Genomic DNA, 57,671 nt, shown 5'->3' on the forward strand with positions numbered 1-57,671 from the left:
CACGCGCGGCACACGCGACGTGAGCGACGTGACCGACGACCGGCGCGAGTCGCCCTACGAGCCCGTGGTGGCCAGAAACACCGTTCCGCCGCCGGAGAAGTGCAACGCGCCCTCGTCGGGTGTCACGTAGGCCGCCGAGCCGCGCGTGAGGGCGATCGACGAGGCCGACCCAGTGATGGTGAGCGCACCCGAGGTGCAGATGACGATCGCCGGCCCGGTGATGGCGACCGTGGCATCCGCGTCCACCCGGTAGAGCACGAAGTCCGGCACGCGAGGCCGGAACACCAAGACCCCGGGCGCGAGGCTCTCGGCCGCGAGATACGGAACGGGCACCGGGGTGAAATCGAGCACGCCGAGCAGCTCGGGCACGTCGATGTGCTTGGGGGTCAGCCCACCGCGCAGCACGTTGTCCGAGGCGGCCATGAGTTCGACGCCGAGCCCGCCGAGGTAGGCATGGATGTTGCCGGCCGGCAGGTAGAGCGCCTCCCCGGCCGCGAGCGTCACCTGGTTGAGCAGCAGCGAGACGACGATGCCGGGATCACCCGGGTACTCGGCGGCGAGCGCGCGTGCCACCGAGAGCTCGGGCACGGTGCCGGCGAGCTCGGTGTTGGCCAGCACGGTGACGAGGGCCACGAGGGTGGGCACGCCCGGTCCCCGGGTGATGAGCCATTCGAAGGTCTCGCGCAGCCCGGTCGACAGGGAGTCGAGCAGGTCTTCGAGGGGCTGCGGCTGCGGGTCCTCGAGCGCATGGGCGGCGTCGAGAAGCGCGTCGACGAGCTCACGCACCTCCTTCAGCGGCCGGAATCCGCAGAGCGCGTCGAAGGTGGGGCTGAGCGCGAAGATGAGTTCGGGCTTCGGATGCGCGTCCTTGTAGTTGCGGTGCGGGGCATCGAGCGGCACCCCGAGCGCGTTCTCGCGCGCGAACCCGGCGGCGGCCCGCGACGGGGTGGGATGCGCCTGCAGCGACAACGGGGACGCCGCGGCCAGGATCTTGAGCAGGAACGGCAGTCGGCCGGATGCCGCGAACGGTCCGAGCGCGGTCTGCGGGTCGGCCGCTATCCAGGCCGCGAGATCGGCCGCACCGCCGGTCTGCGTCGGGTCGAGGATCACGCTCGGCGAGCCGGGATGCGCGCCGAGCCACAGCTCCGCCTCCGGTTCGCCGGACGGCTCCCGTCCGAGAAGCTCGGCGATCGCCGTCGTCGACCCCCAGGCGTACGGTCGGGGCGTATTGGTGATGCCTACAAACATCCGCGGTGTCCTTCGAGTCTCGGTTAGACAAAAGTACCAATCGCGTGGGCAACATCGAGCCACCGCGAATAGCCTCGAGGCGGGTCACGCACCACGACACCCCGACTCCCCCTGACCACAACGCAATGGAGCCTTCATGACGTCTCTCCTCGAAACCACCCAGCTGCCCGACGAGGCACTCCCGTTCCAGAGTCTGCCGAGTGACTTCTACGGCTTCGAGAACGGACTCACCGACCGCGAGAAGCAGCTGATCATGCAGCTGCGCGCCTACCTCGAGGCAGAGGTGCGTCCCATCGTCAACGACCTCTGGGCGAAGGCGGAGTTCTTCCCGCGCAGCGTCGTGACCAGGCTCGCCGAGCTCGGCCTGTTCGGCCAGCCGTGGGAGGAGACCCGCCAGTTCGAGAACTCGGCGGTGTTCCGCGGCTGGGTCGCCCTCGAGCTGGCCCGCGTCGACGCGAGCCTCGCGACGCTCGTCGGAATGCAGAGCGGGCTCGTGATGGGGTCGATCGCCGTCGCCGGTTCCCCGGAGCAGCGCGCGGAGTGGCTGCCGCGGTTCGCCTCGGGCGAGCTGCTCGGAGCGTTCGCCCTCACCGAGCCGCTCTCCGGCTCGGATGCCGCCCAGGGCCTCCGCACCGTCGCCCGGCGCGACGGCGACAACTGGGTGATCAACGGCGCCAAGCGCTGGATCGGCAACGGTTCGATCAGCGACGTCACGATCGTGTGGGCCAAGGACGTCGGCGACGGCCAGGTGAAGGGCTTCATCGTCCCGACATCCGCTCCCGGCTATGTCGGCACCCGCATCGAGAACAAGCAGGCGCTGCGCATCGTGCAGAACGCGGACATCACCCTCGATAACGTCGTTGTGCCTGAGGCGAACCGCCTGCAGGGCTCCCGGTCGTTCCGCGAGACCGCGGCCGTGCTGCGTCTCACCCGCGCCGAGGTGGCCTGGGCCGCCGTCGGCAACTCCGTCGGCGCCTACGAGGCCGCGGTGCAGTACGCCGGCGAGCGCACCCAGTTCGGCAAGCCGATCGGCAGCCACCAGCTCATCCAGGAGCTGCTCGCCAAGAGCCTCGGCAACATCACCTCGTCGATCGGCCTCGTCACGCGGGTCTCCCAGATGCTCGACGAGGGCACGCAGGGCGACGAGCACTCCGCCCTGGCCAAGGAGTTCACGACGAGCCGAATGCGGGAGACCGTGGCCTGGTGCCGCGAACTCTTCGGCGGCAACGGCATCGTTCTCGACTACGACGTGATCCGCTACTTCGCGGATGCCGAGGCCATCTACTCCTACGAGGGCACGCGAGAGATGAACACCCTCATCGTCGGCCGCGCCATCACCGGTCGCGCCGCGTTCGTGTAGAGCCGGGTCGGCCGCCGCGGGCCATCGGCGCGCGGCGGTCGTACCATGGAGACGTGAGGAAGCGAATCGGATTCGCCTGTGCGGTGCTCGTGAGCGTCGCCCTCGCGGCGTGCGCGCCGGTCACCGGCGGCGGCCCGTCGGGCAGCCCAACGCCGAGCGGCGCCAAGTCCTCGCTCACCCCGCGGCCCCTCGACACCGGCCAACTTCCGCTCAAGAGCCAGGACCCGGACGCCGCGAGGGTCGACGGCTACAGCGCCCGGCAGGTCTGGGACCTCTGCCTCGCGGCGCTGCGCCAGGCCTACCCCGAGCAGGGGCTCGACGAGAAGTTCGATGCGTCCGCGATCACACCCCTGGACCCGGCCACCGCGCCGCACAACGCCAGGCTCCGGGTGACCGTGAAGCAGTCGAGCGAATCCCCTCCCCTGAGCTGCTTCGTGGCCGGCGACGTGTCGTCTCCCGCCGTGGTGGGCACTTCCACCGCCGGCTGACCGTCCGCCTCCGCTCTTCTTCAGCGGCGACCGCCTAACCTGTTGCATATGGAACAACTCGATAGTCGCGGATTCCGTCTCGGGTTCGCCGGCTTCGTGCTGTTCACCGGTCTCGCCGGTGACTTCTGGCGCAACTCCCTCTCCTGGTACGGCCACGGGGCGATCGTCGCGGTGATCGTGGCGATCTCGATCGTGCTCCTCGTGCGCAACCGAGCCAAACTCCGCCTCAGCGGCCTGCCGTACACGCTCCTCGCCTTCCTGCTGGTCACCACGGTCTCCATCGCCTGGTCGTTCTACCCGTTGTACAGCGCGCTCGGCGCGACCGTGCAGCTCGTGACCACGGCCGCCGCCGTCTCGATCGTCATCACCCTCAGCTGGACGCAGTTGCTCCGGGTGCTCGGCTGGGTGTTCCGGGCGATCCTCGGCCTGTCATTCCTGTTCGAGTTCATCGTGTCGGTGTTCATCCGGCACCCGGTCTACCCGGTCTGGATCGCTCCAGAGGCGCACCCGGCGGCGCTGCTCTACTGGTCCCGCGACCTGCTCTTCGTGAGCGGCAAGATCCAGGGCATCCTCGGCAACTCGAGCCTGCTCGGCATGGCGGCCCTGCTCGGCCTCATCGTGTTCTCGATCCAGCTCGCCTCGCGTCGCGTGGGCCGCGGATGGGGCTGGTTCTGGATCGGGGTGGCGGTGCTCACGATCGGACTCACCCGATCCGCCACCGTCCTCGTGGGAGTGCTCATCGTGGCCGTCGTCGCCGTGGCGGTACTCGTGGTGCGCCGGGCCAGGTCCCGCCGGATGGCCTACGCGGGCGTCGGGGTCGGCGTGCTGGTGCTCGCCGCGGTGGGCTTCCTGCTGCGCAACCCCATCCTCAGCGTGCTCGGCAAGAGCGACACCCTCACCGGCCGGCAGGGCATCTGGGACAAGGTGATCGGCCTCGCCACCGAGCGCCCGGCCTTCGGCTGGGGCTGGCTGAGCTACTGGATTCCGTGGATCGCCCCCTTCAAGGGACTGATCAGGCGCGGCGGGGTCGCGGTCGCGCATGCGCACAACGCGTGGCTCGACGTGTGGCTGCAGGTGGGCGTCGTGGGCCTCATCGTGTTCGCCGCCCTCGTGCTCACCACGCTGCTGCGCTCGTGGATCATGGCCACCGACGGCATCATCACCAAGCCGGGCGAGCCCGGCCGGCTCACCTGGGTGGCGCTGCTGCCGATCCTCATGCTCACGGCGCAGCTCGTGCAGAGCGTGGCCGAGAGCCGCATCCTGCTCGAGGGCGGCTGGATGCTGCTGGTGATCTGGGCGGTCAAGACCAAGCTGACCCCGCTGGCGGCCGAGCCGTCGATCACGGAACGCGAGACCGCATGACGCAGGTTCCCCCACCGCACCAGCTGCTCGCCGCCGGCAAGAACTTCTTCGGCTCGCCGCGGTTCGCCGCCGCGCTCACCCTCACGATCATCGGCAGCGAGCTCGGCGCCCTCGTGCTCCAGCAGCTCATCGGCTGGGCGGGGCTGATCGGCATCCTCGCCGTGCAGGTGCTGTTCGCATCGCTGTCGTTCCTGGCGCGACGGGAGGGCATCGAGTGGCACGGCATCCTGCCCATCTCCCTGCTCGTGTTTGTGGGCTGGGCGGCCCTCTCGGTGTTCTGGAGCGAGTACCAGTGGGCCACCTTCGGCAGCGTGGTCTACCTCGGCGCCACGACGATGCTCGGCATCTATGTCGCGCTCAATCGCGACACGATCCAGATCGCGCGGGCGTTCGGCGACGTTCTGCGCGTCGCCCTCGTGCTCTCGTTCGCCCTCGAGATCTTCTCGGGCGTGCTCATTGACGCCCCCATCCGCTTTCTGGGCATCCAGGGAAACCTCGCCGAGTTCGGGCCCATCCAGGGCATCTTCGGCACCCGCAACCAGCTCGGCGTGATCGCCCTCATCGCGATTGTCACGTTCGGCACCGAGCTGCGCACCCAGTCGGTGCGACGGGGGGTGTCGATCGGGTCTCTCGTGCTCGCCGGCCTCCTCCTGCTGCTCACCCGCTCCCCGATCGCGTTCGGCGGCTTCATCATCGTGTTGGTGGCCGCCCTCGCGCTCTTCGGCCTGCGGCGGGTGCCGGCCGAGAGCAAGCGGTTCTGGCAGATCGGCCTGCTCGCCGCGACCATCACGGTCGCCGCCGTCGCCTGGGCGGCCCGCACCCCGATCATCAATGCGCTCAGCGCGAGCAACGAACTCAACAAGCGCCTCGAGCTGTGGCGGCCCATGCGCGTCCTGATCCCGGCGCACGAGCTCGAGGGCTGGGGCTGGGTGGGCCATTGGCGCCAAGACGTTCCCCCGTTCCAGGTCTTCCCCAACTACTTCGACCGCACACCCACCTCGGGCCTGAACGCCTACCTCGACGTGTGGTTCCAGCTGGGCCTGGTCGGTCTGTTCGCCTTCGTCGGCCTCGCCGGCCTCACCTTCATCCGCTCCTGGCTGCTCGCCTCCCGCCAGCGCAGCTTCGTCTACGCGTGGCCCGCCCTCGTGCTCGTGGTGCTGCTCACGACCGCCCTCGCCGAGAGCTCCCTGCTCGTGGAGTTCGGATGGCTCACCTTCGTGGTCTGTTGCGTGAAGGCGGCCCGGGAGCTGAGCTGGCGCAAGGCGTTTGCCGCGACGGGGGCTTCTCGAGCACCATGACTCACCGCGCCCTCGTCCACTACGCGAAATGTCCACCGTACAATTGCATCGGCTCCGTCAATCGAGACCACGCAATCTCCACCCCCAATCTCCACCCCTAGTCGCGGAGTCCCATGAGTTTGAGAGCTCCACGTCGACGAGGCGCGTTTTCTCCCTGGGCGCAGTCGATCGCCGCGAGATATCAGCGAGTGGTCGAAGCACGACCCGATGGACTCCCCACGCGCTGTGTGCTTCTCGCATTTCCCGCGGTGCTGCTCCTCTTCGGCGTCATCATGGTGACGTTTGGCCTCAACGGCACCTCCTCGGGCGAGATGTACTCTCGCGTGTACGCGGGCAACGACCCGAGCCTCGTTTCCGGTCATCCCGAACGCATCCGGTCGGATGAGTGGTACGTCAACACCTCCTGGTCGATCGCGCAGGTTCAGCAGGGGCTTCCGGAGCGGAACGAAACCATGCCGGGCGGAATGGATGCCGCACTGCCCCACGACCTCCCGCGCGCCGACTGGTCGGTGGCCTTTCGGCCACACCTCTGGGGTTACCTCGTGTTCGACGTCGGCCATGCCACTGCATTCAAATGGTGGATAGCCGCACTCGCCTTCATCGCTTCCGCCTATTGCTTCCTTGTGACGTTGCTTCCGCGGCGCCCGATCCTGGCGGCCGTCATCGCCATGGGCTTCTACTTCAGCCCGTTCTTCCAGTGGTGGTTTCAGACGGTCATCTTCTGGCCGCTGGCGTGGGCCCTCGTCACCATGACGGCCATGATCTGGGCGGTGCGAGTCACGTCGTGGCGCCCCCGACTCGCCTGGGCGGCAATCGTCGCATTCCTCACGCCCGTCATGGCGATGGGAATCTACGCGCCTTTCATCGTGCCGGTGGTGCTGGTTGTGGTCTTCTTCGCCATCGGAACGGTGGTCGACCAGAAGAGGCAGGGGGTGCCCTGGCTCGTCCTGGTGCAAAAGGCTCTCCCCCTCGCGGTCGCGGGGGCGCTGGGAGCGACCGTCACACTCGGCTGGCTCGCGACCAAGAGTGCGACCCTCAACAGCTTCCTCGCGACCTCCTACCCCGGCACACGCCTCACAAAGACGGGTGAGGCGAATCTGTTGTCCGCCGTGAGAACCGTCAGTTCTTCGTTCACGGAATCGTTGACCAACGGCTCGGGCTTCCTTGGGCTCAACTCCTCCGAGGCGTCGACCTTCTTCCTCGTCGGGGCGTTCATGCTGCCCATCGTCGGCTGGATCGTCTACCGCTCGGTGAAAGAAAGAAAAACGCTTCCGTGGGTGTTGCTCGCGCTCAGCACAGTGGTGATCGTGTTTGTCGCGTTCTCCTACGTTCCGGGCTGGAACCCGATCGCCCACCTGCTCTTCCTCGATCGCAGTTCGGAAAACCGAATTCGTCTCGGCATGGGTCTCGCCTCGTTTGCGATCCTCGCCTACCTCATCAAATTCATCAGCGAGCGAACCACGCGACCGCCGCTCTGGCTTTCCGCGGGCACATCTGTCGCGTTCCTTTTGTCGCAAGTTGCTATCGCTGGCGCGGTCTGGTTCGTAGAGGGGCCGAATCGGCTCTGGCATGACGCACCATTCTGGTGGGCATTCGCGCTCGTCTCCGCCGCGGCGATCTTCTTCCTCGCTCGGGGACGCCTTGCCCTCGGCGGCGTTGCTTTCCTGCTCGTCGGGGTTTTCGGCACGGGCGCTGTCAATCCGGTCTACGTGGGAGTCTTCGACCTGCGCACCACTGCCGTCTCGAAGTCGGTGGTACGCATCGACGCTGCGCATCCGGGCACCTGGGTCGGCGTCGGCGATGTCGAGATTTCCGCGATATTGCTCGAGTCGGGCGTCACCGCATTCAACGGGGTGCAGGGCGCGCCCTCTGCTGCGATGTGGCACAAGATCGACCCGACAGCCAAGTATCGGTTCGCCTGGAATCGCCTCGGCGGCATCGGCTGGATCCCCGGTTCCGGCGATCCTCGAGTCGAGAACCCGGCTCCCGACCAGATTCTCGTCAGTTTCGATGCCTGCGCCGGCTTCGCGCAAACCAACGTCAAATACGTGCTCTCCTCGAACCGCGCGCTCGCCTCTCCCTGCCTCGAGACGATCGATTCGTTCGCTTTGCCCAAAGAAACCGCGACGATCTATCGGGTCACCAAGAAGCTGCCCTGAGCCGTCATGCCCCTGCCCTCAGTCGCTCGAGGTCGGCCTCAACCATGATGTGAACGAGCTGCTGGAAGTCGACGCTCGGATGCCAACCGAGACCGCGAAGCTTTCGCGGGTCGCCGACGAGGCTCTTAGGGTCGGCCGGGCGGTACAGCGCATGGTCGATCTCGACGTGCGATTGCCAGTCGTCGATCCCGACGTAGGCGAAAGCCGTCTCGACGAATTGGCGCACGGAGTGCGCGACTCCGGTCGCCACGATGTAGTCCGAGGCCTCTGGTGCGTCGATGATTCTGATCAGGGCGTCGACATAGTCCGGGGCGTAGCCCCAGTCGCGGTGCACGTCGATGTTTCCGAGGGTCATCGTCTTCGACAGGCCAAGCGAGATCCTGGCCGCCTCGCGAGAGATCTTCCTGGCGACGAATGACTCGGGTCTGCGCGGGGACTCATGGTTGTACAGGATGGCCGAACTCGCACGCATGCCCCGCGCTCGATAGACGCCGACCATCTCGTGGGCGAACGACTTCGCCGCTCCGTACGGGGTGACCGGAACCCTCGGGGTCGATTCGGTCTGCGGAACGACGCTGGTGTCTCCGAAGATCTCCGCGCTGGACGCCTGCAGAAACCGCACGTGGTGATCGGAGCTCTCCTGCAGGCTCCATGCCGCCTCAAGCAGACGAACGGGCCCAACGCCGAGCACGTCTGCGGTCTCGGTGGGGAACTTCCAAGACCGTTCCACCGAGGTGTTACCTGCAAGGTTGAAGACGTGAGTCGGGCGCACCCCGGTCATGATGTCGATCATGCCCACGGTGTCTGCGAGGTCGGAGACGTGGGCAACGGCACTCGGAAAGTCAGTGACAAGGGCAAGGGCGCCAGCCTGTGAATGGACGAGTCCGTGAACCTCGTGGCCCTCGGCGACCAGCCGCTCAACGAGGTAGACACCGTCCTGCCCGTTGGCGCCGGTGACGAGCACTCGCTTGGTGTCGGTCGGGGCGCGCATGGTGCTCAAGCTTACGGGAGTGCCTCGGCTGTCAATGTGTCGCGACCGCCTGGCGGTAGGCGGCGACATGGGCGTCGCGGCAACTCTCCCAGGTGAACCTCTGCGCCTGCACAACACCGTTGGCCGACAGCCGAGAAGAATCCGCGATCGCGGAGAGTATCCCCGCAGCAATTGACCCGACGTCGAGCGGGTCGAACAGCACGGCGGCATCGCCACAGACCTCGGGGATCGAACCGGCATCGGCCGCCGCCACGGGGCAGCCGGACGCCATGGCCTCGAGGGGAGGCAGCCCGAAACCCTCGTACAGGCTCGGGAAGGCCAGGACGGCTGCCGACCGGTACAACGCGTGCAATTCCTGCGTGGTCACGAGTCCCTTGCGGTCCACCCAGTCAGGAAGTTCGCCGAGTGTGTCGAGGCCGCCACCGGTGAGCACCAGCCGCAGGTCGGGAATCTGCGCGCGAACGAGTCCCATCGCCTCTATCAGCCGCCCGTGATTCTTGTGCGCCCATCCCCGAGCGGGATAGAGCACGAAGTTCTCTCGCGCACCGAAGTTCGGCGTGAACACCGAGGTGTCCACGCCGAGGTGCGCAACCTGGATCTTGTCGGCGGGGATGCCAAGAAGCTCTACCATGCGGAGTTTCGCAAACTCGCTGATCGTCACCACGACGTCCGCTCGACGCGCGCCACCCTCGTAGAAATGGCGGCGATACAGCAGCTCCGCCCGGCTGAAGAGGTGCGGCAGGTCGAGGTGCTGCACATCGAGCAGGCTTTGCACGAGCGCCTGGTGCGGAGCCGGTCGTGGCACGGCAACCGTGAACGGATAGTGCACCACGGATGCCGCGGACATAGCCGCTCGAATCGCGCGGCCGCGGATCGTCGCCGAGGCCACTGCCCGGAGGCGGCCTGCCGTCGACGGACCCGCCGAGACGTAGTCGATCACGACCTCCGGAACGCCTTCGCTGAATCCGGCGGCCGTCTTCGGAACGAAGGCCGTCGCGACCAGTCCCTGAGCCATCGCTAGCTGGCGCGTGAGCGCTCGCGCGTAGGTCTCGCTTCCGCCCATACCACCGGGCACGAGGCTGAGCATCGACAGCGCGACGTTGAGGTCGCCAGAGCTGACGAGACTCACTGGGGAACGTAGACCGTGTCGATCCAGGGACGTCCGCCGGCATTCAATGCCTCGATGTCGGCATCCACCATGAGTCGGGCGAGCTGGGGGGTGAACACCTTGGGCGTCCAGCCGAGAAGCTCCTTGGCGCGGGTCGCTTCCCCGACCAGCGCGTCGACCTCGGTGGGCCGCAGGTAGCGCTCGTCGAACTTGACGTACTTCTCCCAGTCCAGGCCGGCGTGCTCGAAGGATATCTGCAGGAAGTCCTTGACGGTGTAGTTCGTGCCCGTGGCGACGACGTAGTCGGTCGGGGTGTCGTGCTGCAGCATCCGCCACATGGCCTCGACGTATTCCGGGGCGTAGCCCCAGTCGCGCACCGAGTCGAGGTTGCCCATGAACAGTTCGCTCTGCTCGCCCGCCTTGATGCGTGCGACGGCACGGGTGATCTTGCGGGTCACGAAGGTCTCCCCGCGTCTCGGGGACTCATGGTTGAACAGGATGCCGTTGACGGCGAACATGCCGTAGCCCTCGCGGTAGTTGCGGGTGACCCAATAGGCGTAGAGCTTGGCAGCGCCGTACGGCGAGCGCGGGTAGAACGCCGTCTCTTCGTTCTGCGGCGGCGGGGTCGCCCCGAACATCTCGGAGCTGGAGGCCTGGTAGTAGCGGCACTCGAGTCCGATCATGCGGATCGCCTCAAGCAGCCGGATCGTGCCGAGGCCGGTCGAGTCGGCCGTGTACTCCGGCTCGTCGAAGCTCACGCGAACGTGGGACTGCGCTCCGAGGTTGTAGACCTCATCCGGCCGAATCGACTCAAGCAGCGTCACCAGGCGCGATCCGTCAGTGAGGTCACCGTAGTGCAGGAAGAGCTTGGTGCCGCTCTCGTGCGGGTCACGGTAGAGGTGGTCGATTCGCGCGGTGTTGAACGTCGAGGCCCGGCGAATCAGGCCGTGCACGTCATAGCCCTTGCTGAGGAGGAGTTCGGCGAGGTAGCTGCCGTCCTGGCCGGTGATCCCGGTGATGAAGGCCCGCTTGGCCGGTAGTTCGGTCATGGGGATTCGCTCCTGCGTCGTGTTGGCGCGACCGCGTCACAACGCGGTTGCCGAGATCGGTGACCAGCCTACCGCAACGGTCCTATCGAGCCCGCGAGCTTATGAGGCGGGCGGCGAATGCGGAAGCCCAGCGGATCGGAAAGTTCCAGGCAGGGCTGATCGGTCTGAACGCTGGCGCGAGATGCCTGGTCTTCACGGCCTCGGATTCGCGGCTCGAATTAAGCCGGTTAGCCACCGTAAGAGAGTCGGGGTGCCAACGGAAAGCGGAAACGGTTGTGCGGGTGCACACGAAGCTGCCGTGCGAGCGGAGCTTGAGGAACGCGTCGAGGTCCATCGCGTATTTGAGCGACACATCGAATCCCCCGATCGCCTCGAGGGCATCGAGCCTGATCATCGTGCCTGGATGCGGGATGAGGTCCGGTCCCCACGGAAGCAGGAACCGGGCTAGCGCGCCGGCTTTGCTGACGGCGAGGACCTTGCCCGCCGGATCGATGTACTCGCATCCGCCGTAGGCGAGCACCGAGCCCGGATTCCCTTCGAGCAATTGCAGGAGGGCAACCAGGCCACCCGGACGGAACAGATCATCGTCCCCGATCCACGCGTAGTACTCCTCGTCACTGCGCGCCGCCAGACCGCGGTTGATCGCCGCGGATATTCCCTCCTTTGGATCCTCCACCAGCACGGCTGCGTGTGCCGCCGCAAGGGCACGCGCCTCTGTCGCACCGACGGGCGCGATCACTACGAGGGTTACGTCGACATCCGCGCGCTGTGCATCGATCGACTCGAGAGTCTCCGCGAGGGTGCCCAACCGGTCGCCGAGTGTGGGAAGAATGACCAGGATCTTCGCGTTGGACATGTTCGCCTTTCGAATTGTTAGGCTTTCAAGCCTGCACATTCAAACTTCGCAAGCGCCTGACGACATCCTGTGCGTGATGGACAGAATATGGACCCCGTGAGTATACCCAGCCCCGCTTTCGCCATCGATCGATCCGCCCGTGTCTACGTCGCCGGACATCGAGGTCTCGCAGGGTCAGCGATTTGGCGGCACCTTGAAGCGTCGGGTTTCGTGAACCTCCTTGGCGCGACCTCCTCCGAGCTCGACCTTCGTGATCGGCCAGAGGTATTCGCATTCATGCGGGAAAGCCGGCCCGATGTTGTGATCGATGCCGCGGCACGGGTCGGCGGGATCCTTGCTAACAGCACCTATCCGGCCGATTTCCTCAGCGACAACCTGCAAATGCAGCTGAATATCATGGATGCCGCAAATTCCGTCGACGTCGATCGACTGCTCTTTCTCGGGTCCTCCTGCATCTACCCGAAGTACGCACCGCAGCCGATCAAAGAGACCGCACTTCTCACAGGCGCTCTCGAGCCGACCAACGACGCCTACGCGATCGCGAAGATAGCGGGCATCATGCAAGTGCAGTCCTACCGTCGCCAGCACGGTCGGCATTGGATTTCTGCGATGCCGACGAATCTCTACGGACCGGGAGACAACTTCCATCCGCAGAACTCCCATGTTTTGCCTTCACTCATCAGACGGTTCGACGAAGCGAAGCGAGAGGGCGCATCCGAAGTCGTGATCTGGGGCTCGGGGACGCCGCGCCGCGAGTTTCTGCACGTGGATGACCTGGCGTCAGCAGTCCTCTTCCTGCTCGAAAACTACGACTCCTCTGACACGATCAATATCGGTGTCGGCACAGACCTGCCGATTCGCGGACTCGCTGAGCTCATCGCTCGCACGGTGGGATTCTCCGGTGAACTGGTGCAAGACACTTCCAAACCAGATGGGACCCCGCAGAAGCTCCTCGATGTGAGCCGCCTCAGCGCGTTGGGCTGGCATTCCTCGATTGAGCTTGAGCAGGGAGTCGCTAGCACCTACAAGTGGTTCCTCGCGAATTCCGGGCACGTCCGCGCGAAGTGAGTGCCTCGATCAGTCGGCGGCGACTCGTTCGCGGCGCACGGCCATGGAGAGGTAGACAGCAAAGACCGCAGCTCCCGCAATCGGCCCGGCAAGAAGTGCTGTGACCGTGCGAGCCGTGAAGTCGAGCGGCAACACCAGCGAGACGACAGTGACGCTTGCGGCGACAGTCCACCCCGATGCATAAATGAAGTGTTGTGAGCGCGCCAGGACTGCGGGCCCGGCGACAAAGAGCCCCCCGACGAGGGCCGATGACATGACCAGAACGGCGATGAACCAGCCCTCAGGCCTGGGTTCGCCGGGGAAGAGCACTCCGAAGACGGCCGGCCCGATGACCCAGCCGACCGCGGCAAGTACAATTCCGGCGCCCATCACGAGTGCCTGCAACCGCAGGAAATTGCGCCAGAACGAAGCGGTGCGAGCGCGAAACGTCACCACAAGGTAGCTCTGCATCGACATCGCGATCACGATTAGCGGCGCTCTCGTCAACGTGATGGACAAAATGAAGAGGCCAACCGTTGCCCTCGGCTCGTTCGGCGCGGTTAGCCCGAGCAGCAATGGGAATCCGCTCACCATCGCGCTCGTGGATGCCGCCGCCAGAATCGTTCGCGCCACGTTCCAGCTGAGTGCCCCATAGCCGACGTCGAGCTCAGACCGTCCACGGATCGATTTGCGGATGAACAACCAGAGCAGGGCGATCGTCGCCGGGAAGGGAAGAACGACGGCCCAGGCAAGAACCACGACATCACTCGTGAAGGCCAACGCGATGCCCACGGCAAGGAGACGCAGCAGGGCGTCGACCGTCATCATCAGAGCGAGGGACAGCCACTGCGCGATTCCGTAGAAGGCGCCCCCCAGCACTGCGACAAACACGTACGACGCAGTGCCAGCGGCAAGGGGCCAGACGAGACTCCACCCGTCCGTCGGGAAGATCGCCTGGACCCAGACCGGGGCGGAAAGCACGACAATCGTGAACACGGAAAGCGCAGCGACCACAGCAAAAGAACCTGCGCGACCGACGCGACCGACGAGTCGACCGTCTCGAGCACGGGTTGCCCGCGCGACCTCCTGCTGGATTCCCGAAAGCGTGCCGACAACGAGATACAGGAATGCCCAGAACACGGCGAAAAGCGCGTAACTGGCGAGCCCGATTCGGTGTGGAACAAGCCACGTGACGACGTAGGCAGCGATGCCCGCGATCACTGTGGCCACGAGGATGAGCGACACCCCGGAGAGCCTGGCGATCCCGCGACCTTCTCGCGTGGGTTGTGTCACGTCCACGAGTCTAAGCGTGTGCCAACACCGCGCCCTCGATGGTCGTACCAGTCCCGTGCGCAGGTAAGCCGCGTTGATAAGATCTGAGGCATGCCAACCACCCTCGAGCAGACGTTGATCGTCATGCCCGCATTCAACGAAGAGGCGTCGGTCGGCGCGGTGGTCCGGGAGGTGCTGGAAAAGCTGCCTGGCGCGGCCATTCTTGTTGTCGATGACGGCTCGACGGACAACACTACGTCGGTAGCGCGAACGGCGGGCGCACTCGTCGTAACCCTGCCGTTCAATCTCGGCGTCGGCGGAGCCATGCGAACCGGATTCAAGTACGCGCTGGCCAACGGCTACCTCAATGTTGTCCAAATCGACGCGGATGGACAGCACGACCCCGCGAATGTGCCCAAGTTGCTCGCCGCCCTCGACACCGCCGATGTTGTGATCGGGGCCAGGTTCGCGGGCGAGGGTGACTATTCGGTTCGGGGTCCCCGACAGTGGGCGATGAAATTCCTCGCCGCAATGCTCAGTCGAACGGCTCGCACCAAGCTCACGGACACGACTTCCGGCTTCCGCGCGAGCGGTCCGCGCTGTGTGCGTCTCTTCGCCGCGCACTATCCCGCCGAGTACCTCGGCGACACGATCGAGGCGCTGGTGATCGCCGCACGCGTCAAATGCGTCATCCGTCAGGTTCCCGTCACAATGCGCGCCAGAAGCGGTGGCGTACCGTCCCACAATCCCTTCAAGGCCACGGCCTATCTCGGGCGCGTGAGCATCGCGCTCATCTTCGCGTTGATTCGACCGGCATCCACCCTCAACGGAGCGTGGGAGCTTTGAGCATCGTCACCTATGGCTTTGGCATCGCGTCTGCCGTACTCGCACTCGTCGTCGTAGTCGAACTCCTCCGCCGGCGCCGCTTGCGCGAGCGGCATGCCATCTGGTGGCTCGTGGCTGGCGTCCTCGCCTTCCTGGTGGGCGTGTTCCCCGCCACCCTGCAGTGGGCGGCGACGCTGGTCGGCATTGAAGTTCCCCTCAATCTCGTGTTCTTCGTGAGCATTGCCGTTCTCTTTCTTGTGTCGCTCCAACACAGTTCGGAACTCACGCGCATCGAGGCGAAAACGAGAACACTCGCGGAGCTGGTCGCCCTGCAGGATTTGAGGATCAGACAACTCGAAGAGAAGCTTGCCGATCGGAGCGCATGCTAAAGCCGCCGGACCAGTCCGCCGGAACTCGGTCGTGACCGCCATCAATCCGACGGGGCGTGCCCTGCTCAAACGTCGCGCAACGAGCCGCGAAATCCTGCGCACACAGCGTTGGGTAGTCTTGAAACGTTCACTCCACGTCTTCGCCGCGTTCCAACAGCGCCAAGTCTCAAAGGATTCCTGTGTCCAGAAGCTTTCCCAATGATGTCGTAGTGATCGGCGGAGGAGGGCACGTCGGCCTCCCCCTTGCGATCGCCCTGGCCGACCGCGGCTCGAGCGTCGTGGTCTACGACCTCAGCGCAAAGGCCGTCGACACCATCAACGCAGGTCGGGTTCCCTTCAGCGAACCCGGCGCGGAAGAGGTGCTCAAGCGAGTCATCGCCGCCGGACGGTTCACGGCGTCGACTGACCCATCGGTCGTTGGCACTGCGCGGAACGTTGTCGTCGTCATCGGCACGCCCGTCGACGAACACCTCAATCCCGACCCCAATGCCATTCCGGCTGCGCTCGACGGCTGCAGCCAATACTTCAGCGACGGACAACTGCTGGTGCTGCGCAGCACGGTCTACCCCGGGGTGACTGCCCTCGTCGAAAAGATGGTTGCTGCCCTTGGCGTTGACATGCCCGTCGCCTTCTGCCCGGAACGCATCGCCGAGCACAAGGCAATGGAAGAGCTGTTCACTCTGCCGCAGATCGTCTCCAGTCGATCGACCGTCGGCCGCGAACGCGCAGCTGAACTGTTCAGTACTTTGACCGAGAAGATCGTGCACCTCGAGCCAGAAGAGGCCGAACTCGCGAAGCTGTTCACCAACACCTGGCGCTACATCAAGTTCGCCGCGGCGAACCAGTTCTACATGATGGCCAATGATCGAGGTCTGGACTTTGAGAAGATCCGCGCGGGTCTCACCCAGGATTACCCCCGCGCGAAGGACCTGCCGGGCGCTGGCTTCGCCGCCGGACCCTGTCTCTTCAAAGACACCATGCAGCTCGCCGCGTTCAGTGACAACAAGTTCAGCCTCGGTCACTCCGCGATGTTGGTGAACGAGGGATTGCCGCTCTACCTGGTGAGCCAGCTCGAGAAGCGATTCGACCTTTCGGAACTCACTGTCGGCATTCTCGGTATGTCCTTCAAGGCCGGCTCGGACGACATCCGCTCCAGCTTGTCTTACAAGCTCCGTCGGGTGCTCAAGTTCAAGGCGAAAGCAGTGATCGGCACAGACCCCTACGTCTCCGACGAGGTCGATGACACGCTTCTTCCACTGGATGAGGTGCTGAAGAAGGCAGACCTGCTGATCGTCGCAACGCCACACGACGAATATCGTGGACTCGTTACCGACAAACCGATTGCCGACGTCTGGAACGTCCAGGGCGCTGGGGTAGTGGTGTGACCACCGCCCCGCGCGTATCGATCGTCATTCCCGCCTACAACGAGGGCGATGGCATTCTCGCGAGTCTCGATCGCATCTTTGAAGCGGTGACGCTTCCGGCCGAAGTGCTCGTCGTGGTCGACACCCCTGAAGACACAACCATCCCGGCAGTTGCCGCGTACGAGAAGGAGGAACCGCGTCTTCGTCACGTGATCAATACCTACGGACGGGGCCCGGCCCAGGCGATTCGATTCGGAATTGATAGTTCGACCGCTCCCACCGTCGTGGTGACCATGTCGGACGGTTGCGACGACCCCCGCCAGATCGACGACCTCGTTCGCCTAGTGGAGCGGGGCGTGGTCGTGGCAGCCGCGTCCCGGTACATGGCAGGCGGACAGCAGGTCGGCGGCCCGCGGTTCAAGCGGTTCCTGTCCCGGACCGCGGGGAAATCCCTGAGGGTTCTCACGAATGCCGGAACGCGCGACGCAACAAACTCTTTCAAGGCCTACAGTCGATCCTTCGTGCAGTCCGTTGGCATCGACAGCCGGGATGGTTTCGAGATCGGCCTCGAGCTGACGGCGAAGGCACGTCGCCTGCGTCTGCCTGTCGCGGAGATCCCCACCATCTGGCTCGATCGCGCGTTCGGTGAATCGAATTTTAAGCTGACCACCTGGATTCCGAAATACCTGCGCTGGTATAGATTCGCCTTTGGCCCGCAACTGACCCTCGAACAACTCACCGAAAAAGCTTCCGGCGCCCAGACCACTCGTCCCGCGCCGCGGCCGCACAAGGAATAAGGAGACCCACCAGTCATGAAGAAAGTAGTCGTCACCGGCTCAGCAGGATTCATCGGCGGATACATCGTTGAGGAACTCCTTGCCAAGGGCTACCAGGTCGTCGGAGTGGACAATTTCTCCAAGTACGGACCGGTAACGAAGTCGTATGACAACAACCCCGACTACGAACTCGTGGTGGGCGACGTGCAAGACGTCGAATTGATGACCCGCCTACTCTCCGACGCCGACCACTTCATCGCGAGCGCGGCTCTCATCGGCGGTATCTCGTACTTCCACACCTACGCTTACGACCTTCTGGCCCAGAACGAGCGCATCATCGCCTCGTCGGTCGATGCGGCCATCGCGGCAAAGAAGGCAGGCGGTCGCCTGGAAAAGGTCACCTACATGTCTTCCTCGATGGTCTTCGAGTCGACGGACCGCTGGCCGAGCAAGGAGGGCGACGAACGCATCGTTCCGCCGCCGCTGTCGTCATACGGCTTCCAGAAGCTCGCGGTCGAATACTTCGCCCACGCCGCCTGGGACCAGTACAAGCTCCCATACACGATCCTCCGCCCGTTCAACTGCGTCGGCATCGGCGAACGCCGCGCACTCGGCGATGTCGAGATCCACTCGGGCAACGTTGCGCTCGCCATGAGTCACGTGGTGCCCGACCTTGTCCAGAAGATCCTCAAGGGCCAGGACCCGCTCCACATCCTCGGTGGCGGCGACCAGGTTCGTCACTACACCTACGGCGGCGACCTCGCCCGGGGAATCGTGCTGAGCCTCGAGCACCCGGCCGCGCTCAACAACGACTTCAACATCTCGACGGCCGACGGTCACACTGTCACCGAGCTCGCGGGCATCATCTGGGAGAAGATCAAGGGCCCGGGCGTCCCGCTGCACCTCATCCACGACGAGGGATTCGAGCACGACGTGCAGAAGCGCATCCCGGATGTCTCGAAGGCCAAAGACCTCCTCGGCTTCGAGGCAACGACCAAGCTCGAGGACATGCTCGACGAGGTCATCCCGTGGATCGAGAACGCCATCTCCGAAGGCACTATCTAACCGCACACCTCCGCTGTGTCTGCCGCGCTTCCCTCGACGGGCCGCCAGGGACCCCTTGGTCTCGTGCGCGCTCGTCTGAGCCGACCCGGTTTCTGGCATGTCGCCAGTATCCTGGTCGCTCTAGTGCTGATCCTGTTTCTTCAGCGGAAGCAGTGGTTCTTCTTCGACGAGTGGGCGTTCATCACGTTCGACGGACTCGACATCTTCGCCCCGCACGTCGGTCACTGGAGCACGAGCCCCATCCTCGTCTACGAGGCGCTGATCAAACTCTTCGGGCTGAACAGCTATTTCGTCTTCGCGTTGCTCGTCACGCTGTTTCATATCGCGACTGCCCACTTGGTGTGGCGGATCACCATCCGGTCGGGCGCGAATCCGTGGCTCGCGACCGCGGCGACAACGGTGTTCCTTTTCCTCGGTGCCGGCGCGGAGAACATCCTCTGGGCATTCCAGATCGGATTCATCGGCGGACTCGGCTTCGGACTGTTGGCGTTCTATCTCGCCACCTCGTCGAGCATCTCCCGGTGGCGCTTCGTCGCCATCGTCGCCATCTCCGTCTTCAGCCTTACCTGGTCGGGCACCGCCCTTCCCGTGTTCGTGGTGACCTCACTGCTCCTGTGGCGTCGGAGCGGATGGCGACGGGCCGTCATCCACTTCGGGATCACCGCCGCGGCCTATCTGGCCTGGTACGTCACGAGCGCACTGGGAAAGCCGGGGAACCCGAGCCCTGGGGCCCTCACGGTGAGCAAGATTTTCCTGGATATTCCCGCTTTCCTTTCCAACCTGTTCGGATCCGGATTCCAGTCTGTGTTCCCGATCATCGGACTCGGCACTGAGATTCTCGTCGCCGTGGCCGTCTGGGCGGTGTACCTCCTGGTCGTGCGCCACCGCCTGCCGCTCGGATCGGCGCCGGCATTCCTCACCGCCCTCTCCGGGCTTCTGTTCGCCGGCCTCTCGGCCTACACCCGTTCCGCGTTTCCGGCCACCGGATCGTCCTCGCGCTACGTCTACACGATCACGCTCCTGTTCCTCCCGGTGCTCGTTCTCGCCCTCAGCCAGTGGGTCGGAGCGCGACGCTGGGCCGTGACGACAGCGGTCGTGCTCATCATGCTGGTCGCGGCATCCCAGGCGATCGTGCTCCATCGGGCCGCCGGGCAGCAGGCCGCAATCGAACAGGGGTCACAGCGGGTCATCTCCGCGGCGCTTCACCTCTACCTCGCGCATCCCGGTTCCATCTCCCTCGTTTCGGTTCCCGATCCGCAATGGGCCCCCGACCTCACCATGCGCGAACTCGTCGGGTTGTACAGAGAACACGCGATCAGCGTGCAGGTCTACGACCGCAACGATCTGCATCGTGCCGAGACGAACCTCGGCTACGGCGGCTGACGCGAACGTTCGACGTTTCGAAGGTCTCAGGCCGGCTGGACCAAGTCGCGCGCGATATCGAGCCAGCCCCGGCTATAGAGCCAGTAGCGGCCGGTAGCGGCCTCCCGCAGGACGGGAAGCACCCGGCGAAGGTGTGACGCTGGAAGAGCCGCCCGCGCTCGCTGGTGGACGACCTTTTCACGCACTCTGTCCACCACGCCGGGAGCGACCGCATCGCCAAGGTCGTCGAGCCGCGCGAGCAGCACAGTGGCACGATCGAGAAGATAGTCATTGCGGCCGAGTCGCGGTTCTCGGAGTCGGCCGAACTTGCCTGAGAGGCCGAGCTTCGATGCTCCAATCTGGTTGCCGTCGTGCTGTCGATAGTCGGTGAGTCGGTCAGTGATGACCCTAATGCTGCCCGTCGAGGCGGCGATTATCGCGAGCCATTCGTCATGAACCCACGGATCGGGGAAGGGCGCGGCGAGTTCGAAGAGACTGCGGCGGATCACGGTCGTCGCCCCGGTCACGAGATTGCGGCGAAGCAGTTCGTCGAGAGCGCGACCGCCGTTGATCGAGTCGATGTCGGCATCCCGGATCTCGAGCGCGCTGAACAGCGTCTCGCCCAGGGGAGCCCCGTTCGCATCGACGAGCCTGGCGTCTCCGCTGACGAGCAGCAGGTCAGGCGAGTCAGCGAACCGGTCGAGTACAGCTTCGAGTCGCCCCGGATGCCAGACGTCGTCCTGGTCGCTGAGTGCGATGAAATCGCCCGTTGTGGCTCGCATGGCCTGCTCGAAGTTGGGCACAACTCCGAGCGGTTCGGGATTCTCAAGCACGACGAAACGGATCGACGCATCCAGAGTTCCGGCGAATTCGTGAACGATCTCCAGCGTGCGGTCACTCGAGGCATCGTCCGAGACGACGATCTCAGCCGGGGGAACCGACTGGGCAACAATCGTACGCAGCTGCTCGGCGATGAAGGCGCTCCCGTTGTGAGTGCAGAGCGCCACCGAGACTGCGATTGTCACGACCGTGCACGCCTCAGTCGCGTCCTCACCTTGCGGAGTACGGTGCGCGGTCCGCTGGTTCTCAAGTGGAAGATCGCGAGCTTGATGTCATGACGCAATCCGGAGACTCGCTTGCGCTGACGCGTTCGCACGCGGGCGCGGCCGGAGCCGTGAGCGTATTCCCCGTTGTCGCCGGCATGGTGAGGATCAGCCACAAAAGCGAGAAGCGGCGCTAGCGCCTCCTCCCAGAAGTAGCGAACGCGCACGCGACGGATGTTTCGTTTCGACGCCGCGATGAACTTGTCATCGAAGAGGATGCGTTCGAGTGCCGCGGCCAGCTGATCGACATTTCCGGCCTCGACGACGATTCCGAGCTTCTCGGCCTCGATCAGTTCGGCGAAATGATCGCCCGCGGTTACGACCATCGGAAGCTCAGCCCAGAGATAGTCGAGAATCCGAGTGCGGAACGAGAATGTCGTCTCGATGTGCGAGTGATGCGTGCTGACGCCGGCATCCGCTTCGGTGAGGTAGTTCTGCCGATCGCTGTAGTCCACCCAGGAGGAGTTGAAGAAAACGGCCTTATCGAGCACGCCGAGTTCGGAGGCCAAAGCACGCGACTCCCCCACGATCTCCATCTCGGGCACGCCGGGGTGCGGGTGCTTCGTACCCTGGAAGAAGAGTCGAACATTGTCGTGGGCTTGCGATACCTTCGCCACAGCGCGGATGAGCGTCTGCGGATCGAACCAGTTGTATAGCCCGCCGCTCCACAGCAACACCTTGTCGTCGGTGCCGATGCCCGGCAGAACGCCCTTGAGCACATCGCGCTCGTGTCGGGGCGGCACTGACGAGAGACCGAAGGGAGCGACCCCGATCAGGCCGTTGAGATCCGGATCGCCGTCGTAGTTCGATGGGTTGATGCGACCGAGCGATGCGAGCTGACCGAGCCAGAACATCCGCTGACGATCTGACGCCGCGAGGAAGAAGTCGCCCCGGCGCATCTGCTCGTTGAGAACTCCCGTTGCGTCACTCACCTGACGGTTCCACTGCTCGGGCGGCAGCTCGCGACCCTGCTCGAGCTGTTCGAGGTGCATCGGGTCGTAGATGTCCACCACCAGGATCTTCCGGGATGTGCGGAGGGCCTCGAAGACTGCCATCGCATGACCCTGGAAGATGATCACATCGGCCCAGTCCTCGAGCTTGTCGAACGCGCGATTGTTGCCGGGCGCGACATGCACAAGATCGAATGGTGCATCCATGGCCTCCACTCCGGTCAGAGAGACGATCTTCACATCGTTGTCATGCGCAAGAAGCTCTGCCATATTCCAGGCGCGAATAGCCGGGCCGGCGAGCTTGCGCCCGATGGGGTCTCCTGTGATGATCAGCACCCGCTTCATCGCCGGCGGCTCTGAAACATCGAAGGTGGTGACGATGTGCTCGTAGCCCCGCAGATAGTCCTCCTGTTGGTAGACCGGGGCGTCGGCGTAACCAAAGAGGCGCCAGATGTGGCTCTCCGAGACGGTCCGCGTGGACTGGACCTTCGCTCGGGAGTCGCTCAGCTTCGGAAGGTGCTCCACGAACTGGTCGATGCTGAACAGCGCAGCGACGGCCTGCTTCGAGATGTCGATCGACTTCTCGCTGTCGCCTCCTGGCTTGCGCAGGTCGAAGGACGTCGAATCGATGCCGCCCCGGGAGATGTTGCGCCGCACAGAGAGCATCATGGCGGCGGGCAGAGCCTGATCGATCGTCTCATCGCCCATGTTCTTGTACAGCGTGTACAGGGCGTTTCGCTCGAGCAGGTAGGTTTCCTTGTGGGAACCGAACCCCTCCATCGATGCGTGATGCTTGTGATAGGCCAGCGAGGCGGGCTCGTAGACGAACCGCCAGCCGAGCAGGTTCAGGCGCCAACCGAGGTCGACATCCTCGAAGAACATGAAGTACCGCTCGTCGAAGCCGTCGAGCGCGTCGAAGACCGAACGACGCACGAACATCGCCGAACCCGTGCCGAACAGCACGTCATGAGCCACATCCGGTTTCGACGGCACCGGCTCGGCCGTGAGTGGCTTGTATCCCATGCCGTACCAGGTCATGGCAGAGCCGATGTAGTCGACGAGCTTGCCATCCCAGTCGAGCACCCGGCTGGCGACCGCACCGATTCGAGGGGACTCGGCGAACCTGTCGATTGCCGCGCGCACCCAGCCCGAGTGCGGCTTCGCATCGTTGTTGAGAAGCGCGACGAACTCGCCGCTCGACGCCTTCACTCCGATATTGCAACCGCCTGCGAAGCCCTCGTTTGTCGCGGAGACGACGAGATTGATGTGAGGAGCCGCGGCACGAAGGCGGTCAGCGCTGTCGTCACCAGAGCCGTTTTCGACCACCACGATCTCCAGCTTTTCCTGGGGCCAATCGAGCAGCCCCAGCTGCCTGATCGCTTCAATGGTGTCGGAGGCGCCTCGAAAATTTACGAGGACAACGGAGACGACGCCGGGTCGCAGCTTAGGCATGCAAATCTCTCTCACGGGGGCAAAGGACCTTGAGAGTCTAACAAGGCTCTCTTTTAAGCCCGTCCACCCGGCAAGAGAGGCTACCCGACGAGAAGGGTATCCGGGACCTCATGCAGTGCGGCGGCCACCTGCGCGACCTGCGCGTCATTCATCCACGGTCCCATAGGCAAGCTCGTGACCTGGCGTGACAGCGCCTCGGCGACGGGGAACGACTGTGCAAGCGAATCCTCCGACATCAACGCCCGCATCGGCGCGAGTTCGTGGACGGAATACGGGTAGTGCGCATCGGTCGTCACTCCGCGCTCGGACAGGAATGCCTGGAGCTCGGCTCTCGCCTGCGCCCGCAACACGAAGTGATGCCAGACGCTGCCAGACACATCCACGGGGCCGACGACTCCGGCGGACCGACCCGGTCCGAGTGCTTCGAGATAGGTCGACGCGATCGATCGTCGGCGCGCCGTCCACGTGTCGAGGTTCGCAAGGTGCAGGGATAGGAAGGTTGCCTGCAGCGGATCGAGCCGGGAGTTCCACCCGGTGTCGACATGGTCGTACTTGGATGAGCCCTGGCCATATGAGCGGCGGCTCGTCACGCGGCGGGCGATCTCCGGATCGGAGGTCGTGACCGCCCCGGCGTCACCGAGGGCCCCGAGGTTCTTGGTCGGATAGAACGAGAACGCCGCCGCATCCCCCGCCGATCCGGTCATGCCGGCCGTCGACATCGCGCCGTGGCTCTGGGCTGCGTCTTCGACGACGACGAGTCCATGGGCATCCGCCACCGCACGAACCGCGCGCAGGTCTGCAGCCTGGCCGTAAAGGTGAACGGCGATGATCGCCTTCGTTCGGGGGGTGATGGCCCGCTCGATGTCGCCCGGATCGATATTGGCTGAGTGCCCGAATACCTCGACCGGAACCGGGGTTGCGCCCGTCTGGGTGACCCCGAGCCAAGTGGCGTAGAAGGTGAAGGCCGGGACTATGACCTCGTCGCCGACCCCGATGTCGTACGCCTCGAGGATGAGGCGGATGGCGTCGAGCCCGTTTCCGGTTCCGATGCAATGCTCGGCGCCGACGAAATCCGCGAACTCCGACTCGAACCGGTTCGTGAGTGCTCCACCGATGAAGTAACCGCTGTCGATCACCTCGTCGAGAGCGCGATGCAACGCGGCGCGCTCCGGACGAATGGCCTGGCCGAGGTCAAAGAAGGGAACGATCTCCGTCATTTCTGGCTCCACGAGACGAACTCGTCGTAGTCACGGATGTAGTCCGTCGGGTCGTATTCCTCGGACGCGAAGACGAGGGCGGCGGCGCCGCCGGAGAAGTTGCTGAGGGTGCGCCAGTAGCCCGGAGGCACGCGAAGTCCCTTGTCCGGGCTGTGCAGGTCAAAGCTCAGCTTCTCGCTGCCGTTGTCGAGTTCGACGATGAAGCTGCCGGAAACGGCGATGATGAGTTGGTGAAGTTCCTTGTGCGCGTGGGAACCACGCACCGCGTCGGCCGGAACGTCATAGAGGAAATAGACGCGCTTGATCGGGAACGGGAACGGGAGATCCTTTTCGACAACCCCGAGCGCACCGAGGTGATCTCTCACCGCTGGGATATCGATAAGGCCCGGAGTATCCCAATTAGTCATGGCAAAACTGTAACAGTGCGGGCTCCCGGCCCCGGCAACCGGCCCGGCGTTGGGCGAGCGCTTAGTATGTTCGGTGCCGGATGAGGCCGGACGTCGCATGAAGGGTAAGGAAACCTGTGAAGTCTCGAGTTGTCGACATCCTCACGAACGGCCGAGTCCGGAAGCGTCTCCCCCTCGTGAGCGTCGAGGCCGAACTCGCGTGTCTCTCGGCGTTGAGGGTCGAACTCGGAAGCTCGTACCCCCACATCCGCACCGATCGTCTCCTCTCGATCGCCACCTCGCACGGCCTCGACCGCTTCCCTGCCGGATTCCTCGTCGCCGGGTCGATCCGCGGCGGAGGCGAGAACGGTGCCAGGAGCGCGCTCGACCGCGTGCGCGAGTCGTCGAACGGCACCCCCGTCGACGTGCACCCGCTGTTCTCGCAGGCGTTCTACGCGCTCTCGAATCCGGATGTCGCGGGCTCGGGCATCGTCCCGTGGCTGCACTACCAGGTCCACGGTCGCGCCGAGGGCCGCGCGCCGCATCCGCTTATCAGCACGGAGTTCCTCGCGGCCTGGATGCCCGGCGTGCCCCGCAAGAACGTCGTGGACCGCTACCTCACCGACTCGGATTTTTGGCTCGCCGATCCCGGTCCATACGTCGACTGTCGCAAGTTCATGGTCGACGGGCCCTGGGACGGAGTGACGAACCCGCTGCTCCAGATCGTCGCCGGACGACTCGCGTCGCCGTGGGTGCACGGCCGACTGCAGCTCATCGACACCGACTCGAAGTCGGAGCAGGTCGCGCGCCTCACCGGGGCTGCCTTCCTGCTCGGCACGACCGGCGCGCGGTCGCGACTGGCCACGATCGAGACCTGGGGGCTTCCCACTACCGCGCACGAACTGGCGCAACCGTCGACATTCACCGTGGTGCCGGGCTCCTTCCTCGGCGCCGATGCAACGGCGCTCTGGTCGAAGCCGAGCCTGGTGCTGAGCCCCGACTCGACGGTCGTTCGTCTGCCGACCGAACTCCTCAGCGTCCGCGCCGGGGAGACCACCCGGGCGGTGCGCCTGGTCAATCTCGAGGGTGATTTCGAGCACTCGCAGCTTTCCACGCTCGTGTTGGCGCTTCCGCCGCGTTCGGCCATCGCGCCGTTCTCGTTCGCGCAAGAGGAGTCGCTCGGCGGAATCGTCGCGCACTCCGGGATCGCCGGCCTGCACATCCTTCCGTTCGGTCGCCAGGTTCGCGTCGCAGGCGCCACCCTCCAACGCGAACAGCCCGCTGCTGCGCGCTCCTTCGACACCTGGCGGTCCGGACCAGACGATGATGGCGCACGCTACGCCTTCGTCCTCACGGACGACGAGCTCGCGGTCCGCCTCGCGGACGTCGGGGTCAAGCGGATGATCGCGGCCGGCGCCCTCGTCTGCGTGGTCGGCGCGTCCGGCCTCACACCGTGGCTCCCTGCTCTGGAGAGCAGGGAGCGGATCGTCTGCCGGCCGCCGCTCGGAGGGCTCGTCGCGACTTTCCTCTCCGCCGAGATCAGGGTATTCGGCACCGATCGTGTGGAGGTCCGCCGATGAGCGCACAACGCACAGCGGCGATCATCGCCACGTTCAACCAGGACGGCTTCATCGCCGAGGCCGTCGAAAGCATCGCCGACCAGGTCGACGAGGTCATCGTCATCGACGACTGTTCGAGCGACAGCACGCCGCAGGTGATCGCCAGGCTCGACATCCCGCACCTCGTGTCACTACGGAACGAGGTCCAGCAGGGCGTCTCGCGGTCGTACAACATCGCTGTAGCGCGCTCGACCGCGGATATCCTGGTGATCCAGGGCGGAGACGACCGGTCTCTTCCCGGTCGGGTCGGTGCCCAGCTCGCCGCATTCGAGGATTCGGCCGTCTCGCTCGTCTACAGCCTTCCCTTCGTGATCAGCGCGACCGGCCGCCGCTTTCCCGACGAACTCGCCGCCGAGTTCCTCATCGGGCGCGATGCACCCGACCCGCTCGCGTTCCTGTTCTTTGAGGCGAACTTCATCTGCGCCCCGGCGGCGGCGGTCCGCCGGGCCGACTACCTGCGATTCGGCGGATTTCGCGCCGGGCTCGACCTCCTCCAGGACTACGCACTCTGGCTCGACCTCGCGGCGAGCGGCAGCTTCGTCTCCCTCGCCGACCCGGTCGTCGAGTACCGGAAGCACGGCTCGAACCTGTCCAGGGAGTACGTCGGGCTCGACGGCCCGAAGCAGCGTCGGCTCGTGGCGGAACGGGAGTCGATCCGCACCCGGTTTGTCGAGTCGGCGTCGACTGAGACGCTCACCCGGCTGGCGGCGGCCCGCGATCTCGACCTCGATCGGTTCGGCGCCCTTGCGCACGACGAGCAGGTCGCCCTCGTCGAGCTCGCGCATCCCGACAAGCTCGTCCTCAGGCGCGGCTTGGCATACTTGTTCAGGGCGGCCGGCGAATCTGACGGCGTGGAGCGGCTCTCACGGCTCGGTCTCGACCTCTCCGCCCTCGGTCGGCTGTCTATAGCGGCCGACCACGAGAATCTCGACGAGGTCGGTCGGGCACTCGCCACCGCGGGTTCGATCGACCGCCTAGCCGCACGCAGACCGAGGGAATGACCGCAATGCCCATTGATCCGAACGCATCCATCGACCCCCGGGCGAGTCTCGGCGACGGCGTGACGATCTGGGCGGGAACCCACGTCCGGGAATTCGCCGTCATCGGCGCGCGCACGACCATCGGCCAATTCGCCTACGTCGGGCCAGGGACCACGATCGGCAGCGACTGCAAGATCCAGAATGCCGCGCTGCTCTATGAACCGGCCGTCATCGGCGACGGTGTCTTCATCGGGCCGCGGGTCGTCTTCACCAATGATCGCCATCCTCGCGCCATCACACCGGACGGCACGCAGAAGGGCGCAGAGGACTGGGATGCCGTCGGCGTCACGGTCGCGTACGGCGCGGCTATCGGCGCGGGGGCCATCTGTGTTGCCCCCATCCGCATCGGCGAGTGGGCGACGGTCGCCGCCGGCGCCGTGGTGACCGCGGATGTGCCCGACTATGCAGTGGTCGGCGGAGTGCCGGCACGGCGACTCGGCTGGGTGGGCCGGGCGGGCTGGCCGCTTCGGCAGGAGGGCACGGACTGGGTGTGTCCGGCGACCGCGGAGCGCTACCGCGAAACCGAGAACGGCACCCGCCTCGTGCGACTACAGCCATGAGCTCCTTCACCGCGCAGACCCGGGCCTATCGTGCGTTCGAGAAGAGCTTCGTCGATGCCGTCCGCGCCTATGCGCTCGACTACGACGAGCGCTACCTCGAGGCCGCCGCGCAGCTGCTCGTTTCGCTCAGCACCGAGACCCACGATCACCACGTGACCTCCCCGGTGCGCACGGTCGCCATCAAGGGATGGATGCTGTCCAACAGCGGTTTCCGGATTAGTGCTCGTCACCTCCGGTCGCTCAATCCCGGCTACACGATCCATGCCAAGCGGTACCTGCGACCCGAAATTGCACGAAGAGACCAGCGACCGACGCCGGCCGGATTTATCGTGAATGCGCGAAGTTCCATCGAATCGCCCCTCTTCGACTTTCGAGCGCGCGACGCGTCGGGAGGAACGCACCTCCTTCCGACTTCGAACTCAGATGCGGCTTTCCAAGCCAGCTTCTATCCGCACCTGATCAGCGATGGCGGCCCAGAGTCACCGGACCAGCCGCTCGGCTATCTCGACTCCATCCGCCAGGCGCCGTGGCCGATCGACGACGATCGCACCACCTGGCTCGGCGCGCTCGCCCACCGGATGCCCGCGGAATTATTCGACCTCATCGATGCTCCCGTAGGAGAAGCCTGGCGCGGAGTCGTCGCCGACCTTCTTGGAGTATTCTCGTCCGAAGCCCGGTGGTCTGACCGCTTCAATCTCGCCGGTCGTGGTCCTGGCAGCGCTTTCCACTCCGACCTTCGACTCGTGAACGTGGACCGGCCGTCAGGCGGCGCTGGCGGGGCGCTGGGCGATGGGGTTGCCCTGCCGGTCTTCGACGGGCCGAATCACATTCACCGAGCCAGCCCTGGGCCCGTGCACATCGACAGACCCTCCACCGAGTGGCTGCACCTCGAAGACGCCCTCATCCAGGATGGTGGAACCGTGCTGGTCGGCGACTCGCTCGTGCTTTACGAAGAGGCTGCCGACCCGCGCAATGACTTCGTCGCCGGCCAGTGGGACACCGTCTACGGTTCCCAGTCCCATCCGGAAGCCGCACTCGTCAGGCTCAAAGAACCATCCGAAGAGCGCATCGCCGAGGGCATCCTCCTCGCCGGCCGGAGTGACGGGAACTGGTACCACTGGCTGATCGAGTATCTGCCGCGAGTGCTGATGATCGAGCCGGACCTCCCACCGGATATCCCCCTGCTGGTCACGCGGCGGACACCCGAATCGGGCCTCGCGGCCCTTCGCGCAATCACGGATCGACCGCTGGTGTCGTTCGACCCCGAGACTCTCCAGTCGGTCGGCAGACTCCACGTTGTCGCTCCCCCGGTGCAAGTGCTCGACACCACCCGGGTGCCATGGAGCGAGGGTATTCGTCTCAACCCTCAGCCGCTTCGAGCGCTGCGCACCGCATGGGGACTAACGGACGATCCGGTCGTCGGCGGTCGGCGGGTCTTTCTCAGCCGCAGATCCGCTCACCGAGGCCTACTGAACGAGAAGGCACTCGTCGACAGCGCGATCGCACACGGCCTGGAGATCGTCGAACCCGGGACGATGACGTTCGAAGACCAGCTCGAACTCTTCTCGAGCGCCTCACTCGTTGTCGGCGCCAGCGGGGCGGTGATGGCCAACTACTTGATGATGAGCAGGGGTTCCCGCGTGATCGCACTGACGTCGGAGGCCCTCACCAGCTTCGTCCTACCCGCGGCGATTGCCGCCGTCGCCGGTGTGGGCTTCGCCTACGTCTCCGGCCCGACCAGCACGACGCTTGCGGAGAGTGGAACTCGAAACAACTGGATGCACTCGGACTTCTCGATCGATCCGACGGTGTTTTCTGAGGCGCTCTCCCTGAACTGAGAACGCTTACGCAATAGACCACCGTGTCGGTGCGCGGGCTGCGGGTCCGGCGCTGCACATCGTTCTGCGTTCAGTACGCAAATATTTCGTTGTGGTGACGAATTCTCAACGAACCCCGCGAGATCCTCGAAGACGGCCGAGCGGATGGCACCTCACCTGCGAATCAGCGGGCGGTGATGGTCGAGATGGGCAGTGCAACGATGGTCAGTCGTCCTGAGGCAGGCGCCAGTCGACGCCCGGTTACGAACATGTTCACCGTGTCACGGTGACTCATGGCATGCCGGGCAGCGCGAAATGCGCTGCCTTTGAAAAGTCAGTCGTTGCAGCGGTGCACGAGTACTGGCTCGACAACGACGACAAACACCTCCGGCGCAGCGCAGACCGCCTCCGACGGCTCGACAGACAAGTGGAATCTAGGCACACGGCCTCGCCCATTCACCTCGTCACGATCGAGGGCTGGCTCCTGGAGAAGCACGGATACCGCGTCCGAATGAATCACCTCAGAAAGACGAACCCGGGATACCGCGTAGCGATCAAGCGCTACGCGCGAATGGATCTCGGTCGTCGGGGCAATTATCCCCGCGCAGGGTTCCGAGTGAACGCGCGCGGACCGAAGTCGCTTCCTCCCTTCAATTTCGCCATTGCAGATATCTACGGCGATTCGCACCTTCTCCCGCTGTCGAATTCCGACGCCCTCTTCCAGGCAAGATTCTTCCCTCACCTGATTGATGATGCTCCTCTCGACCTCGTCGAGCACTCGCACGGATATATCGATTCGATCCTCCAGTCGTCGCTGGGAATCGACGACGATCCCGGCACCTGGCTCAGCACGCTCTCCCATCTCTATCCAGCCGAAATGCTCGAACTCATCGAGTCCCGATTCGGAGGATTTCTCGCCGCAACCGTCGCGGACCTTTTGACACTTTTCCCGTCCCAGGCTCGCTGGGCCGACCGGTTCGCCCTCGCTGCCTATGGTGCCGAGGGAACGTTCAGTTCGGACTACACCGTCCTGCGAGTCCATGCTGTCGACCTGGGCGCCACAACATCAGTCGATCGGCCGATTCCAGTTCCCGTCCTAAAGAAGACGGGAAACGTCGTCTTCGCGGTTCCGGGCGAGCGGATGCTGCCTGTACCTGATACCCGTTGGAGACGACTTCAGGACGCTCGAGTTCAGAACGGCGGTACCGTTCTCGTCGGGACGCCCTCATCCTCTACGAGGAGTCCGCCGACCCTCGTCGCGACTTCGTCGCGGGCCAGTGGGCCAGTGTTTTCGGTTCGGGGACGCATCCGGAAGCTGCGTTGGTGCTGCTCAAGCCGGCCGCTTCCGAGCCCATCGAAGAAGGCATCCTCCTCGGAGGTCGGAACGACTTCAACTGGTTCCGCTGGTTGATCGAATATCTGCCGCGAGTGATGCAGATCGATTCTTCGATCGGGGTGGACGTCCCCCTACTGGTCACCGCCCGCGCTCCGTCAAGTGGAATGGCAGCGTTACGACGCATCACTGAACGACCGGTGCTGACGATCGACCCCGAGACCACTCAATTCGTGAAGACGCTGCATGTTGTTTCACCCCCTGTCCAGGTGCTCGATACGACAAGGATTCCCTGGAGCGAGGGACTCAGCTTCAACCCGGAGCCGCTTCGCGCGATGCGCACTGCCTGGGGGCTAGACGCATTGCCTCCCAGCACGTCGGGCCGACGGCTCTTCCTCAGCCGCAAGTCCGACCACCGTGGCGTTGTCAATGAGGCCCGCCTGGCGGAAATCGCGGTTGAACTCGGCCTGGAAACCATCGAACCCGGCTCGATGAGTTTTGACGATCAACTCGTGGCATTTTCGACCGCAACCCTGCTGGTTGGGGCCAGCGGCGCGGTCATGGCCAACTACTTGATGATGCCGCCCGGAAGCCAGGTCCTCGCCCTCGTCTCTGATGCGCTGACCGATTTCATCCTGCCGGCAGCGATCGCGGCCGTGGCCGGCGTCCGGTTTTCCTACCTGTCGGGGCCGACGACCACCACACTGGCGAAGAGCAGCACTCGCAATCATTGGATGCACTCGAACTTCTCCGTCGACGAGGATCTCTTTCGCGCGGCGCTCATCGACGCGCTCGCCGAGCGGCGAGCGACGACGAGCATCCGGCGTCTGATCCGGAATCGAGCCTCGAGCCTCGCCTAGACGTTCGGACCTGTGGGGATGGAGGCAAGCACCGTGTCGTTTGAGGGAATCAACACGAGCGGGTTCGTTCCATTGAGGGCGTTCACCTTATCCATGGTGGTGACGAATCGCTTCGTCCCGCCACTGATGTAGTAGATGTAACCATTCGCCGGCACCCGCAGGAACACGGCGCCGGTGACGGTCGCACTCGACTTCGCCAGGGGCGCGCAGGCCGCGGTGTCGAGAACGGTCGTCGGCAGCCCGGCATCCGGCGCCGTGATCGCCGTCAGCGAGCCGCCACCGGCAATGTAGCGGGTTGCTCCGCAGGCGACGGAGATGGAGAGCGGGGCACCCGTCGTGGGGTAGGAGTCCAGGGGGGCATCCGGGGCGACGCTGTACCCGCTGATGCCGAATTCGTTCGAGACGGCGAAGGAGGAAAGCGGTACCTTTCCAGTCGTCCCGTTGACGAAGTACACCGTCGGACTCGACGCCGATTTGACCAGCGTTGCCGGCGTGAGTCCCGCGGCACGCGTGGGGATGCCCGCAAGGGTCGAGTCGGATTCGGTGATCCAGACCAGCGGGTTCGAACCGTTGAGCGTGTTCACTTGCGCCATCGTCGACATAAATTCCTTCTTGCCGCCGGCGACGTTGTACATCAAACCAGAGGTGCTACGCAGAAAAAGAGCACCGGAGATCGCCGTCGACGACTTCGGAAGTGCCGCACAGTTGGCCGCGTCGATCGCTGTCGTTGGCAGCCCAGACGCGTTCGGAATTGCCCACAGCGCACCGCTTCCGGCGATGTACTGCTGCGCTCCACACGTCACCGCAATCGAGAGCGGAGTTGAGGCGATGGCCGACGCGGCGATGCCGGCGTCGCTGCTCACCGTGTAGCCGCTGAGGCCGAATTCGGCGTATATCCCCATAGACGGGATGGGAACGAGTGTTGGCGTCGCCGAGTTGGTCAGGAGGTACAGCGTCGTGCTGGATGCGGACTTCACTACGGAACCGGCATCGATGACGTCGGGACCTGTGGCGAACATGTCGAGAGTGCCCTGCGCGAAGCCGGTGTAAGCGCTCGAGCCGCCGTTCGCGATCGCGTCGATCTGAGCGAACGAATGCACGGCCCGTTTGATGCCGCCGCTCATGCTGTAGATGACACCGGAAGAGTTGGAGAGTGGGAATTGGGTGACGTCCTGGCCGGTCACGAGCTTGAGGAGCTGCGACGGCATCAGGTCAATGTAGTTGCCGCATCCCGTGGTTCCGGCGAGACCCCATGTAGATACCATCCCGCAACTGGGGAACTTGTTCTTCGCACCGTTCGCAATGAGATAGATGAACCCGGTCGACGCATCGCGGAAGACGTTCCCGGCAGGGATGCCGGTCGGGAACTGGTCAAGATAGGCCTGGGAGGTGTACTGGAACGGACCAAGAGCGGAGAGAGAGAGGAAGGTCGCGATGGTCTGAACCGGGTACTTGTGGTCGGCAGTCACGAGGTAGATCGTGGGATCGCCCACCGTCCTCGCGAGGGTTCCGCCGCCCTGGGTGCTGCCGAACCAGTCGCTGAAGATCCGCCAGAAGTTTCGGTTCCCGTAGGACGAGCATCCGTCGCCGCTTCCGTAGAGATTTGCCAGGGCCGCGGCATTCGGCTGGTATGGGGTGTAGTCGTAGAGCCCGGCGGTCGCCTGGTTCTCGATGTAAACAGCTGGTGCTCCGCATCCGGCATTGGGGTTCAGCTGGATATTGTTCACCTTGCCGGCCCGATAGTTGAAGCTGTTGGGCAGGGCGCGATAGATCTTGTACTGGCGCGCACCCTTGAACACCTGGTTAGAGAAGCCGAGGGAGTCGACGGCGCAGGGAGCGGTGTCGGGGCAGGCGAAACCGGTGGCCCTGTCGTAGGCGGCCTGGCTCGGGTTCCTGCTCGTCACCAAAGCCTGTTCCTTCTGGAGCAGGACGAGGATGACCTGAGGATTTATCCCGCATGCCTTGGCGACCGCATAGATGATGTTGGCGGCACTCTGTCCGGCGACGCCAGTGTATGGCGACCTGCAGTAGCTGTCGGCCGCATGGCTCATCGTGTTCTGCGTAAAGTCCTTCAGGCAGGTGTAGCCGGCGGCGCACGACGTCACCTGGCGGTTGAGGAATTCCTGGATCTGGGACGGCTGCATCGCATCTTCGTTGTAGAACACCGCGTCGCTGATGATGTTCCCGGCGTTGAAGTCTGCACCTGTGACAGCCTGGGCAGACGCGGGAACAACGACGAGAGTCAGGCCGCTCAGAACTACGCCGAGCGCGACTGCGATTCCCGCGACGGTGAAGAACTTGTCGCGTCCTCGTTGCCGGAGAATTCCAGACATGCTAGTGACTTTGCGTGTCATGGCCATCCGAGGCACCCCTGCCGGTTATTGCTATACGCCTATTGCCCTACGTCGTGATCACACGACTACCCACGAAAAACTCTCTCACAGAAGGGCGGATTTAGGCGCCTATTGCAGCAAAGTCGCGACTCTGGTCCGTGGCCCCAGTTCGGGCCGGAGGGCGAAAGCGGTGCTCAGGCCAACTCGCCGAAGGCCCTGATCTGGTCTGCGGTCACTGCACGAGTATCGAGGCCATCCGCCACTGCGCGATACCAGTCGACCGTCCACTCCACGCTCTGGGGGAACACGAGCCGGTTCGACCAACCGAGATTCTCGATTGCCTTCGCCGAGTCGAGCGCAAGAAGGTTTGCTTCGTGCAAGTACTCACCGCCCGGCGCCGACCACGTCGCCCCATCACCCCAGAGCCTGGCCGTGATGTCGGCGACCTCGCCGACCGCCACGAAGCTCTCCTCGCCCGGTCCGAAGTTCCACTCGCCCGCACCGGTGCCCGCGAGGAGCGCGTCGCTGAGAACCAGGTAGCCGTTGAGACAGTCGAGCACGTGCTGCCAGGGTCGAACCGCAAGCGGGTAGCGCAGCGACGCCGGCTCCCCGTGCGAGTAGGAGTTCAGCAGGTCGGGCATGAGCCGATCCGGGCTGACGTCGCCACCACCGATGACGTTGCCGGCTCGCGCGACAGCCGTCGCAACACCGGGAAAGCTCTTCACCCAGGACTGGGTCAGGATGTCCGCCATCGCCTTCGACGCGCTGTACGGGTCATCACCGCCGAGAGGGTCAGACTCGCGGTAGCCCGCACGCTGGTCGACGTTCCGGTACACCTTGTCGGTTGTCACGATCACTTGGGCAACGACGGACGGCGTAGTGGAGACAGCCTCGAGCACGTTGAGCGTGCCCATGACGTTGGTCTCGAACGTCTCCCGCGGATCGGCGTAGGAGCGCCTGACGAGCGGTTGGGCCGCGAGGTGGAAGACCACATCGGGCGCCATCTCCCGGATGGCGGTGGCGGTGGCGGTGGCATCGCGGATGTCGACCCGTCGATCATCCTCGACAAGCTCAGCCAGCCTGGCCGTCTCGAAGAGCGACCCCTCAAGCGGATCGAGCGACAGCCCGGACACCGTGTGCCCGCGCGACCGGAGAAGAAGGGTGAGCCATGCCCCCTTGAATCCGGTGTGGCCGGTGACGAGGTAATGCATCGACTACCGCGAGGCGTTCTCGACGAATTCGATGACCGAATCGGCGATGTAGTCGAGCATCGGAATCGTGAGCCCCGGATAGACGCCGACCCAGAATGTGCGGTTCATCACGATATCGGTGTTCGTCAGGTCGCCGACGACGCGGAAGTCCACGTTCCGATAGGCCGGCTGCTTGGTGAGGTTGCCGGCGAAGAGGAGTCGGGTACCGATCTTCCTGCTGTCGAGGAACCTCATGAGCTCGTTGCGGTCGACGGGGTGCTCTGGCTCGAGGGTGATCGGGAATCCGAACCACGACGGATCCGACTTTGGAGTGGCGAACGGAAGGATGAGTCCCTCGACCCCGGTGAACCGCTCGTGCAGGTGCACGAAGTTTCTCTTGCGGGCCTCGACGAATCTGTCGATCTTGGTCAGCTGCGACGAGCCGAGGGCCGCCTGCATGTCGGTCGCCTTGAGGTTGTAGCCGATGTGGCTATAGATGTATTTGTGGTCATATCCGACGGGGAGGTCGCCCAACTGCCACTCGAATCGTTTGAAGCAGGTGTTGTCGTGACCGGTCTCGCAGTAGCAGTCGCGTCCCCAGTCTCGGAAGGATTCGACCTGCTTGCGCACGAGCGGGGACTTCACGAATACTGCACCCCCTTCGCCGGTGGTGATGTGGTGCGCCGGGTAGAAACTCAGAGTGGCCGTGTCACCGAAGCTGCCGGTGCGCTTTCCGTTGTAGGTCGATCCGAGCGCGTCACACGAGTCCTCGACGAGCCAGAGATCGTGTTCGCGGCACAGCTCCTGGACGGTGTCGAGATCGAAGGGGTTGCCGAGTGTGTGCGCCATCATGATGGCTCGCGTCTTCGGGCCGACCGCTTCACGCAGACGCTCGGAAATCGCGTCGTAGGTTCCGAGCTCCACGTCGACCACGACCGGACGGAGTCCGTTCTGGATGATCGGGTTCACCGTGGTGGGGAAGCCTGCCGCAACCGTGAGGACCTCGTCACCCGGCTTGAGGGCGCGTGCTCCGAGCTTCGGGCTCGTGAGCCCACTCAGCGCGACGAGGTTGGCGCTCGACCCACTGTTCACGAACATCGCACTGCGGCTACCTACATACCGCGCCAGTTCACGTTCGAACGTGGTGTGGAACCGACCGGCGGTCAACCAACCGTCGAGGGACGAGTCGACAAGTGCTTCGAAGTCGTCGGGTCCGAGCACCTTGCCCGAGACGGGAACGACCGATTCGCCGGGGACGAATTCGGCCTTTTCGAGGGCCTTCTCGGCGTAGGCCCTGACGAGGTCGAGGATCTGCTGGCGTTCTGGGTCTTCAGCCACGATGTATGTGCTCCGTAAGAATGTAGTCCGACCAACGATTCTAGGGCGAGTTGAGCCTGCCAAAGGCTAGGGTTGTCTGTCGGTGGGTCCGCCACGGAGCAGCCCACCCCCTATGTACGACAGGAAAAGCACATGAAGGCAGTACTACTTGCCGGCGGACTCGGGACGCGAATGCGCGAAGAAACCGAGTTCAGGCCGAAACCAATGGTCGAAATCGGCGGCAGGCCCGTCCTGTGGCACATCATGAAGGTGCTCAGCCAGCAGGGCATCAAGGACTTCGTGATCTGCACCGGCTACAAGAGCGAGATCATCAAGAACTACTTCACGAACTACGGAGCGGTGAACCAGGACTTCACCGTCACGCTCGGCGACCAAGCCGGCATCACCTACCACGGTGCCCATGACGAGTTCGACTGGACCGTCACGGTTGCCGACACGGGTCCGAACACCCTCACCGGCGGCCGGATCAAGCAGATCGAGAAGTACGTCAAGGGAGAGCGCTTTCTCTGCACCTACGGCGACGGCCTTGCCGACATCGATCTGAAATCCCTCACCGAATACCACGAGTCGCACGGCAAGATCGCGACGATGACATCGATCCAGCCGCTCAGCCGTTTCGGTGTCCTCGACCTCGAACCGGACGGCTCGGTCAAGCAGTTCAAGGAGAAGCCGCAGGTCGAGGGCTGGATCAACATCGGCTACTTCCTCTTCGAGCCGGGCGTCTTCGACTACCTCGACGATGACACGATGCTCGAGGATAAGCCGCTCAAGACCCTCGCCGCCGACGGCGAGATCGCGGCACATCCGCATGCCGGCTTCTGGCAACCGATGGACACCTACCGCGAGTCGAAGATGCTCAATGATCTCTGGGATTCCGGCGACGCACCGTGGAAGACCTGGTAGATGGCGCCGAGAGTCTCCGTGGTGATCCCGGTTCATAACGGGATGCCATTCCTTCCCGAAGCGCTCGAAAGCGTCCTGCGCGATAAGCCAGACGACGTCGAGGTCATTGTTAGGGAGAACGGCTCGACCGATGGAACGCTTGAGTGGTTGAGGGCACGATCGAGCGACGATTTCACCCTCGTCGTGTCTGACCGGCTCGTGTCGGCGGCGGAAAACTGGACGGCCGCCTGTGAAGCGGCCACCGCACCGTACGTGAAGCTGTTGTGCGCCGACGACTATGTCACCGAGGGCGGGCTCGGTCGCCAACTCGCGGCCGCGATCGAGAATCCGGATGCCGTACTCGTCGGTTCGCCCAGGCGGGTCGTCGACGAGTCTGGCCGGGTAATCATGGCGCGACGTGGGCTATCCAGGCTCGGTGGGCCGATATCGGGCAAGCGCGCCCAGAAGAAGGCAGCGTTTTCTGGGGCGAATCCGTTCGGCGAGCCGTCGTCGGTGCTCTTCCGTGCGGACGCCCTCAAAGCGTCGCTTCCGTTCGGAGACGACTTCCCTTACGTCACGGACCTCCAAATGTACGTGAGGGTGCTCGAACACGGCTCCTTCCTCGGGCTGAGGAGCGTGGATGCCGCGTTCAGACTGCACAACGCCTCCTGGTCGCAGTCGATCGGCAGCAACCAACTCCGCGACTTCCAGGGCTGGGCACGTTCACTCGAAACGAGCGGGGTCGTAGTCTCCAACGCGTTTCACCGCGCCACAACCGGGCTGCGCTTCCGCACGAGTTTCCTCGCGCGGACGGTCGTATCCTGGCTCGCTCGGACGCGCGGACGCGCGACACGGCCCTAGCGCCACCAGCCGATCCTTTTGAGCGACGAAGCGCTCGAACGCGCCCGAGCTTGGTTCAGGGCTTCGTCGCAGCTACCGGAGCCCCTCGAACGCTAGCCGTCGCTAGGTTGGGCCGCACGGTAGGTCTCGAGCAGTCCTTGGCCGAGAGAGACCCCGGGTCGCCATCCCTCGGGTGCTTTCCAGTTTCCGGAGTGGTCGACCAGGTCGTTGGCGGCACGCCCTTCATCGAACGTGACGTCCACGCTCCCGCCGATCGCCGATTCGAGTTCCTTCACAAGCGCACCGACTGTCACATTATGGTCGGCCCGCAGGGCGGTGCGCTCGAATGCGGCGCCGCCGGCCGCCGCGACCAGACCGTCGACGACATCGTCGACGAACAGGAGGTTGAGGCGCTGTGAGGAACTCCCGAGCGACAGGTTCGACCGTGTGACCGCGGCCTCGATGAGCGCGGGAATCAGCTTCTCCCGGGTGTCGGAGGGCCCGTAGGTGTCGAAGAGCACGACCTCTCGCACGTCGAGTGCCGCCAACTCCCGGTAGTAGCTCGCGATGACCGAGAATGCCTGCTTCGTCGCGGAATAGAGGGAGTACGAACTGGGCCGGGAATCGCGGTACTGGAAATAGCTCATCGCTGCCACAACGACACAGTCCATGCCCGCAAGGGCATCGAGCAGGATCGTCCCCATTTCGACGTTCGCCCTCATCATCCGCTGGATGTCCGCCGGTGTGTGGGAACGTCGGTAGAGGGTGGCGAGATGGAATACGACATCCGGGCGAGCGTTCTGCGCTGAATCCCGGAGTTCATCGGCCCCGGTGTACCGCGCGATTGTGGCGCCCTCGGAGTGCAGCCGTTCGAGTGTGACCTGCGAGTCCGACTCGACGGGGTGGACGACGGTCACCGTCCAGCCTCGGGCGATCAGGAGGCTGGTGAGTCGCCGGCCGAGAAATCCGGTGGCACCCGTGACAAGCGCGCGACTCACAACGCGGGCTTCCGAAATCGGGCGGTGAAGTCCGCTAGCGCGGGGTGGACCTTGTCGCGCTCGGAGATCTCGGTGACGGGAAGCGGCCAATCGATCCCCAGCGAGTCCCAGCGGACTCCGGCGTCGGATTGCGGTGAGAAGACTCCGTCCACCGCGTAGCTCACGATCGACATGTCTTCAAGTGCCTGGTACCCGTGTGCGAATCCGGCGGGGACATAGAGCGACTGTCCGCTGAGGGCGTCGAGAGGGTAGGTGGACACCGCTCCGTAAGAGTCACCGTCGCGCAGGTCGATCAGAACGTCGTAGATCGAACCGTGTGACACCCACACGATCTTGGCGATCTCATCAGGCTCGAGTTGAAAGTGCATTCCCCGTATGACACCCAGTGACGAGGTGCTCCAGAAGATCTCTTCGACCACGAAGTCGAAATCGTACTGGCTGGCGAGTGGAAAGGGTTTCGAGAATATCCCCCGAGAATCCTCGGAGAAGGATCCCTGAAGGATCAGAGGTTCGGTGCCTGACCTCATCGGTATTCGATGCCTTTCACACGCAATTGAAGCTCCATACCCGCTCGTGTCTCTGCAAGTCCGACGAGCAACGATCGGCGGGGCAAATCATTGAGGTCGGTCCACACCGTCGATTCGATTCTCAGGTCCATCACCTGTCCTGCCGCCAGCGCGGATGACGCGAGTATCACGTCGGGCTTCCGCTTGAACACGACCCTCGCCTCATGCAATATGTGGCCGAGAGTGGTCGGCACCTGACTTGCGATGTTCTTGACAAGAGTAGTGCCGGGATCAGCTTTGCCCAGCCTTTCGAGAGACGCGAGGATGATCTCTGCCGCGTCATCCGTGTAGACGTAGTCGCGCATCGTGTCCAGAGGCACGTACACGGAGAAAGGGGTCCGGTAGAGCATCGATTTGCAGAGCTGGGAGACGAATCCCTGAGGCTTGCTGATGCGCTGCCCCGGTCCGTACAGGTTCGAGATGCGCCCAATCAGCGCACGGATTCCGCTGTCCCGAACGAGCCGCCTGACGGTCTCCTCCATCTCGAGTTTCGCTTCGCCATAGGGACTCACAGGCGCAGGAATCGTCTGCTCGGTGAACGGCGCGGGCGACGCGCCGGCGTAGATGCCCCCGGCGGAGGACGCGAGAAAGAGCGAAGTGTCAGCGGCGAGCCCGCGCGCCCGCACTGACTCACCGACCAGGTGAAGGAAACGTTTGAATACGTTGGTCTCTTCCTCGAGCGAACCAACGCCCGTTGAAGTCACCGCGGCACCGGCCGCCCAGATGAGGTTGAAGGCCGTCGCCCCATCGACGGAGAGCCATTCCTCGAGCCCGGTGCGCAGGTCTTCGTCTCGTGCGGTGCTATTCGCCCAGTCGATGCGCCTCGAGATCACCGTTGTCGCGGCATCCTCGGTGAGTCGTCGGACCAGCGCCGAACCGAGCTGGCCGCTGCTGCCGACCACCCAGGTCGAGTTGGTCATTCGTTCGTCCGGCGTCCAAGCGGACCCTTGCTCGGGTCACTCATGATCGTATAGAGGGGCTTGCCCATAGCCATGTTGACCGCGACGCCGAGGTATTCCGCGATGATGCCCAGGGAGATCAGAATCGCCCCGGACGACAGTAGGGCGACGATGATCACCGTGGTCCAGCCCTGGGGGAAATCGCCGCCGGCGAGGCGTTGGATGACAAAGTAGATCGAGAAGAAGACGCCGACGAATGCCAAGATTGCGCCGAGGACGCTCACGATGCGCAGCCCTCGGGTTCCGCTCGAAAGCACCATTCGCCAGAAATGCGCGAGCAGCGACGGATACGAGTACCCCGAGACCGCGCGCTTCTCGGCTCTCAACTCGACGGGCATGGTGGTCACCCGGGTCGTAACCCAGCCAAGAGCGATGTCGAGATAGACGCCCGAACCCGAGTAGGCGGCAACGCTCCGGCCGACCTCGCCGAGGATAAGCCGGAAGCTCTGGTAGTCGGAGGGATGGGCGTGCTTGTCGGCGAAAAGGGAGGCGATGAGGTGCTTGGCGAGCCGCGATGACGACGATCGGACGAACCCGTGTGGCGGCTTGTTGGTCGGCGCCGCGTAGACCACGTGGGCACTTTCGCGGAGCGCCTTGTCGAGCATCCCGGGGATGTCGGCCGGATTGTGCTGCCCGTCCTCGTCCATGGTCACGATCCAGCCGTTGCCCGACGAGGCCATGCCGGCGATAGTGGCGGCGTGCTGTCCGAAGTTCCTGGTCAACCAAATACCGCGCACCTGCGCGACTCGTTCTTCAAGCTCGCGGATCACCCGCGAGGAATCGTCCGGCCCGTTGTCGTTGACGAGCAGGATCTCGTCGACTGAGGCCTGGTGCCCGTCAGGAGTCGTGAAACGCGTCGTGAAGAGTTCGAGCTCTTCCACGAGAGCCGCAAGGGTGGTCTCTCCGAGGTAGACCGGGACGACCACGGAAATTCGGTGAAGGTACGCATCTGGCTTGGTCATCGGTCTCCATGTTAACGCAACGTGTCGTCGCGACATCAACTCCAACCGGACTGGCCGATAGCTCCCGGGCCGGCGATGGGGGACGCACAAAATCACTTGGCTAAACTGGGCTGCGTCTGCGCCATACGGCGTGAGCATCTTCACCGAGGGACACCATCATTTCGAACCGGCCACTTTCGACTTCAACACGATTTTTGTGGGCGGAGTGGGCGCTCTCCGCGGCGCTGATAACGGTGGTACTCGCCACCATTGTCACGCTAATCGGGGTTCCCGCCTCACTCGCGAAAAGTCGGCTTCTCGGATTTGGGCCGGCGGTCGACACCAACAAGGCGTGGTTGTTGACCGTGTGGGCCTGCGGCGTCATCGCCGTACTGACCACGGTGCTGCTCGACCGTCTCAGTCGTCGGGGCCGGCTCTCCACCGTCTGGCAGCACAGCGTGTCCGTGATGGCGCTTGTCGGCGTCGGCGTCCTGGGAGTATTCACCGCCTGGCGGAACGGCGAGTACGCGAACACCGCCCAGTGGAACGGCTTCAGTTTCAGCTCACTTGGCCTGGGCGGGTTGGCCGCAATCGTCGCGCTGGCCCTGCTGATGAAGAGAATGGGCACCGGGCGACAGCTACTGACGATCTCCGTTGTGGTCGTTGCCTGCCTCGCGTCCTTTCCCCTACTCCAGCTACAGGTGGACTGGAACGGCGAATTCACGCTCGAGGAGCTCCTTGCCCCGGCGTCGGGCCGCCTGCCGGGCTTCGACTACGTCTCCCAGTACGAGTCGCTGCTCGGGCTGCCGCTTGCGGCGATCGCCTGGGCGACACCGGCGTTCTTCGCGCGGCACGCCTCGCTGTTCGCCTTCGTCTGGGTGATCTTCCTGCAGATCGCGACCATTGGCCTCGCCGTCGTCACGGCGATCTGGGTTGCCCCCCGTCGCCTTCGCTGGCTGATGCCCGTCCTGGTCGTGCCGGTGATCTTTCTGCAAGGGCGGGTCGGGCTTGGCTACTACGCGAGCCTGCCGTTGCGCTTTGTGCTTCCGACCGTGCTGCTGGCGGCCATCGCGTTCATCGGAATGCGTCGAATTGGTCGGCGCGAGCGGTGGTGGGTTCCGTTCGTGCTCGGCTCCATCGCCGGCATCACCGCGTTCAACAACCTGGACTTCGGCGTCCCCGCCCTGCTGAGCGGCCTAATCGTTGTCTTCGTGGCTCAGCGTGGTTTCCTCAGGGGACTGCGGGCGGCCGCCATCTATCTCGGCGGTGCCATTACTCCCGTTGCGGCGTACCTGATCATCACCAGCCTCGCGGGCCATCAGTTCCACCCGAGCTATTACCTCTTCTTCGTTCATGCATTCGCCGTCACAGGCATCTCGAATATGCCCTTGCCCGTGCTCGGACTGCATATCGCGTTTGTGATGCTCGCGATAATCGGACTGGTGATCGGTTTCCTTGGCACGCGGCGACTGACCCTGCGTAACTCCGTGCTGCACCAGGCGCTTCTCTACGAGTCGTCGTGGCTGCTTCTCTCGCTCATATACTTTTCCGGCCGTGCGGTCACGCCGAACCTGGTGATCGGTTCGTCGTTTCAGGCGGCGGTGATCCTCGCGCTACTGTTCTGCGCGGGATTCAGCAACCTCCGTCTGCTTCGACGCACAGGCGTCACGACCTGGCGCAACGGCGAGTGGATTGCCGCGGCGTTGACCGTTCTAGCGCTGGCGATCCCATTTGCCTCGTGGACGTACTTTCCGTCGATCAAGGAGTCTGGCGAGGCTGTCGTCTCCCAAATAAAACCATCAAAGACGATTCCGTCGTTCCTCTTGCCCGACCCCACCGGGGCGCTTGCCTCGGTACCGAACACCGCCAACCTGATGGGCATTCTCGGCATTTCAGGATCGACCTGGTCGCCACGACTCGGCATCACGAACGCCAATCTGTTTCTCAACCCGATATACCTGGACCTTCCGGGCGCGGCCGATATGCAGTGCGAATACCTTCAGAGCCTCCCGGGCAGCCAATTGATGCTCACTCGCACCAGCCTCACCATGCTCTCCGGCTCAGCGTTGTGTCGCGACGTGCTCGATGTCAATTCCGGGCGCGACCTGGCCAAGGCACACACCACCGACCTTTCGCCGGCAGTCGTCCAATGGGTACTGGTCGATCGGCGATAGCGCGACCGAAGACGGTCACTGCTCGAGCAGCCCCGAGAGATACACGCCATACCCGCTCTTTTCAAGCGGTACGGCGAGCTCGGCGAGCTGGTCGTCGGTGAGCCAACCGGCGCGCCAGGCAATCTCCTCAACGCAGCCGATCTTGTAACCCTGGCGATCCTCGACCACTCGCACGAATTCGGTCGCCTGGATCATCGATTCGAACGTTCCGGTGTCGAGCCAGGCGGTTCCGCGGTCGAGCACGCGAACCTGAAGGGACCCGGTGGCCAGGTAGTGGTCGTTTACTGCAGAGATCTCCACCTCACCGCGTGCGCTGGGCTTGATGGCCTTCGCCACCTCGACAACCGAATTGTCGTAGAAGTACAGGCCGGGCACCGCGTAGCGGCTCTTCGGGTGTTCGGGCTTTTCTTCGATTGAGATCGCCTTTCCTGCGGTGTTGAATTCCACAACACCGTACGCACGGGGGTTTGCGACCTGGTACGCGAAGATCAGGGCACCGTCGACGTCGGCGTGTGTCTGCAGGTTCGATCCGAGACCGGCGCCGTGGAAGATGTTGTCGCCGAGCACGAGTGCGACCTTTTCACCGCCGATGAACTCCTCGCCGATGACAAACGCCTGCGCGAGGCCGTCAGGCGACGGCTGGACGGCATACGAGAGTTCGATACCCCACGCACTGCCGTCGCCGAGCAGTCGCTGGAACTGTGCCTGGTCGGCCGGGGTGGTGATGATCAGGATCTCGCGGATGCCGGCGCTCATGAGCGTGGAGAGCGGGTAGTAGATCATCGGCTTGTCGTAGATCGGCATCAGCTGCTTGGATATGCCTTTGGTGATCGGCCACAGGCGCGAACCGGAGCCGCCCGCCAGAATTATTCCGCGCATTAGCTTCCTGCCGATAGGGACTTGTAGTACTTGACCGTTTCGTGCCAGTCCGGCAACGCGCCACTCGCCAGCGCTTCCGCAAGGGATGGTGCCTCGCGATCCTTCTCCGAGAACAGCAACTCGCCGGCTTCCTCGGGGAAGACGAGACCGATCTCGGGGTCGAGCGGGTTGATGCCGTGCTCGGCGCCGGGGTTGTACACGTCCGAGACGAGGTACGCCACCGTCGCGTCATCCGTCAGCGCAACGAACGCGTGGGCGAGGCCCTCGCTCAGGTAGACGGCCCGGTGGGTCTCGGTGTCGAGCCGCACCGCTTCCCACTTCCCGAAGTAAGGCGAACCGACGCGGATGTCGATGACGTAATCGAGAACGGCGCCGTGCGTGACGGTGACGTACTTCGCCTGGCTCGGGGGGATGTCAGCGTAGTGGATTCCGCGCACGACTCCGCGCTTCGACACCGAGAGGTTCGCCTGCCGAAGAGCGAACGGATGCCCGATCGCCGCCTCGAGATCATCAAAGCGATACCACTCGAGAAAGACACCCCGGTCATCTTCCCGCTTGATCGGAGTCAGTTCGTAAGCGTCAGGTATCGAGAGCTGGCGAAGTTGCACGGGTAAATCCTATCCGGGGACACAAGCGGGGGCCGAGGAGCTAGTTGGGGAGAGCGGGCGAGAATCGCCGACGAATCATCCGGCTAGCCCGCGGAGAGCGAATCCATATATGCCTTGATAGTCGGAACGGCCTCGCCGGCCGAAATCAGTTTCCCATGACTGAGCCACGCGGCATGGTCGCACATCTGCTTCACGGTATCCATCGAATGGCTGACCAGGATCACCGTCTTGCCATCTCGTTTGAAGTCCTCGAACTTATGGAAGCACTTCTCCTGGAATTCGGCATCACCCACGGCAAGAACCTCGTCCACGACGAGGATATCCGGCTCGACGTTGATGGCGATCGCGAATCCGAGCCGCACATACATTCCCGAGGAATAGTTCTTAACCGGCTGGTCGATGAACTGCTCGACACCGGAGAAATCGACAATCTCGTCGAATTTGCGCGTGACCTCTTTCTTGGACATTCCGAGAATCGACCCGTTGAGAAAGATGTTCTCTCGCCCGGAGAGCTCGTGATGAAAGCCAGAGCCGACCTCGAGCATCGCGGCGATTTTGCCGGAGTGCGTGATCGTGCCGCCATTGGGGTGGTAGATGTTCGCCAGGCATTTGAGCAGCGTCGACTTGCCCGAGCCATTGCTTCCGATCAGTCCGAAGGTAGACCCAGTCGGTACATCGAATGTCACGTCGTCGAGCGCGAGAAAGTCGTCGTGCACCGATCGGCGCCCGCGCATCACTGCCGACTTCAGGCTCTGGTTACGCTCGTGATAAAGACGGAACGACTTCGTCACATGGTCCACGCGCACAGCAACTTCGGTCACAGCGCCTCCGCCAGATTCGGTTCGTTCTTTCGGAAGACGATCATTCCGATGACAAGGGCGCCAAGCGCCCAACAAAGACAGATAAGCCACTCGACGCCATCCGGCCAGCGGTTGTCGTAGATCAACTCGCGGAACAGCGCCACAAAATGAACCATCGGGTTGAGGTCGTAGAGACCGAGGATGGTGACGGGAGTTCCGAGGAGACCGCCGTGGGTGTGCGATGCCGCCTCAACCAGTTGTATCGGATAGATGATTGGCGTGAGGTAGATCCACAGCTGGAGGACGATTCCGAGCAGGTACTGGGTGTCCCGGAAGTACACGTTGGCGATGGAAAAGATCAGTCCGACGCCGGCCGCGAAAATCGCCAGCAGGATCATCGCGACGATGAGGAGAGGTATCCACGGCAGAACGAAGCCACCGGCAATGGAAACGGCGACGAGGAGAACTACCATCTCGAATCCCCAGTTATAGGCGGACGATCCGACTGTAGAGAGGGGTAGGACGATTCGGCTGAAGGACACCTTCTGGATGAGGTTGGCGTTTCCCACCAGCGACGACGCTGCTGTGCTCACCACCGCCGAGAAGAAGGTCCAGGGCAGCAATCCACACAGGAGCCAGAGGGCGAAGACATCCAACCCGCTCGGGTCACCCGGAAGCGGATTGCTTTTGAACAGCACACCGAAGACGAGACTGTAGATGAGCATGAGTGCGAGCGGGTTTGCGAGCGACCAGAGCTGGCCGAAGATCGTGCGCTTGTACTTGCCGCGTACCTCTCGGGAGGTCAGGTTAAGGAGCAACTCTCGGGAGCCCCAGACTTCCTGCAGGTATTTCATAAATCCTCTTAGTTGAGCGCGCTGAAGACGTGGAGCCGCGCTAATCTCGAACAATCTAGCCTAGACCGTGGATAATCCCGGAATCACCGGATGCCATCCGAGCTGATCCCGAGGCTCCGTTCGGGTACGCCGATGTTTGATCGGGTACCGTGAGTCGGAACGCCGCTTCCGCAAGACCGAACCCAGGCTCTCCGCGAATTCCCTCGGAACTTCGCCAATTTCGAAGGAAAATACTTGTCGATCACCGGCTTTGGCAATGAGGTTACGATGTCCTGGCGGAAACGCGCGGTTCTCGGCGTCAGTGTTTTTGCCCTCTCGTTTGCCATCGAGGTCTGGATAGCGCTGCCGGAATGGACCCGAACCAGGTTCTTCGGCCTCGCTGCCACGGCGCCCATCTCGAAGCTGTCGCCTGTGCTCGGAGGAAGCGATGCCGGGAGCTACCTGAACGCCGCAGTCGACCTTCAGGACGGCGTGATGTCGCAGGCCCATATCTGGGTGCTCAACCTGTGGCCGCCCGGAATGCCCTACCTTCTGGCCGCGCTGGTCAAGCTAGGCCAAGGGGCATCACCGGTCATCCCGATGGTGCTCCTCCTGTGCGCGCTCTGGTCCCTTGTCCTCACGTTCGCCGCGCTCATTTTCATCCCGCGCCGGGCCTACGTCAGTTTCGCGATCTTTGCAGTCTTCTGGATCGGCAGCCCCATCTTCACGGGCTGGACCATCAACGCCGGTGTTCTCGGAAGCGATGGACTCGCCACCGCACTCGGCACTCTCGTGGCCCTCGGCCTGCTCTGGGCGAGCCACACTCCACCCAGTAAACCTCGAATTTGGTTGTTTATTGCCCTGGGCGCAGCTCTGGCGGCGCTCGCCTATCTCAGGATCATGTGGTTCAACGCAGTACCCGCGGCTCTCGTGGGCCTCGTGTTCGTCGTTGTTGTGCGGTACATCATCAATCGCATCCGGCTCAGGAAGAAGCCTCGTCCGGCAGCTGATCCGGCCACCCGCCGCGGTCTCATCGAATGGGGCGCCCTTGGCGTGACATTCCTCGCCCTGTGTGCCCCGTGGACCATCTACGGTGAGGCCGTCCTGCATCCCGGAAGCTACTCCTGGTCACAGAGCGACTACCAGTGGGCCCAGGAGTGGATGAGCGACAAGCGGCTCGATGATCTCGGCGGCGGATTCATCGTGGCCGGCGGAGGAAACTGGCCCTGTCACCTCGAGCCGCTTAAATGTGCTGCGCTCGAAGAGCAGGAATCGGTACGAGCGGCACCCTTTGGAGGCGCCGCACCCAACACGTTCCAGTTCTTCCAAAAAGAGTCATTCACGGCCGCGCTGACGAATCCACTCCCGTTCGTGGCGAATCGAGCCGTATTCACCGTTCAGACTTGGCTCACCATCCCGGGCGGCTCGGTGGGGAGGTTCGACAACATCGGCTTCGGCATACTGACGCTCTTCGCTTTTATCGGTGCCCTGTTCATACTGCTGAGAGATAGCATCAGGAGGCGAGCGGCGGGTCCGCTCATGATCTTCCTCATCCTGGGTGCGAACATCGCGGTGGTATGGCTCACTCACTTCGAGACCCGCTATGTAGTTCCCCTACAGGCGATGTCCATACTGGTGGTCGCCTACTATGCCATGCCGTTGGAGAAAAGGTTGTGGCGGCGCTTGGTCCAGCGAAGAAAGTCACCGGTGAAAAAGGGTGACGAACGCATTCCCGCGACCTAGGCAACGATTATGCGGGTAGGTGTCCTTGGTGCGGCCGGATTCCTCGGCTCGTGGACAGTCCGCGCCCTGCTGGGCGCGGGTCACGAGGCCGTCGCCATCGTCCGACCGACGACCGATGTTTGGCGGATAGGCGGACTACCCGGGCTTGATGTCGTCGCGCGGCCGAGCGCGGACTGGCCGCTCGTCATCCGCGAGAAGTCCTTTGACTCCCTCGTCTTCCTTGACTGGGAAGGGGTCGCCGCGGGGACCCGAGACGACGACGTCCAGTGGAGCAACCTCGACCGTCATCGGGCGATGATCGCTGCGGCGGCAGAAGCGGGCGTTCGTCGAATCGTCGGCCTCGGCAGCCAGGCCGAATACGGCCCGCGCTCGGATCGTGCCGAGGAAGAGTCGACTACGAACCCCGCCACGACCTACGGTCAGGCCAAGGTCGCGGCAATGGAACAGCTGCGCGACCTGTGCGAGTCGCGGGGTATCGACTGGGTGTGGGCGCGCGTATTCTCGGTCTATGGCCCGATGGACAACGCGGGAATGCTGCTCTCCAGCGTCGCCGGGAGGCTCGCGGCGGACGAGGACATCGACCTCTCGTCTGGGGAGCAGAGATGGAGCTACCTGTACGCCTTTGACGCCGGTGCGGCGCTGGCGACGCTGACCACCCATCGGGAGGCGCGAGGCATCGTCAATGTCGGGAATCCGCTCGCGCCGCGGCTCAGAGAAATCGTCGAGGAATTCGCGAGCAACTTCGACACTACTGGTCGATTGAACTTCGCCCCGAAGCTCGCGGATCCCGGCGGAATTGCTCACCTCGACCCGGTGACCGAAAGACTGGTGGCGCTGGGCTGGAGCCCGGAGGTCTCCACACCGGAGGGCCTCGCGCTCACCGCTCGCTGGTTGAAAGGTGAGCCGGTCGCCGATCCGTACTTCGCTGGCCGGCGAATTCCCGAGCCTCCCCGGGACTAACTGCTCCTACAGCGCGGAGCTGACCACGAGATCGCTCGGGCTCGAGGGGTAGTCGAACGGGAGTGGCTGCTGCCCCGACTGGGTCGTGTACGGGAACTGGTCGTGGATGAAACGGCCGCCCTCCACCTTCGGCGTGATCAGTGCCTGCTGGGGAATGACGAACTCAACGAGTTTGAGGCCCCGCTCGAACATGTCCGGCTCGATGTCCTCGACAGCGGTAACGCGGCTGAACGGAATGCCGTAGGCCGCCGCGATCTTTTGCAGGTCGGGGGTGGAATATCCCTCGCCGCTCGCGTGGTACCGGCTGTTCGTGTTCGAGTCCTGGAACTGCTTGATGATGCCGTAGCCCGAATTGTTGAAGACGACGATGGTTATCGGCAGCTCATAGTTGACCGCAGTCTGCAACTCCTGGATATTCATTTGCAGGCCGCCATCGCCGATCACGCAGACGACGGGCTTTTCCGGTCGCGCGATCTGGGCTCCGATCGCGGCGGGCAGGCTGTATCCCATTGGGGAGTTGCCGCCGGAGGTGAACAGGTAACTGTCATCGGCCGCATAGGCCTGGAAGAGCCAGCACAGGTTGGCGCCGGTGTCGGAGACAACTATCGAACCGTCCGGCAGGTACTTCTGGAACTCCTGCACGGCGTCGTATGGGTTGAATTCGCCGGGCTCGACGGATGCTTCCCACCCGGACGAGTTGGACCCTTTGTCGGCGAGTACGAGGTCCAGCCACGGCTCGGAGTCATACGAGAACGACACACTGGCCAGTACTGGGGCGAGATCGGAAAGGTCGAATGCGCGTCCGGTGTAGCGCGGGTTGGCGTGGAATTTGCGAATCTCTTCCGCGTCCACGTCGACGACGAAGATGTCGGCGAACGGCGCGTACGCCCGCGGGTTTCCCGTGCGCTGGCGGTTGTCGAGCCGGCTTCCGAGCGACAGGATCTTGTCGGCGCCCTGCACGCTCCAGTTGGCGTGACGGGATCCGTACACGCCCTGCGAACCCTGGTAACCCGGGAGTGACCTGTCGAGGTAGGTCAGGCCGGCCCAGCTCGCGATGTACGGGATCCCGTGGGCTTCGCACCAGTCCTGTGCGACCTTCGCCGTACCGGCGAGGCCGAGTCCGCCGCCCATGATCACGAGGGGGCGTTGGGCGTTCGCAAGGAAGCCCTGGATCTGCAGTCCGATTTCGCGCGCGTCGATCTCCCCAAGGGCAGGCTCGACATCGGCCTCGGAGAGAGCCGTGAGGTAGTCCTGCTCTGAAACAGGATCCTGCTGCACGTTCATGGGCACGTCGACGACCACTGGGCCCATTCGACCCGAGGTGGCAATCGCGACCGCGTCGCGAAGCGCGATCGCGAGCTCGGCGGTCGTCGAAACCTTCACGGCCATCTTGGTGATGGTCGAAACCATGGCAACGATGTCGGTCTCCTGAAAGCCGGCCTGGCGGACATCGGCACCGATGGTGGTCTTGCTCTCCCGGTCGTTCACCTGGCCCGTGATGTGGAGCGCAGGAATGGAGTCGAACCACGAGGAAGCGATTCCGGTGACGAGGTTTGTCGCTCCCGGGCCGCTCGTCACCATCGTCACGCCGATTTTGCCGGTGGTGCGCCAGATGGCGTCGGCGGACATCGCCGCCGCCTGTTCGTGCTGGACGCAGACATAGTCTGTGGTCTCATTGCGCCCGAGCGCGTCGATCATGAACACACACGCGCCACCGTTGACAACGAAGACATTCTCATGACAGCGAGCCGCGATGAAGTCGGCGATGAGGTCGGAGCCGGTCTTGTGCGAGGCCCACACGTGCGCGTTCATTTTCACCAGTTTTTCCAGGGAGCCCTGCCGGATTCCCGTAGTTTGTCGTGGATCAGTGTCTCTCGACAAGTATCCATCGGTTGCCGACTATTCAAAATTTATTCGTTCCCGCTCAAACATCGGTGGCTCGGGTCGCACGCTCGAGTGAATACTCAAGATGTACTCGCCGATGAGCCCGAGGAAGAAGAGGTTGACCCCGCCGAACAGGAACGTGGCGACGATGAGGGTTGGGATTCCGGGCGCAGCCGTCGAGCCGTTCACCAGGAAGATGACGAGATTCGCAATGCCGATGACCACACCGACAACAGCGAAAACCAGGCCGAGGAAGAGTGCCCATCTGATCGGCGTTCGCGCCGTCGTCACGATTCCATTGAGCGCCTGGTCGATGAGGTCGGGAATCGAGTTCTTCGACTTGCCGATGTCGCGGCGAGCCCACTCATAGCTATAGGTCTCGAAGCGCGGGTTCGTCTGCGCTACCAGGCCGCGGATATAGGGGTAGCTGCCGCCCACCTCGGAGATGGCGTCGATCACGTCGCGGCGAGCGAGCATGAACTCGCCCGCATGGGCTGGTGGCGTCACCCCTCCGCTCGAGCGCAGAGCCAGGTAGTAGGAATTCCGGGCGGCCCGCATCAGGATGCTCTCGCGTCGGTTTGCGCGGATTCCGTAGACGACCTCGACCGCCGGGGTCATGAGAGCGACCATCCCCGGAATCGCGGAGGGTGGATCCTGGAGGTCCGCGGGGATCATCGGGACGACGAGGTCGCCGGTGACACTTCGCAAGCCGTTGGCCATGCTCCGAAAGGGCCCGACATTGCGCGAGTTGACGATGACCTTGACGTGGGGGTCTGCCGCGGCCAATTGCCGAAGAGCGTCGAGCGTCCCGTCGGTGCTCGCGTTATCGCAGAAGATGTGTTCGTAGTCGAGGTCAGCGAGCTCGTCCGCCATGACTCGAGCGACCTCGGCCACACATGCTGCAACGTTGCCTTCTTCGTTGTAGCAGGGGGTAATGATCGATATCTTCTCTTTGGTCATCGCTGGCGCACATCCACCGCCCCAGACTACCGGTGACTCCTTTTACGGAGCGCGACCGCGAAGCACGGCGCTGACCGGCGCCCGGCCGATCCTTAGACTTGGGGTGCTACCGTCGCACGGGGATATAGACACTCGCTGACCACGGGGATATAGACACTCGCTGACCACGATGAGCGAACACGATGAGCAATCCGGAGCCTGGCCATGAGCGACAACACCACGGCCAATGAGGCAGCAGCGTCCAAGCCACGCGGGCTGGTCGGCCTTATCCGGCGTCTGCTGCAGGACGAGCGTGCGCGCTTTGTGATCGTCGGCGGCTTCAACACGGTTGTCGGCTACGGCATCTTCGTACTCGTGCAACTCACCATCGGCAAGCACACCAGTTATCTGCTGAGCCTCTACATCGCGACCATCGTCGGCACGATCGTTGCGTTTCTCAGCCACCGCCGGTTCACCTTCAGGATTTCGGGCCGGCACAACGTTTTCATCGATTTCTTCCGGTTCGCGGGCGTGAACGTGGTCGCGCTCGTCATCAATACCATTGCGCTGCCGTTGCTCGTCGAGTTCGGGGGGCTCAATCCGCTCGTGGCCCAGGCGCTGATTGTGATCGTGACTACCGTGGTCAGTTACGTCGGCCACAAATTCTTTTCGTTCCGGCGGCGGAAGAGCGGCCGCAAGCTGCGCGAGGTCGAGTAAATCGCTCAAACTAAGATTGGGCATGTTATGCCAGTCCCCGAACCGTCAGCCGCTGTGACTCGCGTCGCGGTCGTCACCGTTAGCTACGGCTCATCCGAGGTACTCCGAGATTTTCTCGCGAGCATCCCGGCGTCGAGCGCCGCTGAACTCACCGCGATCATCGCCGACAACAAGCCGACCGATGCCGATGCCGTCGAGCAGCTTGCCCGGGAGTACGGCGCGGAGTACCTGCCCCTCCCCGCAAATCCCGGCTACGGTGGCGCAATCAATGCGGCCGTGAAGAACCTGGTCGCCCCTATCGAGTGGATACTGGTAAGCAACCCCGACCTCGTGCTCGGTGCCGGCAGTGTGGACCTCCTTCTGGCTGTCGGCGATTCGAACCCGAAGATCGCCTCGGTCGGTCCGGCCATCTGGACCAATAACGAGGTCTACCCCTCCGCGCGATCGATCCCGTCCCTGCGAAACGGCATCGGACACGCCCTCTTCGCCAACATCTGGCTTGGCAATCCGTGGACGAAGGCGTACCGCAAGGATTCTGAGTACGGCACGATCCGCCGGGATGCCGGCTGGTTGTCCGGGGCCTGCGTTCTCGTTCGGCGCAGCGCATTCGAGGCTCTCGGCGGCTTCGACGAATCGTTCTTCATGTATTTCGAAGACGTGGACCTCGGCTACCGCCTCGGCAAGCTCGGGTTCCGGAACGTCTACGAGCCTGCAGCCGTGGTCGAGCACTCCGGCGCGCACTCCACGGAGACGCCCTCCGAGTCGGCGCGGATGATCGCCGTCCACCACGAAAGCGCCCGACGATTCCTGGGCAAGAAATACAGCGGGTGGTTGCTTTGGCCGGTGCGATTCGCTCTCGGCATCGGGCTCTCTGCGCGCTCCGCTCTCCTCGAGCGTAGAGCCGGCCACCACTAGAATCGTCAGGACTCTGCCAAGGAGGCAACACTCCCCATGAAAATTCTCGTCACCGGCGGCGCCGGTTTCATCGGCTCGAACTTCGTTCGCCGCACCATCGAAGACGCCTACCCGGGGCTCGAAGGCGCCGACGTCGTCGTGCTCGACGCTCTCACCTACTCGGGCAACCTCGAGAACCTCGCCTCGGTCGCCGATTCCCCCCGGTACACGTTCGTGAAGGGCGACATCCGGGACGCGGCTCTTCTCGACGAACTGTTCCCCACCGTCGATGCCGTCGTGCACTTCGCCGCGGAGTCCCACGTCGACCGCTCGGTGCGCGACGCGTCGATCTTCGTCGAGACGAACGTGCTCGGCACCCAGAAGCTCCTCGACGCTGCCCTGCGCAGCGGACTGAAGCGCTTCGTGCACGTCTCCACCGACGAGGTCTACGGCTCGATCGCGGAGGGCTCGTGGGACGAACAGCGCCCGCTCGAACCGAACTCGCCATACTCCGCGTCGAAGGCTGGAAGCGACCTGCTCGCGCGCAGCTACTTCCGCACCCACGGACTCAACGTGTCGATCACCCGCTGCTCCAACAACTACGGGCCGTACCACTTCCCCGAGAAGGTGATCCCGCTCTTCGTCACCAACCTTATCGACGACAAGCACGTTCCCCTCTACGGGGAGGGAAACAACATCCGGGACTGGCTCCACGTTGACGACCACACGCGCGGCATCGCGATGGTGCTCACCCGCGGCCGGGCCGGCGAGATCTACAACATCGGCGGAGGCACGGAGCTCACCAACAAGGAGCTCACCCAGCTGCTGCTCGACGCGACGGGCAAGGACTGGTCATACGTTGACCGGGTGACCGACCGCCTCGGCCACGACCTGCGCTACAGCGTCGACATCGGGAAGATCCAGGCGGAGCTCGGCTACGAGCCGCTCGTGCCGTTCGAGCAGGGGCTCGCGGATGTCGTGCAGTGGTACCGCGACAACCGTGCGTGGTGGGAGCCGCTCAAGGCGCGAGCCGCGCTCTAGGGTTTCGGAAACTCGCCCGAGCGATAGAGGGCGAGCAGGTCGGACCCGAGAAGGTCGGGCGACCACTTCGCATCGGCTGGCGTTGCACGGAGAGCGGGGTCGCCGGGGTTCTTCAGCAGCTGGTCGAGATCCGCGTGGATGCGCTTCTCGCTGCCCGCCTCCCGTACCGCCTGGGCGTGAGCCTCGATCACGAGGTCGACGGTGTTGAACCCGATGATCAGCACCAGACCAGCGACAACCGCCGCGAAAGGTTGCCTTCCGCGCGCCGCGAGCCAGGTGAGTTGAAGGCCTAGCGCAGGCAGCAGGAACACGATCACCAGGTAGGCGTATCGCTCGGATGCGGCGGCCGAGATCCCGAACGACATGCGCGAGTAGGTGGTGAGGGCCACGAACACGAGCGACCCCGCCACCAGGGCATAGGCCGCCGTCGCTCGGGACCCGAGGCCTCGACGCACGGTCGTGATCGCCCAGACGGCCGTCGTGAGCGCGGGAATCGCGCCCAGCCAGACCACCGGCAGGCCGCGCCCGAGCCCTCCCCCGTACATCGCCGCCGCGTAGAGGCCCGCCTGTGCCACCCCGCCGATCGTCGTGATCCCGGCGGCCGGCATCGCGTCGCCGTGGGCGACGAGGAGATACCAGAGCAGAAAGCTGATCGCCGTCGGGAGCAGCAGCAGACCCGTGCGCCACCAGCCGTGCCGAACCGCGCCGACGACCGCCGCGGCGGCGAGCACCGGAATGGCGGTGCCCGAGAAGGTGGGGGCGAGAAGCGAGAGCGCCAGGATGAGCGGAATGGTGAGGCGCGGGCGGTCGAACAGCACAAGCACCCACAGGCCGAGCGCGATCGCGCCCATGAAACCGAACTGGAACGCCCAGAAGATGTTCTCCGACGCCCCGCCGAGAAGCATGAGGGCGATGCCCAACACGCTCGCAAGCCACGGCTGCACTCCCGCCCGACTCAGAATTCGCCAGGCCAGGTGCACGACGGCGAGGTGGGCGAGCACGGCGAGCGCGAGGAACGGCAGGTAGCTGCCGAGCCCGAGCCAGTTGCGCAGGAGTTGGAAGACGATCGCCGGCGACATGTTCCAGTGCCCGACGTGCGGTACGAGGATGCTCGAATCCAGCCGCGGAACGAGGATCGCCCAGTCGTCGCCGAAAAACCACTGGTCGCGTCCGATCCAGAGGATCGCGGCGAATCCCAGCACCAGTGACCCGTAGTGCAGCGTCGCGGGATTCCACCGGGTTCGGCCGGCGTCGCGCGCGCCGACTCCCGCTCGCGGCCCAGGCGGGCTGGACGAGGCGGAGACATCGGCAATCGGGTCTTGTGGCATCCGGCGTCCAGCATATCCACGAGGCGTTCACTGTTCCGCGAGCGGGTGGGGCATAAGAGATGCCCCTCCCAAGTGCTCCCGTGGATCCAGGCCGCGGTGAAAGATGGCACGATCTAAGGCGTGACCAATTTGCGATACCTCATCACCGGAGCCGGCGGAATGCTCGGCACCGACCTGCGGCAGGCCCTCGCCGGGCGGGAGGTCACCGCGCTCACCCGGGCCGACCTCGACGTGACCGACCTCGACGCGGTTCGCGCGGCCGTGGCCGGGCACGACGTCGTGATCAATGCGTCCGCCTACACGAAGGTCGACGATGCGCAAAGCCACGAGGCCGAGGCGCACGCCGTGAATGCCACGGGGGCGCAGAACCTCGCGATCGCGGCAGCCGAGGCCGGGGCGCGCCTGGTGCAGGTCTCCACCGACTACGTCTTCGACGGCTCGGCCACGTCGCCCTACGACGAGAGCACT

At 64.0% G+C, this 57,671-nt stretch carries 51 protein-coding genes (1 of these 51 running past the window's edge); 26 read left to right on the plus strand and 25 right to left on the minus strand.

Features of this window, described 5'->3' with window-relative positions:
- Window positions 1-54 precede the first annotated feature (54 nt).
- Window positions 55-1,248, minus strand: a complete 1,194-nt coding sequence (manA, locus tag VIM54_RS11675) for a mannose-6-phosphate isomerase, class I (protein ID WP_331901510.1) — start codon at window positions 1,246-1,248, stop codon at window positions 55-57.
- A gap of 136 nt (window positions 1,249-1,384) precedes the next feature.
- On the opposite strand from manA, the gene VIM54_RS11680 reads away from it, so the two are divergent.
- The 5 genes from VIM54_RS11680 (at window position 1,385) to VIM54_RS11700 (ending at window position 7,915) form a co-directional block, all read left to right on the plus strand.
- Complete coding sequence (locus tag VIM54_RS11680; protein ID WP_331901512.1) at window positions 1,385-2,608, plus strand: acyl-CoA dehydrogenase family protein; 1,224 nt, start codon at window positions 1,385-1,387, stop codon at window positions 2,606-2,608.
- 53 nt (window positions 2,609-2,661) lie between these two features.
- Window positions 2,662-3,096 (plus strand): hypothetical protein, encoded by a 435-nt coding sequence (locus VIM54_RS11685; RefSeq protein WP_331901513.1) that lies wholly within the window; start codon window positions 2,662-2,664, stop codon window positions 3,094-3,096.
- A gap of 48 nt (window positions 3,097-3,144) precedes the next feature.
- Window positions 3,145-4,458 (plus strand): O-antigen ligase family protein, encoded by a 1,314-nt coding sequence (locus tag VIM54_RS11690; RefSeq protein ID WP_331901515.1) that lies wholly within the window; start codon window positions 3,145-3,147, stop codon window positions 4,456-4,458.
- On the plus strand, window positions 4,455-5,756 hold the full coding sequence (locus tag VIM54_RS11695) for an O-antigen ligase family protein (protein WP_331901517.1): 1,302 nt from the start codon (window positions 4,455-4,457) through the stop codon (window positions 5,754-5,756). The genes VIM54_RS11690 and VIM54_RS11695 overlap by 4 nt, the downstream gene beginning before the upstream one ends.
- 188 nt (window positions 5,757-5,944) lie before the next feature.
- Window positions 5,945-7,915: a DUF7657 domain-containing protein gene (locus tag VIM54_RS11700; protein ID WP_331901518.1), complete on the plus strand. Its 1,971-nt coding sequence runs from the start codon at window positions 5,945-5,947 to the stop codon at window positions 7,913-7,915.
- Between the two features lie 4 nt (window positions 7,916-7,919).
- Here VIM54_RS11700 and VIM54_RS11705 read toward each other — a convergent pair whose 3' ends face one another.
- From VIM54_RS11705 to VIM54_RS11720, 4 genes are all read right to left on the minus strand, one after another.
- Window positions 7,920-8,906, minus strand: a complete 987-nt coding sequence (locus VIM54_RS11705) for a GDP-mannose 4,6-dehydratase (RefSeq protein WP_331901520.1) — start codon at window positions 8,904-8,906, stop codon at window positions 7,920-7,922.
- A 31-nt stretch (window positions 8,907-8,937) separates the two neighbouring features.
- Window positions 8,938-10,035 carry a glycosyltransferase family 1 protein gene (locus VIM54_RS11710; RefSeq protein WP_331901521.1) on the minus strand — a complete coding sequence of 366 codons (1,098 nt, stop codon included), beginning with the start codon at window positions 10,033-10,035 and terminating at the stop codon, window positions 8,938-8,940.
- Window positions 10,032-11,063, minus strand: a complete 1,032-nt coding sequence (gene gmd / locus VIM54_RS11715; protein ID WP_331901523.1) for a GDP-mannose 4,6-dehydratase — start codon at window positions 11,061-11,063, stop codon at window positions 10,032-10,034. The genes VIM54_RS11710 and gmd overlap by 4 nt, the downstream gene beginning before the upstream one ends.
- Before the next feature lie 82 nt (window positions 11,064-11,145).
- On the minus strand, window positions 11,146-11,919 hold the full coding sequence (locus VIM54_RS11720; protein ID WP_331901525.1) for a glycosyltransferase: 774 nt from the start codon (window positions 11,917-11,919) through the stop codon (window positions 11,146-11,148).
- Window positions 11,920-12,006: 87 nt separating this feature from the next.
- Here VIM54_RS11720 and VIM54_RS11725 point away from each other — a divergent pair, with 87 nt between their 5' ends.
- Window positions 12,007-12,987 (plus strand): GDP-L-fucose synthase, encoded by a 981-nt coding sequence (locus tag VIM54_RS11725; protein WP_331901527.1) that lies wholly within the window; start codon window positions 12,007-12,009, stop codon window positions 12,985-12,987.
- A 9-nt stretch (window positions 12,988-12,996) separates the two neighbouring features.
- Here VIM54_RS11725 and VIM54_RS11730 read toward each other — a convergent pair whose 3' ends face one another.
- Window positions 12,997-14,259 carry a hypothetical protein gene (locus VIM54_RS11730; protein ID WP_331901529.1) on the minus strand — a complete coding sequence of 421 codons (1,263 nt, stop codon included), beginning with the start codon at window positions 14,257-14,259 and terminating at the stop codon, window positions 12,997-12,999.
- Window positions 14,260-14,349: 90 nt separating this feature from the next.
- Here VIM54_RS11730 and VIM54_RS11735 point away from each other — a divergent pair, with 90 nt between their 5' ends.
- From VIM54_RS11735 to VIM54_RS11760, 6 genes are all read left to right on the plus strand, one after another.
- A complete protein-coding gene (locus VIM54_RS11735; protein WP_331901531.1) occupies window positions 14,350-15,084 on the plus strand; it encodes a glycosyltransferase family 2 protein in 735 nt (244 codons plus the stop codon).
- A complete protein-coding gene (locus VIM54_RS11740) occupies window positions 15,081-15,452 on the plus strand; it encodes a DUF2304 domain-containing protein (RefSeq protein WP_331901533.1) in 372 nt (123 codons plus the stop codon). Before VIM54_RS11735 ends, VIM54_RS11740 begins: the two co-directional genes overlap by 4 nt.
- Before the next feature lie 209 nt (window positions 15,453-15,661).
- Window positions 15,662-16,837 (plus strand): nucleotide sugar dehydrogenase, encoded by a 1,176-nt coding sequence (locus tag VIM54_RS11745; RefSeq protein WP_331901534.1) that lies wholly within the window; start codon window positions 15,662-15,664, stop codon window positions 16,835-16,837.
- Complete coding sequence (locus tag VIM54_RS11750) at window positions 16,834-17,613, plus strand: glycosyltransferase (protein ID WP_331901536.1); 780 nt, start codon at window positions 16,834-16,836, stop codon at window positions 17,611-17,613. The genes VIM54_RS11745 and VIM54_RS11750 overlap by 4 nt, the downstream gene beginning before the upstream one ends.
- A 15-nt stretch (window positions 17,614-17,628) precedes the next feature.
- Window positions 17,629-18,657, plus strand: coding sequence for an NAD(P)-dependent oxidoreductase (locus VIM54_RS11755; protein ID WP_331901538.1), 1,029 nt, complete (start codon window positions 17,629-17,631; stop codon window positions 18,655-18,657).
- Window positions 18,658-18,780: 123 nt separating this feature from the next.
- Window positions 18,781-20,040, plus strand: a complete 1,260-nt coding sequence (locus VIM54_RS11760) for a hypothetical protein (RefSeq protein ID WP_331901539.1) — start codon at window positions 18,781-18,783, stop codon at window positions 20,038-20,040.
- Between the two features lie 26 nt (window positions 20,041-20,066).
- On the opposite strand, the gene VIM54_RS11765 is transcribed toward VIM54_RS11760, so the two are convergent.
- The 4 genes from VIM54_RS11765 to VIM54_RS11780 form a co-directional block, all read right to left on the minus strand.
- On the minus strand, window positions 20,067-21,044 hold the full coding sequence (locus VIM54_RS11765; protein ID WP_331901541.1) for a glycosyltransferase family 2 protein: 978 nt from the start codon (window positions 21,042-21,044) through the stop codon (window positions 20,067-20,069).
- A complete protein-coding gene (locus VIM54_RS11770) occupies window positions 21,041-23,524 on the minus strand; it encodes a glycosyltransferase (protein WP_331901543.1) in 2,484 nt (827 codons plus the stop codon). The genes VIM54_RS11765 and VIM54_RS11770 overlap by 4 nt, the downstream gene beginning before the upstream one ends.
- Before the next feature lie 80 nt (window positions 23,525-23,604).
- Window positions 23,605-24,741, minus strand: coding sequence for a DegT/DnrJ/EryC1/StrS family aminotransferase (locus tag VIM54_RS11775; protein WP_331901544.1), 1,137 nt, complete (start codon window positions 24,739-24,741; stop codon window positions 23,605-23,607).
- Window positions 24,738-25,148, minus strand: a complete 411-nt coding sequence (locus tag VIM54_RS11780; protein ID WP_331901545.1) for an FdtA/QdtA family cupin domain-containing protein — start codon at window positions 25,146-25,148, stop codon at window positions 24,738-24,740. The genes VIM54_RS11775 and VIM54_RS11780 overlap by 4 nt, the downstream gene beginning before the upstream one ends.
- 116 nt (window positions 25,149-25,264) lie before the next feature.
- Here VIM54_RS11780 and VIM54_RS11785 point away from each other — a divergent pair, with 116 nt between their 5' ends.
- The 4 genes from VIM54_RS11785 to VIM54_RS11800 are packed head-to-tail and all read left to right on the plus strand — an operon-like array spanning window position 25,265 to window position 30,184.
- Window positions 25,265-26,707, plus strand: a complete 1,443-nt coding sequence (locus VIM54_RS11785) for a hypothetical protein (protein ID WP_331901546.1) — start codon at window positions 25,265-25,267, stop codon at window positions 26,705-26,707.
- Window positions 26,704-27,747, plus strand: a complete 1,044-nt coding sequence (locus tag VIM54_RS11790; protein ID WP_331901548.1) for a glycosyltransferase — start codon at window positions 26,704-26,706, stop codon at window positions 27,745-27,747. Before VIM54_RS11785 ends, VIM54_RS11790 begins: the two co-directional genes overlap by 4 nt.
- Window positions 27,748-27,752: 5 nt before the next feature.
- Window positions 27,753-28,346, plus strand: coding sequence for an acyltransferase (locus VIM54_RS11795; RefSeq protein ID WP_414673218.1), 594 nt, complete (start codon window positions 27,753-27,755; stop codon window positions 28,344-28,346).
- Window positions 28,343-30,184: a glycosyltransferase family 61 protein gene (locus tag VIM54_RS11800; RefSeq protein ID WP_331901552.1), complete on the plus strand. Its 1,842-nt coding sequence runs from the start codon at window positions 28,343-28,345 to the stop codon at window positions 30,182-30,184. The genes VIM54_RS11795 and VIM54_RS11800 overlap by 4 nt, the downstream gene beginning before the upstream one ends.
- Before the next feature lie 313 nt (window positions 30,185-30,497).
- On the opposite strand, the gene VIM54_RS11805 is transcribed toward VIM54_RS11800, so the two are convergent.
- Window positions 30,498-31,205 (minus strand): hypothetical protein, encoded by a 708-nt coding sequence (locus VIM54_RS11805; RefSeq protein ID WP_331901553.1) that lies wholly within the window; start codon window positions 31,203-31,205, stop codon window positions 30,498-30,500.
- A 281-nt stretch (window positions 31,206-31,486) separates the two neighbouring features.
- On the opposite strand from VIM54_RS11805, the gene VIM54_RS11810 reads away from it, so the two are divergent.
- Window positions 31,487-32,356, plus strand: coding sequence for a glycosyltransferase family 61 protein (locus VIM54_RS11810; protein WP_331901554.1), 870 nt, complete (start codon window positions 31,487-31,489; stop codon window positions 32,354-32,356).
- On the opposite strand, the gene VIM54_RS11815 is transcribed toward VIM54_RS11810, so the two are convergent.
- The 3 genes from VIM54_RS11815 to rfbH all read right to left on the minus strand — a co-directional run bounded on the left by VIM54_RS11815 (window position 32,353) and on the right by rfbH (window position 37,217).
- Window positions 32,353-34,689, minus strand: coding sequence for a hypothetical protein (locus tag VIM54_RS11815; protein ID WP_331901556.1), 2,337 nt, complete (start codon window positions 34,687-34,689; stop codon window positions 32,353-32,355). The two genes, VIM54_RS11810 and VIM54_RS11815, sit on opposite strands and share 4 nt — an antisense overlap.
- A 194-nt stretch (window positions 34,690-34,883) precedes the next feature.
- Window positions 34,884-35,900, minus strand: a complete 1,017-nt coding sequence (gene rfbG, locus VIM54_RS11820) for a CDP-glucose 4,6-dehydratase (protein WP_331901558.1) — start codon at window positions 35,898-35,900, stop codon at window positions 34,884-34,886.
- A 3-nt stretch (window positions 35,901-35,903) separates the two neighbouring features.
- Window positions 35,904-37,217 (minus strand): lipopolysaccharide biosynthesis protein RfbH, encoded by a 1,314-nt coding sequence (gene rfbH, locus VIM54_RS11825; protein WP_331901560.1) that lies wholly within the window; start codon window positions 37,215-37,217, stop codon window positions 35,904-35,906.
- A gap of 132 nt (window positions 37,218-37,349) precedes the next feature.
- Between rfbH and rfbF the strand changes: the two genes are divergently transcribed.
- Both rfbF and VIM54_RS11835 read left to right on the plus strand, forming a co-directional pair.
- Window positions 37,350-38,120, plus strand: a complete 771-nt coding sequence (rfbF, locus tag VIM54_RS11830; protein WP_331901562.1) for a glucose-1-phosphate cytidylyltransferase — start codon at window positions 37,350-37,352, stop codon at window positions 38,118-38,120.
- The gene (locus VIM54_RS11835) at window positions 38,121-38,960 is read left to right on the plus strand and encodes a glycosyltransferase family 2 protein (RefSeq protein ID WP_331901563.1); all 840 of its coding nucleotides are present in this window, start codon (window positions 38,121-38,123) and stop codon (window positions 38,958-38,960) included. It abuts the gene before it with no gap.
- Between the two features lie 92 nt (window positions 38,961-39,052).
- On the opposite strand, the gene VIM54_RS11840 is transcribed toward VIM54_RS11835, so the two are convergent.
- From VIM54_RS11840 to VIM54_RS11855, 4 genes are read right to left on the minus strand one after another with little or no spacing between them, the layout of a single operon-like run.
- Window positions 39,053-39,937 carry an NAD(P)-dependent oxidoreductase gene (locus tag VIM54_RS11840; protein ID WP_331901564.1) on the minus strand — a complete coding sequence of 295 codons (885 nt, stop codon included), beginning with the start codon at window positions 39,935-39,937 and terminating at the stop codon, window positions 39,053-39,055.
- The gene (locus VIM54_RS11845) at window positions 39,934-40,464 is read right to left on the minus strand and encodes a dTDP-4-dehydrorhamnose 3,5-epimerase (RefSeq protein ID WP_331901566.1); all 531 of its coding nucleotides are present in this window, start codon (window positions 40,462-40,464) and stop codon (window positions 39,934-39,936) included. The genes VIM54_RS11840 and VIM54_RS11845 overlap by 4 nt, the downstream gene beginning before the upstream one ends.
- The gene (locus VIM54_RS11850) at window positions 40,461-41,423 is read right to left on the minus strand and encodes an NAD-dependent epimerase/dehydratase family protein (RefSeq protein ID WP_331901568.1); all 963 of its coding nucleotides are present in this window, start codon (window positions 41,421-41,423) and stop codon (window positions 40,461-40,463) included. The genes VIM54_RS11845 and VIM54_RS11850 overlap by 4 nt, the downstream gene beginning before the upstream one ends.
- Entirely contained in the window at window positions 41,420-42,424 is a 1,005-nt protein-coding gene (locus tag VIM54_RS11855) for a glycosyltransferase (protein ID WP_331901569.1), read from the minus strand. The genes VIM54_RS11850 and VIM54_RS11855 overlap by 4 nt, the downstream gene beginning before the upstream one ends.
- Before the next feature lie 338 nt (window positions 42,425-42,762).
- On the opposite strand from VIM54_RS11855, the gene VIM54_RS11860 reads away from it, so the two are divergent.
- Window positions 42,763-44,577: a hypothetical protein gene (locus VIM54_RS11860; RefSeq protein WP_331901571.1), complete on the plus strand. Its 1,815-nt coding sequence runs from the start codon at window positions 42,763-42,765 to the stop codon at window positions 44,575-44,577.
- 15 nt (window positions 44,578-44,592) lie between these two features.
- Here the strand turns inward: VIM54_RS11860 and rfbA are convergent, their stop codons facing one another.
- The 4 genes from rfbA to VIM54_RS11880 all read right to left on the minus strand — a co-directional run bounded on the left by rfbA (window position 44,593) and on the right by VIM54_RS11880 (window position 47,718).
- Window positions 44,593-45,456: a glucose-1-phosphate thymidylyltransferase RfbA gene (gene rfbA / locus VIM54_RS11865; RefSeq protein ID WP_331901573.1), complete on the minus strand. Its 864-nt coding sequence runs from the start codon at window positions 45,454-45,456 to the stop codon at window positions 44,593-44,595.
- Window positions 45,456-46,064, minus strand: coding sequence for a dTDP-4-dehydrorhamnose 3,5-epimerase (locus VIM54_RS11870; protein WP_331901575.1), 609 nt, complete (start codon window positions 46,062-46,064; stop codon window positions 45,456-45,458). Before VIM54_RS11870 ends, rfbA begins: the two co-directional genes overlap by 1 nt.
- 83 nt (window positions 46,065-46,147) lie before the next feature.
- The gene (locus tag VIM54_RS11875) at window positions 46,148-46,885 is read right to left on the minus strand and encodes an ABC transporter ATP-binding protein (protein WP_331901577.1); all 738 of its coding nucleotides are present in this window, start codon (window positions 46,883-46,885) and stop codon (window positions 46,148-46,150) included.
- The gene (locus VIM54_RS11880; RefSeq protein WP_331901579.1) at window positions 46,882-47,718 is read right to left on the minus strand and encodes an ABC transporter permease; all 837 of its coding nucleotides are present in this window, start codon (window positions 47,716-47,718) and stop codon (window positions 46,882-46,884) included. The genes VIM54_RS11875 and VIM54_RS11880 overlap by 4 nt, the downstream gene beginning before the upstream one ends.
- Before the next feature lie 234 nt (window positions 47,719-47,952).
- On the opposite strand from VIM54_RS11880, the gene VIM54_RS11885 reads away from it, so the two are divergent.
- Entirely contained in the window at window positions 47,953-49,440 is a 1,488-nt protein-coding gene (locus tag VIM54_RS11885; RefSeq protein ID WP_331901581.1) for a hypothetical protein, read from the plus strand.
- 9 nt (window positions 49,441-49,449) lie between these two features.
- Entirely contained in the window at window positions 49,450-50,400 is a 951-nt protein-coding gene (locus VIM54_RS11890) for an NAD(P)-dependent oxidoreductase (RefSeq protein ID WP_331901583.1), read from the plus strand.
- A 6-nt stretch (window positions 50,401-50,406) separates the two neighbouring features.
- Here the strand turns inward: VIM54_RS11890 and VIM54_RS11895 are convergent, their stop codons facing one another.
- Together VIM54_RS11895 and VIM54_RS11900 are read right to left on the minus strand one after the other, a co-directional pair.
- Window positions 50,407-52,212, minus strand: a complete 1,806-nt coding sequence (locus tag VIM54_RS11895; protein ID WP_331901585.1) for a thiamine pyrophosphate-binding protein — start codon at window positions 52,210-52,212, stop codon at window positions 50,407-50,409.
- An 87-nt stretch (window positions 52,213-52,299) separates the two neighbouring features.
- The gene (locus tag VIM54_RS11900) at window positions 52,300-53,244 is read right to left on the minus strand and encodes a glycosyltransferase family 2 protein (RefSeq protein WP_331901586.1); all 945 of its coding nucleotides are present in this window, start codon (window positions 53,242-53,244) and stop codon (window positions 52,300-52,302) included.
- Window positions 53,245-53,448: 204 nt separating this feature from the next.
- On the opposite strand from VIM54_RS11900, the gene VIM54_RS11905 reads away from it, so the two are divergent.
- From VIM54_RS11905 to rfbB, 3 genes are read left to right on the plus strand one after another with little or no spacing between them, the layout of a single operon-like run.
- The gene (locus tag VIM54_RS11905) at window positions 53,449-53,940 is read left to right on the plus strand and encodes a GtrA family protein (RefSeq protein WP_331901588.1); all 492 of its coding nucleotides are present in this window, start codon (window positions 53,449-53,451) and stop codon (window positions 53,938-53,940) included.
- Between the two features lie 54 nt (window positions 53,941-53,994).
- The gene (locus VIM54_RS11910) at window positions 53,995-54,855 is read left to right on the plus strand and encodes a glycosyltransferase family 2 protein (RefSeq protein ID WP_331901589.1); all 861 of its coding nucleotides are present in this window, start codon (window positions 53,995-53,997) and stop codon (window positions 54,853-54,855) included.
- Window positions 54,856-54,891: 36 nt separating this feature from the next.
- On the plus strand, window positions 54,892-55,875 hold the full coding sequence (gene rfbB, locus VIM54_RS11915; protein WP_331901591.1) for a dTDP-glucose 4,6-dehydratase: 984 nt from the start codon (window positions 54,892-54,894) through the stop codon (window positions 55,873-55,875).
- On the opposite strand, the gene VIM54_RS11920 is transcribed toward rfbB, so the two are convergent.
- Window positions 55,872-57,203: a hypothetical protein gene (locus tag VIM54_RS11920; RefSeq protein ID WP_331901592.1), complete on the minus strand. Its 1,332-nt coding sequence runs from the start codon at window positions 57,201-57,203 to the stop codon at window positions 55,872-55,874. The genes rfbB and VIM54_RS11920 overlap by 4 nt on opposite strands.
- Window positions 57,204-57,332: 129 nt before the next feature.
- Here VIM54_RS11920 and rfbD point away from each other — a divergent pair, with 129 nt between their 5' ends.
- Window positions 57,333-57,671 carry the 5' portion of a dTDP-4-dehydrorhamnose reductase gene (gene rfbD / locus VIM54_RS11925; protein ID WP_331901617.1) on the plus strand. It continues 513 nt past the right edge of the window, so 339 of the gene's 852 nt are visible here — the first part of the coding sequence; it begins with the start codon at window positions 57,333-57,335; its stop codon lies beyond the right edge, outside the window.

The sequence above is a fragment of the Lacisediminihabitans sp. genome (assembly GCF_036569425.1).
GTDB lineage: Bacteria > Actinomycetota > Actinomycetes > Actinomycetales > Microbacteriaceae > Lacisediminihabitans.

Bases quoted from the DNA above. Each gene is read 5' to 3' on its own strand.
- manA (WP_331901510.1), bottom strand. From the start codon at position 1,248: ATGTTTGTAGGCATCACCAATACGCCCCGACCGTACGCCTGGGGGTCG.
- VIM54_RS11680 (WP_331901512.1), top strand. From the start codon at position 1,385: ATGACGTCTCTCCTCGAAACCACCCAGCTGCCCGACGAGGCACTCCCG.
- VIM54_RS11690 (WP_331901515.1), top strand. From the start codon at position 3,145: ATGGAACAACTCGATAGTCGCGGATTCCGTCTCGGGTTCGCCGGCTTC.
- VIM54_RS11695 (WP_331901517.1), top strand. From the start codon at position 4,455: ATGACGCAGGTTCCCCCACCGCACCAGCTGCTCGCCGCCGGCAAGAAC.
- VIM54_RS11705 (WP_331901520.1), bottom strand. From the start codon at position 8,906: ATGCGCGCCCCGACCGACACCAAGCGAGTGCTCGTCACCGGCGCCAAC.
- gmd (WP_331901523.1), bottom strand. From the start codon at position 11,063: ATGACCGAACTACCGGCCAAGCGGGCCTTCATCACCGGGATCACCGGC.
- VIM54_RS11720 (WP_331901525.1), bottom strand. From the start codon at position 11,919: ATGTCCAACGCGAAGATCCTGGTCATTCTTCCCACACTCGGCGACCGG.
- VIM54_RS11725 (WP_331901527.1), top strand. From the start codon at position 12,007: ATGGACCCCGTGAGTATACCCAGCCCCGCTTTCGCCATCGATCGATCC.
- VIM54_RS11735 (WP_331901531.1), top strand. From the start codon at position 14,350: ATGCCAACCACCCTCGAGCAGACGTTGATCGTCATGCCCGCATTCAAC.
- VIM54_RS11755 (WP_331901538.1), top strand. From the start codon at position 17,629: ATGAAGAAAGTAGTCGTCACCGGCTCAGCAGGATTCATCGGCGGATAC.
- VIM54_RS11770 (WP_331901543.1), bottom strand. From the start codon at position 23,524: ATGCCTAAGCTGCGACCCGGCGTCGTCTCCGTTGTCCTCGTAAATTTT.
- VIM54_RS11775 (WP_331901544.1), bottom strand. From the start codon at position 24,741: ATGACGGAGATCGTTCCCTTCTTTGACCTCGGCCAGGCCATTCGTCCG.
- VIM54_RS11780 (WP_331901545.1), bottom strand. From the start codon at position 25,148: ATGACTAATTGGGATACTCCGGGCCTTATCGATATCCCAGCGGTGAGA.
- VIM54_RS11790 (WP_331901548.1), top strand. From the start codon at position 26,704: ATGAGCGCACAACGCACAGCGGCGATCATCGCCACGTTCAACCAGGAC.
- VIM54_RS11795 (WP_414673218.1), top strand. From the start codon at position 27,753: ATGCCCATTGATCCGAACGCATCCATCGACCCCCGGGCGAGTCTCGGC.
- VIM54_RS11800 (WP_331901552.1), top strand. From the start codon at position 28,343: ATGAGCTCCTTCACCGCGCAGACCCGGGCCTATCGTGCGTTCGAGAAG.
- VIM54_RS11805 (WP_331901553.1), bottom strand. From the start codon at position 31,205: ATGGACTCGCAGGACGGTGTAGTCCGAACTGAACGTTCCCTCGGCACC.
- VIM54_RS11815 (WP_331901556.1), bottom strand. From the start codon at position 34,689: ATGTCTGGAATTCTCCGGCAACGAGGACGCGACAAGTTCTTCACCGTC.
- rfbG (WP_331901558.1), bottom strand. From the start codon at position 35,900: ATGCATTACCTCGTCACCGGCCACACCGGATTCAAGGGGGCATGGCTC.
- rfbF (WP_331901562.1), top strand. From the start codon at position 37,350: ATGAAGGCAGTACTACTTGCCGGCGGACTCGGGACGCGAATGCGCGAA.
- VIM54_RS11835 (WP_331901563.1), top strand. From the start codon at position 38,121: ATGGCGCCGAGAGTCTCCGTGGTGATCCCGGTTCATAACGGGATGCCA.
- VIM54_RS11845 (WP_331901566.1), bottom strand. From the start codon at position 40,464: ATGAGGTCAGGCACCGAACCTCTGATCCTTCAGGGATCCTTCTCCGAG.
- VIM54_RS11850 (WP_331901568.1), bottom strand. From the start codon at position 41,423: ATGACCAACTCGACCTGGGTGGTCGGCAGCAGCGGCCAGCTCGGTTCG.
- VIM54_RS11855 (WP_331901569.1), bottom strand. From the start codon at position 42,424: ATGACCAAGCCAGATGCGTACCTTCACCGAATTTCCGTGGTCGTCCCG.
- rfbA (WP_331901573.1), bottom strand. From the start codon at position 45,456: ATGCGCGGAATAATTCTGGCGGGCGGCTCCGGTTCGCGCCTGTGGCCG.
- VIM54_RS11880 (WP_331901579.1), bottom strand. From the start codon at position 47,718: ATGAAATACCTGCAGGAAGTCTGGGGCTCCCGAGAGTTGCTCCTTAAC.
- VIM54_RS11890 (WP_331901583.1), top strand. From the start codon at position 49,450: ATGCGGGTAGGTGTCCTTGGTGCGGCCGGATTCCTCGGCTCGTGGACA.
- VIM54_RS11895 (WP_331901585.1), bottom strand. From the start codon at position 52,212: ATGAACGCGCACGTGTGGGCCTCGCACAAGACCGGCTCCGACCTCATC.
- VIM54_RS11900 (WP_331901586.1), bottom strand. From the start codon at position 53,244: ATGACCAAAGAGAAGATATCGATCATTACCCCCTGCTACAACGAAGAA.
- VIM54_RS11905 (WP_331901588.1), top strand. From the start codon at position 53,449: ATGAGCGACAACACCACGGCCAATGAGGCAGCAGCGTCCAAGCCACGC.
- rfbB (WP_331901591.1), top strand. From the start codon at position 54,892: ATGAAAATTCTCGTCACCGGCGGCGCCGGTTTCATCGGCTCGAACTTC.
- VIM54_RS11920 (WP_331901592.1), bottom strand. From the start codon at position 57,203: ATGCCACAAGACCCGATTGCCGATGTCTCCGCCTCGTCCAGCCCGCCT.